The organism is Bacillus cereus (assembly GCF_002567495.1).
GTDB lineage: Bacteria > Bacillota > Bacilli > Bacillales > Bacillaceae_G > Bacillus_A > Bacillus_A cereus_AQ.
In genome coordinates, this window is sequence record NZ_NVAP01000053.1 from 1 (window position 1) to 44243 (window position 44243).

A 44243-nucleotide genomic window follows, 5' to 3' on the forward strand; every position below is an offset into this window, starting at 1 on the left:
ATTTCTCTTTCTGTAAATAGCTTTTTTGTCATTTTTAACATTCTCCGATCCCAATTTTCCTTTTATTATACAAGAAATACCCTATAGGATAGACTTTTTTCAAGTGTCTATTCTATAGGGTACATTTTATTATAGGCTATCTTTTTTATTTTATATTGAAAAAACGCTATTTATCTCTTTAATTTTGTAAATATGCAAGGAATATTTATAGTTTTTTTCTGTCAATATTTCTCATTTTTCGAGGTTGAAATTGGTATATACCAATTTTTAGGATTTTATATTCAAAATATTACAAGAAATGTTACAATACTCTCAAATTTATAATATAAAATCATTTTAATATGAAAAATTGGAATGAAAAGAAAGGAGAGGAATATGAATAAAGATGTCGCTTTGAAATGATTATTATCATTTCATTAGGAGTTGATGTAAAACGATGAAGAGATACGAAGAATTAGATTCTATAAGGGGAATTTCTTCATTAATAGTAATGATTGGTCATCATTTAATGATTTTTTCAGCATTTCAAAATTACAGTTATGAAGATAATAAACCATTTATTGTATATCTATTAAAAGAAACGCCTGCTCGCCTTATTTTTAGTAGTGGTAACGAATCTGTTATTATCTTTTTTGTTTTGAGTGGATTTGTTTTGTATGAATCTATTCAAAAAACCTATAGTAGCTATGGGTCATACCTTTTAAAACGTATATGCAGAATATACATTCCCTATATTGTGGCACTAATTATAGCTATTATATGCCAGGCTACAATTAGTGAATATGGTATTTCTTATTTAAGTGAATGGTTTAATCGCTCATGGACGATTGAAAGTTCTTCAAGCTTAATAGCGCAACATATTTTATTGGTTGGGAAATATAATACAGATGCTTACAACGGTGTGATTTGGTCACTTGTCCATGAAATGCGAATATCAATAATTTTTCCGTTAATTTTGATGGTTTGTTTACGAAAAACGTTGAAGTATTCATTACTATCATTGTTTAGTTTTAGTATATGCTCTGTCGTAATATTATTTTTATTTCGTTCGAGTCTAACATTAACAAGCTATGTATTAACGCCACATTACACGGTGCTGTTTTTACTAGGAGCACTAGTTGCGAAATATAAAAATAATTTAATAGTTTTTTACAGTAATTGTACTAAAAATAAGAAAATTGCATGGTTTTTATTTGCAATTTTACTTTTTATGTATGAAGGGCTTATTGGAGAAATTAAAGTGCTCAATAATTTTATATTTCGAGACTACGTAGTGGCGATAAGTGCATGTCTATTTGTCATATTAAGCTTGTCAATATCAACTTTGTCGTCCTTGTTGCATAATAAATACTTGTTATATTTGGGGAAGATTTCTTACAGTCTTTATTTATACCATATCATATCTTTATTTTCTCTTATATACGTGCTTCATGAAATATTACCGTTACCTATTGTTTTAATTTTGTCGCTTATTCTTTCGCTTATACTAGCAACGATTTCGTATGTATTTGTAGAAAAACTTGCATTTAGAGTCGGAAAGTATGTAACAAAGCGAGCGGATAGAGAGAAGAAAGAGTTATTTGTAGAAAATGACGTGCAGGATGTTATTCAGAAAAGGGCGGTGAAATAATTGAAGCAAGAAATGAGTATAAAAGATTTTCAACAATTATTGAAAAGAAGATTCGTAACGATTATTTTAACAATATGTTGTTTAACCGCTTCTTTAGTTCTTATCTCTATGTATGTTTTAAAACCGTCATATCAATATTCAACGCAAATTCTTGTTGGGAATTTAGATGAGTTTAATAAGGAAAATTCAACAAATAAAACACAAGAAAATAAGCAACTAGTAACATCGTATGTTGATATTTTAAAAAGCCCATTAATTATTTCAACAGTCAAAAAAACTTTGAAATTAGAGCAATCAAGTTATGAATTAGCACAAAAAATCTCGGTGGTGAATACGGACAACTCACAAATTGTAACTGTTACAGTAAAAGATTCCAACCCGAAAGTTGTGAAAGACATTGTAAAGACATTGGCAGAGCAATCTCAAAAAAGCTTTCAACAGTACACAAATGTACAAGGAGTGAAAGTATTGACTGATCCTGAGTTACAGGAACAGGCTGAAAAATTGTTTCCGAAAATGCAACTGATCATTCCTATCTCTTTAATTGTTAGTTTTTTCGTTGGTATAGGTTTAGCTGTATTCCGAGATTATTTTGATGAACGTATATACATGGAACTGGATTTAGGGAAAATAACAACAGTCTCTGTTATTGGTCACATAAATATGAAACCGAATAGAAAAAAGAAACCTACAGAAGTTGATGGGCAATCATCTATATATCGAGGTGAACGTGTCGATGTTTAGGACAAAAAAAAAGCTACCATTCGATCCGCATGATGCTCTGATGAAAGAGCAGTTTTATACGGTGTATCACGCATTAAAAAAATCTGGAAAGCAAGTGTTTACAATTAGTTCAACGAAGGACAGAGGCGTTGTTGCCTCACTTATCGTAAATATGGGTCTAGTGTTTGCGGAAATGAAGAAAAAGGTGTTACTTATTGATGTGAATTTTTCTGACCCTAAACTACATGTATTATTACAAAGCGATCACATGATAACAGTAAACGATATAATAAGCTCTTCCCCCTGCAATTATGAATCTTTTTCTAGTAATTTGTCTACATACTTATATTGTATTCCTGCGAAAAAAACAGTACACACAGGAACACCATTAGTTGCTATGGATGAATTTGATAGTGTAATTGCTAAGTGGAAAGAAGATTTTGATTACATTTTCTTTTATTCTTCTGAAGTATTTGAGCTTCCTGCTACGCACATTATTGCAGAGAAATGCGATGGAGTGGTCTTAGCAGTCAAAAAACGAAAAGATTCACTACGTACAGTGCAAAAAGTAATAGCTGATATAAAGAGGAAAGAATGTGAATTAATAGGTATAATTTTATATTCTTGAATGTGGGGGTAACGATCCATGATTCGTGAAACAAATCAAGCCAAGTTGTATACGATTCCGGCTCAAGAAAAGCCTAGCATATTGAATCGAAGTGTAAAACGCTTGTTTGATATAATATTTTCACTCATATTGTTACTATTAACGATACCAATTATGTTGTTTTTTTGTATTATGATTGCTTTAGAAACATCAGGGGCTCCAATTTACTTTCAAGAACGTTTAGGTATAAACGGGAAGAAGTTTAATGTATTTAAATTAAGGTCGATGGTAAAGGATGCTGAAATGAACGGACCACAATGGGCAAAAGAACATGATCCAAGAATTACAAAAGTTGGCTTGTTTATAAGAAAAACGAGAATTGATGAATTACCGCAACTTTTAAATATTTTAAGAGGAGATATGTCTTTTGTAGGCCCTAGACCAGAGAGAGAGTTTTTTTATAATGAATTTGATGCGTATATTCCAGAATTTAAGGGTCGTTTAATGGTCAAGCCGGGGCTAACAGGATGGGCACAAATAAATGGAGGATATAATCTTGATCCAAAAGAAAAATTGAAATTGGACATGGAGTATATTGAAATGAAAACGATTCGGATGGACATCCGTATTTTATGTAAGACGGTTTTAATTGTATTGAACGGTAATGGCGCAAGATAAATATATATGTAAACAAACAACATATGTAAGTAGGTTACTTGCAAAGGAGAACTGGTATGGGTAGATCTATTCTAAACAATATTATCCATCTATTTTATAGTACGATTTTAGCTAACCTTCTTCAGGCTGTCAGTTTAATCGCTTTAGCAAACTTTTTTAACGCACAACATTATGGGATGTTTAGTGTTGCTATAGCAGTGACGTTTGTTATGTTATTTTTTACAGATTTAGGACTTAGTAATACGTTTCTTCGAGAAGGGGCAAAAGATGGAGCAGATTTAGAAAAGATTTTATCATCGTATATAAAAATAAGGGTGATTCTACTTATTTTTATTTCTATCATCGGTTATATTGCTATTCATTATATGTATGCGGATAGAAATGTAATTTATATGATGATAAACGTAATGTTTTTCATGTTAATAGGGTTAACTTGGCAAAACATAGGCATTGCCTATTTTCAACTGACGGAACGTATGAAGTATATAGCGCTCATTAAAGTTGTATCAGCATCGGTTGTCATTATAATTACATGTTTTTGTATTTTGGGAGAGTTGCCGGTGTATGTAACGGCTCGCTTATATGCTTTTGGGTATATGATTGGTGGTTTATTCAGTATATATATCATGAGAAGAAAGACGAAAATGAATATGAAAGTCGTAATTCATAAAGCGTTATTTTGGCAATTACCCCCCTTTATTATTAGCGGTTTTTTAATAATGAGTACGCCACAATTAGCACCTATCTTGCTCAACTATACATTGCCATTAAGTATGGTAGGTGTTTTTGCAGTGGCGTATCGGATGCCGGCAGCTTTATATCAAGTACCAGGGGTGATTGCAGGTGCATTTTTTCCAGTGCTCTTTAAGCATTATAACCAGAATAATTTAGAAAAGCATACGAAATTAAATTTGCTTCAAATCAAATCAATGGCGATTGTAGGAATATGTATGACGATCGGTTTATATCATTTAGCACCATACTTTATTTCTATATTTTTTCATGAAGAATGGAGCAATGCAGTAGAACCACTCCAAATATTATCATTTCTTATTGTGCTACAAAGTTTAAATATTGCCATTGCTGACGGTTTAACGACGAGTGGATGTCAAAATAAGAGAACTATTGTGCAGTGTGTAGCATTGGTGATGGGTGGGGTTATGCTTTATAGCTTTAGTAGTATTGGTGGAGTGATAGGAGCGGCATATGCTATGGTTTTATTTGAAATCATCGCTTTAGTGGGATATATAGCGGTAAGTGCAGTGAAGAAAAAAATTGTATTCCAAATTGTAATTCCTTATACAATTTACTTTGGCATAACTTTTATAGGAGTGCAATATATGTTGCATGCATACAATTTGATTGCACTTGTACTTCATACGGTTATTGTAGTAGTTGGTATATTCCTATATGATCGTGAGTTGAACAAACTTATTCTTTCGTTTATACGAAAGACAGGAGAAAAGGATTATATTACGAAGCAGGGGATATAGCCTATGGAAAATAATATGCAAATTTCGATGAAATGGATTTTTCTTCTAATCTTGTTTGTTATGTTAAGTAAATACAATATATATATAGGATTTTCCTTGAAAATATATATGATTTTCTTAGCCATTTATTTTTGTTTTACAATTAAAGGCTTTCATGTTCAAAAGCTATATTTGCATGAAGTGGTATTTTTAATGTTCTATTTCGTTTATTGTTTAAGTGGTATTCTTTCAGTGTATTTAAGTGCTAGTATTCGTATGATTTTTGGTGTGCTTCTTGTTTTAGGTTGCTATTTTATAATGAGGAATTTATTGGGGAATACTGAAATAGTAGTGCTTGAATCATCCATTGTCTACGCAGGGCTAGTATTTAATATTGTGAGTCTTATACTCTATATAATCGGATTACAATATTTTGGACTATATGGTGGAGAAGAGAGAGAAGTTTATGCTGGGTTATTAGTTGATAGAGGATATCCAAGGTTAATTGGGCTATTAGATGATCCTAACATTTTTATTTTTTATAATACGATATTTTTTATGTATTATATGACAAATTTATATAACATGACCAACGTCATTGGATTGGTTTTATGTGTTACGACAAGTTTATTAACATTTTCAAGAGGTGGGATTTTAGCAATTGCGCTTGTTATTGTTGTATATATATGCATGTCCAGCTTTGCTAAAAAAGTGAAAATATTAATAGGTTTAGTAATATTTAGTATTGTTATTTTTAGTTTATCGAATGCAGTAATGGGTGGACAGTTGGATGATATATTGAATAAGCGGATTTCTGATTTTTCTCACGATAATGGAAGTGGTAGATTTACATTATGGGAAGCTGCTTTTAAATATTATTTATCTAATCCATATATCGGTATCGGTGCATTTAATTTTTCGAATTATTATGAATACCAGTTCAATGAGAAATTATATGTGCACAATACATTTTTAGAAATTTTATCTGAATCGGGTACAATCGGTTTTCTTTTATATAGTGCGTTTTTATTCATATTACTGTTCAAGTTAACACAGTATAACTTGTTTCGCGAAAAACCATATCTTTTATTGACTATGATTGCATTTTTATTTCAGATGATTTCATTGTCACTTATTATTAACGAAGCGTTCTTTCTATTTTTAGCAGTTGTTGTGAAGTACATTTCAATATATGAAAGAAGGGGAACGATAGATGGTAAAGTGTCCATCAGTACATAATGAGTCGCCGTATGTTTCCATAATAACACCTTCTTATAATAGTTTACGTTTTATAGGTGAGACAATCACATCTGTGAGGAGTCAATCTTATGAAAATTGGGAAATGCTTATAGTTGATGATGCTTCAACAGATAACTCAGTTGTAATAATTAAAGAGATGATAGAGGAGGATTCGCGTATTCGATTAGTATCATTAAAAGAAAATGTAGGTGTTGCCAAAGCTCGGAATTTAGCGATCCAAGAGGCGAGAGGAAGGTATATCGCCTTTTTAGATAGTGATGATATATGGTTACCACATAAATTGAAGACACAATTGTTATTTATGGAAGAAACGAATGCTGCATTTTCGTATACGTCCTATAGTTTAATAGATGAAAGTGGAAATGGCTTGAATAGAGATGTAAATGTACCGGAATCTATTGACTATCATTATTTGGCAGGAAATACAATTATCGGGTGTTTAACAGTGATGATTGATCGTGAAAAAATTCCGTATGTTGAAATGCCTAGTATACAGCCTGAAGATACGGCGTTATGGCTGAACTTATTACATGAAGGGTATGAAGCGAAAGGGGTACAGCAAGTGCTAGCAAAATATAGAATTGTTACAAATTCTGTTTCTAGAAATAAAATTAAAGCAGCTTTCCGGTATTGGAAATTATTAAGGGAACAAGAACGACTGAATTCGGTGCAAACCTTTTACTATTTTAGTAAGTATGCGTATCATGCCTATAGAAAAAATAAAATTAATGTAGTTGGGAAGACGCAAGTATGAATATACTGCTGATGACTGATAAATTGATAACTGGTGGGGCAGAGAGTTATTTCTGTAAATTGGAAAGTAATTTACATTATGAAAATTATACAGTTTATACAGCAGCAGGTGAAGGAGAGCTATATGAATCTCTTACTAGAAAAGAAAATTTTATTTTGCTTAGTCGATGGAATCATTTAAGCAATATTCATTATTTACGAAAAGAAATTTGTAAGAGAAAGATTGAACTTATCCATGCAAATAGTTTGCGAATGGTCTTATATGCCTTTCTACTTCAAAGGTTTATTAAAAAAAAGATAAAAATCGTGTATACGAAACATAATGTAACGATATTAGAAAAGAAAATGCCAATTCTTTTTCGTTATTTCATGAATAAATTTGTGAACAATATTATTACAGTAAGTGAGTTTGAAAAGAATAACTTAATTTCAATGCATGTAGCAGAAGAAAAAATAAAGACAATTTATAACGGTGTGGATATTGAAAAGTTTTTATTCCAGCAAAAAAAGAAAGAATCTATATATAACATAGGGATATTAGCTAGATTATCCAAAGAGAAAAACCATCAACTCTTTATAAAAATTGCAAATGTGTTAAAGAAGAGAAATGACTTTATGTTTTATATTGCTGGTGATGGCCCAGAGAAAGAAGCGATTATGAAAGAAATAGAAAAATATGGATTACAACAGAGTGTAAAGATGTTAGGGAATATTTCGAATCCGCATGAGTTTATAGGGAATATGGATGCCTTACTTTTATTGTCTTTTCGTGAAGTGTTTCCAATGGTAGTAATTGAAGCGATGGCGACAGGAACTCCAATTGTTTCAATAGATGTCGGCGGAATAAATGAAGCGGTAATAGATGGAGAATCGGGCGTTTTGATATCTGAATATTTCGAATCCGAATTCGCAAGCGCGCTTGAGGAACTACAAGGGGATGAAGAGAAGGTGAATGATATTAGATTGAACGCACGAGAGAAAGCAGAGAGGTATTTTTCGTTAACTAAAATGATAGAGGAAACGAAAAGTATATATGAATTAAACAAATGACCGTGCAGGTCGTTTGTTTTTTTATTATAGAAACTTTTAAGAGAGAACTCACATATTATATGAAAAAGGTAATATGAGGAGTGAATTTATTTTGTCAGAATATATTTCTTCCCAAGAAGATTGTGTGCCAGAAAGTAGCGTTTATATTAATTGTTTTGGCGCAGTTCCGAACTCAGGAAATGATAGTTCATTAGCAATTCAACAAGCTATTGATTATTGTGTAGCTAACCGAATTTCGACGGTAAGAATTACAGGAGTAAATACGTACAAAATTGTAAAGCCCATTGTTATTAAATCAAATGTAAGGTTAGAGCTAGATCCTACTGTTACGGTGCAAATTGATGGAGATTTTAATGCGTTTGAACTGCAACAAAATGCGTCTATAACAGGTGGTACAGTTCAAGTTATAAATCCAGTGTTTCAATCTGCTGTTATTTATGTCTCTGGTTCACAACAAATCGAAGTACCTAATCAATCTGTTATATCAAATATAAATATAGTAAATGCAACTCCATCGTATAAAGGAAAAGCTATATATTTTTATTGTCAAAAGGCATGGGATTTTATTAGTTTCTTTCAAGTTAAATTTATTCAAATTAAAAACTTTCAAACTGCAATACATTTGAAGACAGAATATATAGATGATATCAATACACCTTGTTGGATTAACGCCAATGTATTTCAATCTATATTTATTGATGGATGTGGGTATGGAATTGAAGTAGATGGAAATAGTGATTTACCAAATGAAAGTTCAGGAAATACGTTTCAGGATATTCAAGTTCAATGTAGACAACAAACGAAAAAAGTAATTCGTTGCTCAGGTGCATATAATACATTTGATTGTATGATTTGGGATACGTACAGGATGAGTAGTGAACAAATTGTCATTGAATTTTCTTCTAGTTCTCATCGTAACTACCTTTTTTCAAATCTGCTTTCGACAACTATTGTAGATAAAGGACAATACAATGTTTGTAATTCTACCTATGGAGAATCCTTACGAATTCAGTTACCGTTGACGTTAAATAAACCTCATTTAATAGGAAATCAAGATGATATTTTAGTAAATGCTCAGCAGAAATATAATGTTAAGCAAGTAAGTGGGAAAGTGCCGTACGGGGGGAATCTCGCAAATTGTTTTAATTTAATAGATGAACAAAGTGTAAACTATATTGACGTTCCTGATAGTAATCCAGTTGTCATTGAACTAGATTTCACGAAAAATCCAATACAGATGTTAAATTGTCTTGGAATGTATTTTGGATGGGGAGAGAGCCCGAAAAAAATTAAAATTGAATATGCATTAAGTGCAACTGGAAATTGGGTTGTTGCGTCGGATGTTCCATTAAATGTTGGCGATACAATTATATCGAACATGAAGGCGAGCCAGTTATATAAAGTGAGAATTACATTAAGTGGTTATTCCCAAGATCATAAGCGTTTTCGAATTAATCGCATTTTTGCAAGGTCTTCTATGGAAAACGGAAATGCTTGGTTAGCTACAACTGGTGGAAGAATGTTTGGAGATATTGAAATAGAGGCAAGTAAAGGCATAATCATGAAGACAGCTAGTGGAGCGAAATGGAAAGTTACTATTAATGAAGCTGGCCAACTTATTACGACTAAAATAACTTGAGGTGATGCTTAACTGTATATCCTTGGACGAGTTACAACGTAGTGTGATAAAGGTAATGAAAAAGAGATTGTAGTTTGGTTGAAACCAAATTACAATCTCTTTTTTAATTTAATTCCACCAAATCCAAGTCCAAAGGTAATTTCGTACATTTCGAGGAGTAATCCGTATGAAGCGTTCACCGTCAAAGAAGCAATTTAAATTTGGAAGTGTTTCATTTGGATTTTCTGGAACAAAGGTGACGATGTTTTCGTTACTTGTAACGGTTACTGTAATTGGTGGATCAGTAGGAGAGGTTTGAAGTTGTAACGAAATATTGGCCGTATTTTTAAATTGATTATTAACAGGTGGACTTATCACTTGTACTGTGAATAACACGATAATCGTTTCGTTCGGTTCCAAATTAGTAGCGACTAGGAAACTGATATTTGGATTCGCTAGTGGAGAGCGTTCGCCGTTAATAAAGACAGTACCGTTCATAAATTGTAAACCTACTGGAATGGTATCTTGTAATGAAACATTTGAAAGTGAAATAGCAGAAGTATTCGTAATACGCACCGTATAATCAAAATATTGGTTTAAATAAGCTGAGCTGACGGAAGCACCTTTCGTGACGGTTGCAGTTACAAATTGAACTGGTATACGAACAGTATTTGAATTAACAATGAAAGTAATAATTGGATCCTGTGGCGTCAATTGGAAAGCAGCGGTAACTGTTGCAGAATTAATAATTGTACTGTTTGAAGGAATAGAAGTGACGAGAACTTTAAATGTTATCGTTGCTACGGAACCAGCTGGTAAAGCACCGATATTCATACCAGTGTCTGGACGGACAGTTGGAACTGGAGTTCCGTTAATTGTTACGCTGTTTTCTATAAATGTTGTACCAGCTGGAATCATATCTAAAACGGAAGTACTGATTGTAGGAATTGGGGAACGATTAAATACTTCTAATGTGAATGTAATCATATCACCTATAACGGCAATAGATGTGTCGGTTATTTTGTTAATACGAACCATAGGATCAACTACTGTTGTTGTAACGACATTTGTTTGCTTTGTAATTGTAATAGGTGGTTCATTCGGGTCAAGGGTAACAGTATAGGAAACAGAAGCATCGTTATTAATTGCTGGTTGAAGAGTTGTAGGAGATATTGTTACTTGGAAAGTAATGATAGTGGATGCATTAGGAGCAAGGTTTCCTAATGTAATACCATTTTCAGGATTTGCATTTGGCTGATTGATTCCGTTAATCGTAACGCTGCCCGTAACGAAGGTAGTATCTAATGGTGCGGTGTCTATGGCAAGGATATCTTCAATAGTCACATTACCATTATTCGTAATTGTAATTGTATACGTTATAGTTTGACTAGGTAATGCATTCGTAGCATTAACAGACTTTATGGCAACGACATTATCATTTTGGACAGTTGTTGTGACGGTATTTGTTGTAGTTGTATTCGTAACAGGTACGTTATTTGGGTTGACTATATAGTTAAAGGTAGTAATGGCTTGGTTGGTCAGTTCATTTGGAGTTGGGATAGAAGTCACGGTTACTTGGAATGAAGCGATAGCATTTCCGCCAACAGTTATAGAACCAATTGGTATACCGATTACTGGACTAACTCCCGGAAGAGTTTCTCCGTTTACAACAACGCTATTCTCTACAAACGTAGTACTTTGAGGAATCATATCTTGAATGATTACATCATTTGCTGCGACATTACCAGTTTGATTGAGTGTAATCGTATACGTTAACGTGTCACCGACTGTTGCAAATGCAAGGTCAACAGCTTTATTACTATTTAAATTTGCATGATGAATTGTTGTTACGGCAGCTGATGAAAGAATAGTTTCGGTAATAGGCGACTGGTTCGGTACAGTGTATTGGTATTCAATTGTACTCGTGTTAGAGATTGGATTTGTTTGCGGAATTGAAGTAACTCGTACTTGGAATAGAACAGTTGCTGTCGTATTAGGTGAAATGTTATCAAGTTGTATCCCGTTAAGTGGGTTGTCATTTGGACGAGCGGTGCCATTCACAATAACACTATTCTCTATAAAGCTCGTATTTGCTGGGATGATATCAGTAACGATAATGTTTCCTACTTGTATATTCCCATTGTTTGTGATGGAAATTGTGTAAGGGATGATAGTTTGTAGGTCAGCGTATTGGATAGGCGTTGTTTTTGTTGCAATTACATGAGCAGAAATAACTTCAGTGAAGATAATATTACTAGTCGATATTTGTTCTTCGCCACTAATTGTATAATGAGAAGTTGATTGGTTTTGAATACGACTGCTAGCTGGAAGAGCTACTATAGTAACGGAAAATGTGACTGGGATAGAGACGCTAGGAGCAATCGTTCCTACAAGTATACCGGCACTTGGATTCGCGTTAAGCTGAGGAATATTGTTTACTAAAACGCTACCTTCTATAAAGGTAGTTCCATCAGGGATATTGTCTGTAAATACAACGGCAGTAGCATCTGTGTTTCCTATATTCGTTAAAGTTGTTGTATAAGTCAAAATGTCACCAATCGTTACAGAAGTTAAATCAACAGTTTTCAGTGAAACGATATCAGCGTCGTTAATTTGAACGAAAGTAGTATTGGAAGTAGTGGATTTTTGAATTGGTGCAAAGTCAGGATTGAAAATAAAGTCGTAGACGATGTTTGCAGTATTAGGCGTTGGATTTACAGCTGGTAAATTCATAACGGAAACTTGGAACGTTACTGTAGTCGCTTGCCCTGACGCAATATTAGGAATGGAAAAGCCAATATTCGGATCTGCTGCAGGAAGTACAGTATTGTTAACTGTTACACTTCCCGGAATAAATACTGCGCCATCTTCTATAGTATCTGTAAAAAAGATAGAGTTAGTTGTAGTGGATCCGTTATTTTGAATGAATACTGTATATTCAACGGTTTCATCAATATTTGCTAATACTTTATTAGCGGATTTTGTAGCGATAAGAATAACATCAATAAACTGTATATTTGTCGTATTGGAAGAGATTGCTTCTGAGATTGGTGGTGCGCTTTGTTCCGGTTGATATTCATAGTGAATGACAGCGATATTATTAATATTATTTTGTGATGGTATAGAAGTTACATTTACTTGGAACGTAACAATAATCGTATTGTTTGGAAGAATGATATCAAGTTTGATACCGGTACTTGGATTTTCATTAGGTCTTGGTATGCCATCTACAAGTATGCTATTTGGAACGAATGTGGTGCCAGCTGCAATTGCGTCAATTAGGAGAGTATTTGTAATAGGTATTGTACCAGCGTTTGTAACGGCGACTGTATATGTGATGATTTGACCGATGCGTGTAATGGATCTATTGGCGGATTTAATTGCACTAACATTTGCCGTTCGAACTTCAGTATTTACTGCATTTGATAACGATTTACGCTGAATAATAGGGGAGCTAGGGTCAATTTGGTATTCATACGAAGTGTCTGAAATGTTAACGACGGTTTTGCCGGAAGGGATACTTGTAAGTTGTACTTTGAATGAAATAGTGACTGTTTCATCTGGTTGTATCGTGCCGAGAGTTACTCCATTTTCAGGGTTCGCACCAGGCTGCATTACATTGTTTATTGATAAGCTATCTTCAATGAATATAGTACCTTCTGGAATGTTGTCAATGAACAACGTATTGTTAGCTGGAACAGTTCCTATATTTTGCAGTGTATTTGTGTAAGTGATATTTTGCCCGATGGATACGAAAGTAACATTCGCCTGTTTAACAGAAATAATATTTGCATTTTGAAGTGATGTTGTCACGATATTAGAACTTGCAGAGCGATTCACTGGTGGAGTTGTAGGGATACTTACATATTGGTAATTTGCAGATGATTGATTTATAATTTCGGTTTCAGTAGGTGGATTATTTGTTTGTACTTGAAATAGTATCGTTTTGGAACTGTTTGGTGTAATCGTTCCGATGGCTATTCCGTTTTCTGGATTTGTACCAGGCTGAAGTACACCGTTAATTGTGACACTGTCTGGAACGAATGTAGTTCCAACTGGAATAGAATCTGTAAAAATAATATTTATTGCGTCAACATTGCCGATATTTTTCACTTCAGAAATATAAAGTATAGTTCCACCAATATCTACAGTTATTGGGTTAGATGTTTTTGTGATTGTCAATTGTGCTTGCACGAAATTTGTAATGACTATATTACTTGTAGAGGTTTCAGTAATTGGTGGTTGCCCAGGATTTGGTTGAATTGTATATGTCGTAGTAGACTGGTTTGTAATAGAATCTTGCGAGAATGAATTATTAATAAGAACTTGGAACGAAATAAGGTGAGTAGCGTTTGCTGCAAGATCAGGCAAAATAACACCTGCATTCGGATTTGCACCAAGTATCGCTGTTCCATTAAGTGTAAAACTATTTTCTACGAATGTAGTACCATCTAAAGTGGAATCTAAGAATGAGAGGTTCGTGGTCGGGATATTTCCGCTATTTTCTAGTGTTATCGTGTAAGTTAAAATATCGCCAGTTGTTGCTTGCTGTGTGTTTACTGCTTTTAAAGAAATAATAGTTGCATCTGAAATTTGTGTGGATACTGGATTAGAAGTAATGGTACGAGAGATGATAGGAGCCGTTGGATCAGCGATAAAAGTATAGTCAATACGGGCTGTATTAGAGATTGGATTCACGTTTGGAATGGATTGAACGATCACTTGGAATGTGACGTTGACAATTTCTGACGGTGCAATGGAGTTTAATGGTATCCCTACGTTTGGATCGGCACCTGGAACTGAAACGGTATTAATGGTCACACTATTCGGAATAAATGCAGTTCCTTCTGGGACCAAATCTGTTAAAGTAACTGTATTTGCAGTTGTATTTCCGTTATTTCGAACGACTACTGTGTAAGTGATTGTACCGTTAGGAGATTGTACGAGAGAATCTGTATTTTTAATTGCGGATAGGGACGCATCAACGACAGCTGTACTAACCGTATTAGATGAAGATGTTGCTGTAACTGGAGGTTGACTTGGATCCACAATATACGTGTAACTTGTAAGTGCTTGATTTATAATCGCTCCTTGCGGCGGAATAGAACTTGCAAGGAATTGGAATGTAATAGTAGCAGAATCACCGGGTGCGATAATACCAACTGGAATACCGAGAGTTGGACTTGCATTTGGAAGTGAAATCCCGTTAAGTGTGACACTATTTGGAACAAATAATGCCCCTTCAGGAACTCCATTAATGAGTAATACAGAATTTGCAGGAAAGTTTCCAGTATTCGTTAATGTTGCTGTATACGTAATGAAATCTCCGATAGATACAATTGATCGATTTGCTTCTAAAACAGTTGTAACAGTAGCGTTATTAATTTGTGTGGAAGCACTGTTAGAATTTATTGTACCTGTAACAGGAGGGGAAGCTGGATCAACAATGAATGCGTATTGCATAGATGCAACGTTTGTAATTGGGTTCGAAGGTGGAGTAGATGTAACTATGACTTGGAAAGTAACAGTTAAGGAACTACCCGCGTTAACGGTTCCGATATTCACTCCGTTATTTGGATTTGCACCTGGAATGGTGCTTCCATTTACAGTGAAACTATTTTCAACAAAGGTCGTTCCAGCGGGAGTAATGTCTGAGAAATTTACATTCGTAGCGGTAGTATTTCCTTTGTTTTGAATAAGAACCGTATAAGTGATCGTGTCTCCAATATTTGCAAAGGCCATATTAGCAGTTTTTACAGCTGAAAGTATTGCTGACTGAATAGAAGTAACGAAGACGTTCGTTTCCACATTGCCAGGCTGAGCTTGTAATGCATTTCCTACGTTATATTGGAAGTTTACAAATCCTAAATTTTGGAGTACAGCTGTGGACGTTGTTGGATTGCTTACGATTTGCACTTGAAATACAATTGTTACGATTTGATTTGGATTGATTGTATTTATACCAACGCCATTAATAATAGAAGCGGAAGGTAATGGAGTGCCATCAACAATAACTGATCCTGCAACAAATTGTGTCCATGTCGGTAAAGGGTCTGAGAAGATAACATTGTTAGCAGAAATATTTCCTATATTCGTAATAGTCGTTGTATACGTAATCGTATCACCAATTGTTGCAAAAGATTTATCTCCTATTTTAATAGTAGTTAAAATCGCACTTTCAATTTTTGTTGTAACGTTATTAGAAGTAATATTTTTTGAAACTGGAGGATTTTTTGGATTAACGATATGTTGAAAGCTAACGCTAGCTTGATTGGTAATTGGATTTATAGGCGGGATTTCATCTGCGATAATATGAAATGCCACAATGACAGATTGATTTGGCGCAATATCACCAATTGGAACACCTGTAATGATATTTGCATTTGGGATGCTAGTTCCGTTAATTGTAAAGCTATTCGGTTCAAAGGAAGTTCCATCTGGAATCAGGTCGGTAAAAATAACATTCGTCGCACTAACATTTCCACTATTTGTTATTGTAACGGTGTAGACAATATCTTGACCGATATCTACTGTTGCCACATTTGAATTTTTTTGTGCGGTAAGGATAGCGCTATTAATTTGTGTTGTCGTTGTATTAGATTGATTGGAGGTTATAATAGGTGGCTGGCTAGGATCAACGACATAATGATATGTGATAGAAGCAGCGTTAGAAATGGGTTCAAGTGTTGGAAGTGTAGCAACTGTTGCTTGGAAAGTAACGATTGCCGTATTATCACCAGGAATGGAACCGATATTTACACCAGTAGATAAATCAGCGTTTGGAATGGTTTGCCCGTTAACTGTGAAACTATTCGGGACGAAAGTGAGATTGCTATTAAGAATATCAATAATAGTTACATCTGTAGCGGTCGTATTCCCGGTATTAGGAAGGTTAAGTGTAAATGTTATTGTATTACCAACATCAGCAAAAGTAAGATCTACTGTTTTTGTACTAATAATATTTGCGTTGTTTATTTGAAGAAGTGTCGTGTTGGAAGTAGCTGTACTCGATACTGGCGGATCCCCTGGGTCCACAGTAAACGCATAAGTCGTGGATGCTGTATTTGGTGCTGGATTACTAGGTGGGATGCTGTTCACCGTAACTTGAAAGACGATACTATATATTTCATTTGGTGGAAGTGTTGCAAGTGCTACACCTGTATTCGGATTCGCATTCGGTTGTAAAACGCCATCGACCGTTAATGTGTTAGGAACGAATGTGAGTCCGCTTGGTAATGCATCTGTGAATACTATATTAGTAGCATCCGTATTTCCTATATTTGAAATAGAAGTAGTGTAAAAAACAGTTTGCCCGATATCTGCAAAGGATACATTTTCATTTTTTGTCATGGATAATATAGCTTCTTTCATTTGCGTTGAAACAGGATTACTAATTGAAGTTTCTGCATTAGGCGGCGAGACTAATTGATACGATGTTGATGAGAAATTTACAGCGGGGTTTTGTGTTGGTAAAGAGGTAACAGTTACTTGGAACGAAACATTTCTTGTATTCCCAGCTGTTATAGGGCCAATATTTACACCGTTCGATGGGTCCGCACCGCTTTGAGGAATGCCATTAATAGAAAATGAGTTTGCAATAAATGTAGTTCCGCTCGGCGCAGTATCTGTGAATATAACATTTTGTGCAGATGAATTTCCGTTGTTTGTTAAAGTAACAGTATAAGTGAGTATATCTCCGATACGGCTAAATAATTTATCAACTTGTTTTGATGAAAGAATGGTAGCTGTATTAATGGTAGTAAACGCTATATTTGAAGTAGTGGTTCTTGAAACAATAGGTGCATTTGGATCAGCGATGAATGTGTAAGAAGCGGTAGCGGAATTGGCAATAGGATTTTGGGCTGGTGTAGAAGTAGCGGTAACTTGAAATGCTATAGATATTGAGCTGTTAGGAGCAATTGATCCAATCGTTATACCTGTATTAGGAGTAAGGCCAAGTTGTGTGATGCCATTTATTGTGACGCTATCAGAAACGAACGATGTACCATCTGGAATAAGGTCAGTGAAAGTAATATTCGTTGCATTTGTATTGCCGTTATTCGTTAAAATGGTTGTATAGGTAATGGTATCACCTAGTGTTACAAGTGTTTGATCGACCGATTTTAGCATCGTTATCATAGCATCTAGTACAGGGTTTGTAACGATATTCGTTGAAGTAGAAGTAGTAGCAGGAGCAGCGCTTGGATCAACAGTATAAGAGTATAAAATGGTATCGTTACCCATAATCGAACTTGAAGGGGGCACAGAAATAACATTTACTTGAAAAGTAACAGTTACTGTTGCACCAGGAGCGATATTTGGTATAGTTACTCCAAGTGCTGGCTGTGCACCAAGTTGCTGAACGCCATTGATTGTGACCGAATTTGGTATAAATGTAGTGTTAGCTGGAATAGCGCTTGTGAAAGTAATATTCGTTGCTGGTGTATTCCCAGTATTCGTAATGGTAGTTGTATACGTAACTGTATCTCCGACAGAAATAATGGATTTATCAGCACTTTTTGTGGTAGCTAATATAGCGCTATTTATTGTTGTAGTAACGGTATTAGATGAAGCGGTTTGAGTGATAACTGGTTGACTTGGATCGACAATATGCTGAAATTGTACAGAACTGGAATTAGAGATTGGATTTATACTTGGAATGTTTATGACAAGTGCGTTAATAGTAATAATGGACATTCCGCTTGGGTTTATATTTCCAATTTGTATTCCATTCGCAGGATTTCCGATTTGCTGCGCACCAGAATCATTTACAAGAGTACCAGATATAAATGTCGTTCCATCAGGCAAAATATCTGTGAAAATTATATTTTGTGAAGTGACATTTCCAGGGTTACTTAATGTAATTGTATAAGAAATGGTATCGCCAATCGTTGCAAAAGTTTTATCTACAGATTTAACGAGTGCAATTTCCCCAGAATTTATTTGTGTCGCAACAGGGTTAGATGTCGTGCTTCGTGAAACAAGTGGTAAATTAGGTCCTGTCATAAATTGATAATGAATGGAAGCGCTGTTTACAACGGATGAGTTTGGACCGCCTGGCCCGATTGTAAAGATTGGGTTTGGTATGCTAACTACTTGCACACGAAAGGTAACGTTAATAAAGTCCCCTGCAATAATATCCCCAATTGGTATTCCGTTTGCTGGATTCACTCCAGGTAATAAAGTCCCACCTACTCGAACGCTATCTGCTATAAATATTGTATTATTTGGAATTGAATCTGTAAAAATGATATTAGTAGCAGTTGAGTTTCCTATATTATCTAATAAAACTGTATACGTTAAAAATGAATTTCCAGGTGCGATATCAGAAAATAGACGATCCACACTTTTTGTTGCTTGGATAATTGCTTCGTTAATTTGCACTAAAGTTGGATTACTTGTAGCTGTTTCTGTCACTGGCGGCTGGGTAGGATCCACGATGATAGAATATGTTGTGCTAGATTGATTTAAAGTTGGATTTGTAGCTGGTATTGAGCCAACGATTGCTTGAAAACTAATGGTTGTTGTTCCTCCAACTGGAATTGAGTCTAAAGAAATCCCGCTATCTGGTCTAAATCCAAGTTGTGGGATGGTATTAATTTGTACGCTATCAGGAACGAATGAAAGTTCAGATGGTAATATATCGGTAAAAACAGGCGTGTTTGCGGGAGTATTTCCGCCATTAGTGAGAGTAGTTGTATACGTAATTGTGTCTCCAACAGCAGCAAACGCACTGCTTGCAGTTTTTGTTGCGATAACGGAGGCAGTATTTACTTGTGTAAAGGTTTTATTGGATTTAACTGTTCGTGAAACAGGCGGTTCATTTATCTCTACAATAAAGCTATATTGTAGAGATGATTTGTTAGGGATTGGATTAGGATTTGGAATCGTTGTAATGTTTACTTGAAAGCTGAGTATAACTGATGCATTTGAATTTATGTTCCCGATATTGATACCATTTTGTGGATTTGCATTAGGGATGGTTGTTCCATTTACCGTAAAACTATTTGGAATAAGCGTTGTACCATCTGGAATTAAATCTGTAAAAATAACATTGTTTGCGGTGGTGTTCCCAGTATTCGTAACGGTAGAAGCGAAAGTAAGTGTATCTCCAATAGTAGCGAATGTTGAATTGACAGTTTTATTTATAGATAGAGTAGCATCGATAATTGGAGTAACCGTCGTATTCGTAATTGTACTATCAACAGCAGGTGACTGGTTTGGATTCACGGTATATTCATAATTTACAAGAGCATTATTTGTTAATGTGCCACTAGGCGGTATCGCTAAAATTTGTGCTTGAAAAGCAATGAATACGGTATTTCCTGGCGGGATGTCTGCTAAGTGAATACCAAGTGATGGATCTAACCCGGGCTGTGGAGCATTATTGATAGTTACGGAGTTTTGGACAAATGAAGCGCCTGCGCCGAGTCCATCCGTTAAAACACTCGCACTAGCAGGGATATTACCTGTATTTGTTACTGCAATTGTATAGGTAACGATATCACCAATTGCAGCTGTCGGTGTATTCACTGACTTAGTAGCGACGATTGTAGCGTTATTAATTTGAGTTGTTATTACGTTACTTAATGCATTGGCGGATGCTGGAGGTAAGTTCGGGTCTACGACATATTGGTACGTTGTGTTACTTTGATTTGGAATTGGATTTGGATTCGGGATAGAATTTACTTGCACTTGGAACGAGATGGTCGTATTTGCATTAGGGTTTATTGGATCGATTACTATGCCACTTGCTGGATTTACATTAGGGAGTGTATTCCCATTTACTGTTACACTGTTAGGAATAAACGATGTGCCACTTGGGATTGCATCTGTAAATATCACATTTGAAGCAAGTATGTTTCCGTTATTCGTTAAAGTAGTTGTGTACGTAATAATGTCATTTACGTTAGCAAACTGTTTATCTGCAGATTTTGTAGCAGCAATCATAGCATTATTAATAGTTGTCTGTACGGTATTAGAAGCAACCATCTGCATTACGGATGGTTTAGATGGGTCATATGTGTATTGAAATGTAGTACTTGATTGATTTGTAATCGGATTTGCACTAGGGATCGTTGGCACAAAAACTTGGAATGAAACGGTACGTGATGAATTCGCTCCTAACGTACCGATAAAAATGCCGTTAGCAGGATTTGCATTGGCTATAGGGATATTGTTAATTGTTACAGTATTAGGAATGAAGGTGGTACCAGCTGGAATGATATCTGTAAACGTTACATTAGAAGCAGGGATATTTCCATTGTTCATTAAAGTAGTTGTATATGTTACGGAACTACCAACATCAGCGAAGTTTGTGCTTGTTAGTTTCGTAGTAACGATATTAGCAGTATTAATTTGTGTCGATACTATATTGCTAGTCGTGTTTCTAATAACAGCAGGTAAATTTGGATCTGCGATAAAGTTATATTGAAGTGCAGCACTGTTTTGCACTGGATTTGGTGAAGGTAAACTATTTGCACTAATTTGGAAAACGATTGTTGTAATTCCGCCTGCTGGAATTGTACCGACTTGAAGGCCAACGCTTGGATCTGCACCTAGCTGTAAAGCGCCACCTATAAAAATACTATTTGGTACGAGAGTGGTGCCAGGAGGGAGAATATCGGTAACGACTACATTATTTGCTGGAGTATTTCCAGGGTTAGCTAAAGCAATTGTATATGTGATCGGTTGCCCAACATCTGCAATAGTTACATCTACCTGTTTGACAATAACTACATTTGCTAAGTTGATTTGTGTACTTACAGTGTTACTTAAAGATGTTTCTATAGTTGGCGGGTCGCCCGGATTTAAAATAAAACTATATTGTGTACTAGATGAATTTGTTGTTGGGTTTTGTGTTGGTAAAGAGATGACAGTTACTTGATAAGAGACGGTAAGTGAGCCGTTAGCAGGAATGGAAGGTAACGGAACACCGACATTTGGATCGGCGTTATTTTGGAGTATACCATTAATGAGGAAAGTGTTTGGGATAAAGGTAGTACCAGCTGGATTCGTATCAACGAAAGTAGGATTATCAGCGGAAACACTTCCTGCATTCGTTAAAATAACGGTATAAGTTAATATATCCCCTACGGTAGCGAACGCTCGATCGACTGTTTTTGACGAAATGATATTTGCATCGTTTACTTGAGTAAATGTAGTGGTTGAAGTAGTGCTTTGATTGACTGGTGATGAGTTAGGATCAACTATAAAGTTATAGGATATAGAAGCGTTGTTAGTAATCGGATTTGGGTTGGGGATACTTGTTACAGTGACTTGAAATGAGGCTGAAATTGTACTGTTAGCATTTATACTCCCTATATTTATATTCGATGGTGTTATACCAGGCTGCGGAACACCATTTACGATGATACTATTTGATACAAAAGAAGTACCGTTTGCAAGCGTATCACTTAGTAGAGTGTTATTTGCGGCCACGTTTCCGTTGTTTGAGAGGGCGAATGTATAGGTTAATGTGTCCCCGACTTCAGCAAAGGATTTGTCTACAGATTTTATAACAGAAAGATGTGCATTTCTAATTGCTGTTGTAACAGAATTAGAGGTTGCGATTTTAGAAATAGGTGGCAATGCTGGATTTACAGTATAAAGATAAGAGATAAAAGCATTATTAGTAATCGGATTTTGTGCGGGGATATTAATGACTGTTACTTGGAAAGAAAGAGTAAATGTAGCCCCTGCTGGTATTGTTCCGAGAGAGAGGCCTACAAGTGAATTTACATTTTGTAATGAGCCGTTTAGGAATACACTTCCTGAAGTTAATATTGTACCAGTGGGAAGTGGATCTGTAATTTGTGAATTAGTTGCGGGAGTATTCCCACTATTTGTAATGAGAATTGTATAGCCTATTGTATCTCCAATATTGGCAAATTGTTTATTAGTAGATTTCGTTAATGATAAATTGGCATTATTGATTTGGGTAGAAACAGCATTTGAAGAAATGTTTTTTGTGACAGGTGATTGACTTGGGTTGACAGTATATTGATAAGAGGCAGTAGCTGTATTAGATGCAAGGTTTGCTGGAGGGATGTTGTTTACCGTTACTTGAAATGAGACATTTTTAGTTGCATTAGGCGAAATTGAACCGATATTAACACTGTTAGCTGGATTCGCACCAATTTGAGAAGTGCCATTAATTGTTAAGCTATTAGAGATAAAAGTCGTACCAACTGGAATCACATCGGTCAAAATAACATTGTTCGCATTCGTATTACCTGTACCTGTAAAGGCAACAGTGTAAGTCAGTGTATCTCCAATATCCGCATAGTTTTTATCCACTGTTTTTGCCATAGTTACAGTAGCATTATTCACTTGAGTAGAGACAGTATTAGTCGTATTAGTACCACTTACTACAGGTTGATTTGGTACAGGAATGTATTGATATGTTGTTGTACCACTATTTAATATTGGATTTGTTTGGGGGATAGAAGGAATGAATACTTGAAATGAAATGGTAGTAGTAGAATTTGCAGCAATAGTTCCAACAGATATACCATTAGCAGGATTTGCTCCAGCTTGAATAACGCCGTTAACAGTTACACTACCTGGAATAAAAGTAGTCCCGTTTGGAATGGGATCCGTATATATAACATTTGTAGCAGCGATATTTCCTGCATTAGCTAAGGAAATACTATAAGTTAACGTATCACTAATATCGGCAAAAAGTTTGTTAACTGATTTAGCTCCATTAATAGTTGCAAGGTTAATTTGTGTGCCGGCAGCATTACTCGTTGCAAGACCGTTAAAAGTTGTTCCTCCGGCAATTGGTGTATATTGAAATGTAATATTAGCGGTGTTAGAGATAGGGTTTTGACTTGGGAGAGAAACGACAGTTGCTTGGAAAGTTACTGTACGAGAAGCACTATTATTAATTGTTCCAAGAGATATACCGGCGGTAGGATTTGCATTTGTTTGTGGTACGTTATCTACCGCTACAGAGCCAGGTATAAAAGAAGTCCCGTTCGGGAGACTATCTATAAAAATAGCATTATTGGCAGGAAGAAGCCCGGTGTTAGGGATAGTAACTGTATAAGTGAGAATATCTCCAATTGCAGCAACACTTTTATTCACGCTTTTCGTTGCTTGTATATTTGGTGAGTTTATATTAATTTGTAAGCCGACTGTATTTAACATATATGCATCTCCGTTAGTAGTTAAACGGATTGCGGCGGATACTTGGGAATTTGTTAAATAAGAGGAAATGTCAATGGAAGTAATGTCCCAACCTTGCCTTCCTGCGGAGATGTTGGTACTTGTAGAAGCACTTTGATTTCGCGTTCCAAATGTCCCTGTTGTATCTAAGTTTCCTGCAGCATTATTAACTTGAGAACCGAAGAAATTATTTATAGCATTGTTTGGTCCAGATAAAGCATTTAATGAACTGAAATTTGGTCCGAATAAAGCTTGATCCCCGGTTAAATCTGCATCTCCTTCGGTAGAACTTAAAAATAATCTCCCGCTTACTGGTCCTCCTGAAGGTGTTAAAAATCCAGAAACAGATACATCCGCACTACCGGTTTCTGCAGAAACACGGTTCCCAGCTACATAAATGGTTAAGTTTCTTGCTGGTAATGTCCCGTTTTGATAAGCGACGATAAGCGTCCATCCAGCCGAATTAATTGTTCCATTGGAAGCATCTATAGGATCTACAAGTCCAGGGACAGCTCCCGTAGTATAAGAACCAGAACCTCCAGCTTGAATGAGAGTTGTTACGTCTGCTGAACGAGTGTAAAAGCCAAATGTAATAGAGTTTGAAACGAATGTTTGATTTGAAGCCGTAACAGCTGAAGGAGTAATCGAGTATGTTGAAACAGGTGTGGTAAAAGAAACTGGGTTTCCTAATACACTCGTAATGTTTTGATCACGAGATAAATAGTTTCCACCCCAAACGAGTTCTGCGTAAAGAATAGTGCTACCAGCAGGGATATTTAAAATAGCGGTAGAACTATTTTGTGTATAGTTTAACGTTGTACCAGCAGGAAAAGTAGTTACTTGTAAAGCAGTATTCGTAGTTGCGAATGCACCAATTGCCCCGATTGTACCAGCACGGTTTTGATTACTAATTTTACTTAAGCCTAAAGTGTTTCCCGTAATAGCGAGTGCGCCGTTAGTGGTGGTAGAAAATCGATTCGTAATGGGCATGTTGTCACCTCATTTACAATATAGTCTTGGTCAAAATAGGATATGTGCGTGACAAATAAAGGGAAACATGTACAAGTTGATTTAGTAATAATGATTTAAATGTCTAGATAAGGGGATGGAGTATGATTGAATTGGAAATTAGAGTGGAGCGTCTTAGGGAAGAACAAATCGGCGATATTGTAGCATTATCTTCTTATATTGGTTGGGATTATAACAGAGAAGAAATTGAAACAGTTTTTAACTCAGGTATTGTATATGGTGTATGGAATGAGAGGAAGGAACTTATTGCTAGCGCGGCAATTATATTATACGGGGAGGCGTTGGCATCTATCGGAATGGTGATTGTACATCCAAATTATAAGGGAAAAGGAATAGGAAAGGTGATAACAGATTCATGTATTAAGAGTGTATTAGCTCATACTCCCATTATGTTGATTGCTATGGATGAGGGAAAGCCTTTATACGAAAAGTTAGGATTCAGGGAAGTAAGCTATGTTTCTAAATATATATGTAACTCGTACAATGCGAATAATCATTGTATAGAAAATGAAGATTATATGATGAATTATGAAGAGTGTGATTTAGAAAAAATAATAAAAATAGATGAAAATGCGTTTGGAACAAATCGAAAGGGGTTTTTAAAGAAAAGGATTATGCAAAGTGAACAGTGCACTGTTGTGAAAGATAAGGAACAAAATGTACTAGGATATGGTTTGAGTATACAAACGCCAGAAAATAAAATAATAGGACCGGTAGTTGCTAAAAATGATGAAATGGCAATGAGAATTGTACATGATTTAGCAAGAGAGCATCATGGTAAATTAAGAATGGATGTACCAGAAGGAAAGAAAAAGTTTATGAAAGAATTAGAGGTTACTGGTTTCCAAAAGGTTAATAAACCACCAATAATGATGAAAAATAGTGATCAATTATTAAACAGGAATAATGAGCTATATAGTATTGCAGCGCAAATTTTTGGATAAAAAAGAATCCCTTTCGATTGAGGATTCTTTTTTATCGTTCATTTAATCACGGTATTGATCATGAATTGGCTGAAAGAGATCTTCCTCGATATCTCTCACCATAGAAAAATGATCAACGTTATAATGACCGTGTAAAGTTTTATTGTGATGACCAATAATTTGCTCTGCAGACAACACACTAGAATCAGTTGTTGAATGACCGTTTTTAATTAATGTAACGTCAAAGCCTTGTACAGTTGCTGTTCTAACAGCAGTGTCAATACAATGTTCTGTTTTACATCCACCTATAACAATATGATTAATGTTTTCTTCTTTTAAAAGTTCAAGTAAAGAAGTGCCATAGAATGAATTGGTTGCTGCTTTATTAATAAGGGTTGCAGACTGAGGTACTTTAATTTGATTATGTACTTCAAATCCTTCGCCACTACCAGAAGCAACATCGATATCTCTTACGAAAACAATAAGAGCATTTGAATCTATTGCTTTCTGTATGGCTGTATTTAGTGTAGATAATAGCTCGGTTTTACGAAAAACTTCATTTTCTTGCTCATTTCCATCAATTAATTCTTGCTGAGCGTCGATAATTAATAGTGCTTGTTTCATCGTGTCTCCCCTTTAATATGAAATAAGTTCCACTGTACATATTCCTTCATGTTGTAAGGAAATCCTCCATTACAAGCGAAGTAGAGACTGATTTACAAAGTTGTCAAAGAAAATTCATTCTCACAGCGTGTAAAAACATGTATGATAAGAAGTGGAGAATTTTTGAGTAGGTGGGAATATCATGCAAACAGTAGAAGATTATCTTTCATTCTTACATACGAAAGGATTTAAATTATCAGAGGAAGCACAAGGGTTTATTATGTTCGGACAAGGATATACTGGTGCATCTGATGGAATTGTGAACGCAGCAATTGAAGCGACAATTAAACATCAATTACAATTTGATGGCAGTTATTTCGTTGCGTTATTAGAACGATTGAAAGAGGAAGAAATTACAGATAAAAAAAGCGCTAAGGCTTTTATGCGGAAGTTACAAGCGTAACTTCACGCAGCCTGCGCTTCTTTTTTTGTTTTGGAAGGTAATTCAACAAAAATCATTCCTAAGAAAATACATAGACATCCGATAATAGCGGAAATAGAAAGCTGCTCATTTGCAACGAGAACGCCTGTTAATGCAGCAAAAACGGGCTCCATTGCGAAAATAATTGCTACTCTCGTTGGAGAAGTGTGTTTTTGTGCCGATGTTTGAATGAAAAAAGCAATGGATGTTGCAAAGAGAGAAGTTAGAAATAGAGCGAATAAGAAGGACTGATTCGTCCATAGTGACACTGAAAATAATTGTTCCCAATCTTCAAACAAAAAAGCGCAAATAGAAGAAAATATACCAACAGCTAATACTTGAGATGTGCTTAATAGTAAAGGTGATATTTTCTTAGAAAAGAAGCCGTTAATAAGAATATGGGCAGCGAAAGCGACTGCACAACCGAGAACGAGTATATCTCCAATGTTTAATTGAAAAGAATCACCAGCTGTTAATAAGTACAAACCTGCTGTTGCCACAGCAATACCAAGTACGATAAAAATGGTAGCTTTTTGTTTTAAAAAGATAAAAGACAAAATGGGCACCATAACGATACTAAGCCCTGTTAAGAAACCTGCTTTTGAAGAGGTTGTATAAAGTAAGCCAAATGTTTGTAATACATAGCCAACACATAAAAAGAATCCAACGATTAATCCAGCGAGGCTACTCTGTTTTATATCTTGTTTTGTAGTTTTTTTTGCGAAAATCATTTGAACGAATAATAAAATAATTCCAGCGAATAAAAAGCGAATACCATTAAAGGTAAATGGACCAACGAAAGACATAGCATTTTGAACGACGACAAATGTAGCCCCCCAAATAAAAGAGACAAATAATAAAGCAAGAGGAGCAATCCAATCTTTTTTCACACTCATACCCCCGTTAATTTTGTAAGATAGCTTTTCTAGCTAATTCATCAGCTACTTTATTTTGACTACTTGGAATCCACTTAATAAAAAAGAGATCGAAACTTTTTATGTACTGCAGTGCCTCCTCTAATAGTGGTGCAAACATTTTATTTTTTGCGTATTCTTTTTCAACAGCTCGCTCAACAAGTTGCGAATCTGTACGAAAAGAGACAATGTTATAATTATGCTCCGTGCAATATTTTAATGCCGCAAGTAAAGCGTGGTATTCTGCTTCATGATTGGACATTGTCCCAAGGGGCAATGATAATTGTACAGCTGGTTGCACCCCTTTAATAAATACGCCTGCACCAGAAGGACCAGGATTTCCTTTTGATGCACCATCAATATATACTTCAATCAAAATGGGAAACCTCCAAATGATAAGATGATCCCCTACTTATATGTTTCCTTTTAAGTAGGGGATAGAGTAACTTAGCCGATTGTAATACTATAACGACATGTAAATGTTTCATTCGCTTGTAAAGATTGAATTCCTTTTTTCTCCTTGAAATCTTTTGCTGGAGTTACTTCATCGGCAATTCCGTACCAAGGTTCAATACATAAGAAAGGTGCATTCTCACCTGGTGTCCATACGCCAACAAATGGGAATCCATCAAATTCTACTTTTACAAATTTATTATGTTTATGAGAACGAATAGAGATTTCATCCGTATTCATATTTTCAAAAATAAGGGCATCATTTTTGAATAAATCATATGTAAGTGGCAATTCAGTCGTATTTTCAGCGATTAATTGCTTTTTGTTTGAAAGATAAGGTCCTTCTAATACACTTGTTTCTAAGCGTTCAGAACCATTAAATGATAAATGATAATCTGTAAATGATTCGCCCTCTAATAAGGGGAAGTTGAAACCAGGATGTGCTCCGATTGAGAAGAACATCTCTTTTGAACTAGGATTGTTTACTTCATATGTTACATGAACGATTTGTCCGTCTAGCTCATAAGAAACAAGTAATTCGAATTCATATGGGTATTTTTTTAATGTTTCTTCATTACTAGTAACGATATAAGTGATCTTTGTTTCGCTTTGTTCTTTCACAGAGAAAGTAAGATCACGAGCGAAACCGTGTTGTGTTAATGAATATGGTTTACCATCTACGTAGTATGTATTATCTACTAATCGGCCGACAATTGGGAATAAAATGGGTGCGCGACGTCCCCAATATGTAGAATCACCTTGCCATAAATATTCTGTGTTGTCTTCTTTTAAGCGAACGCTTTGTAATTCTGCACCTTTGTCAGAAATGGAAACGATCACTTTTTCATTTTGAATTGTTGCTGTCATGAAGTGAAACCTCCTAAATCTTTCATATGTTTCATTATACGTTGTCTAAAAGAAAAAAGGTAGTTTATGATAGGAAATCTATTGACGAAAGAGGGGCTACCACGTAAAATATAATCTTGTTGCTTAAAAAACGAATAACGTGGTTCGAAACCATCCCACGTAAAAAAACTAAGGAGATTTTGTCATGAATATTAGAACTTTAGTCGGTAATGGTATTTTAGCGGCATTATATATTGCTGTTTCTATGCTTATTCAGCCATTTGGCTTTACGAATGTACAATTTCGTATTTCAGAGATGTTTAATCATCTCGTTGTATTTAACAAGAAAGCAATTTACGGAATTGTATTAGGTGTATTTTTAACGAATCTCTTTTTCTCACCTATGATCGCTTATGATTTAGTATTTGGAGTAGGTCAATCTATTCTTGCATTAGTTGCAACAATTATTTCTATGCGATTTATTAAAGGTGTTTGGGCTCGTATGATTTTTAATACAGTTATCTTTACGATTACAATGTTTATGATTGCAATTGAACTTCATCTTGCATTGGGTTTACCATTTATGTTGTCTTGGTTAACATGTGCAATCGGTGAATTTGTTGTAATGGCCATTGGTATGCCTGTAATGTACTGGATTAATAAGCGAGTACAATTTGAAAGATTTATGTAATAGATGAAAGAGCTATTCCTATAGGGATAGCTTTTTTTGTATGTAATCACATTGAATATAATGCTGTGACTCTAGATAAAATATAATAAAATAAAGTGAGGCTTTCATTAGCTGGCTACATATAAGAAGTCTTACATAAGGGGAATCTAGTATGAAATATAAAATTCATTGGTTGTATAAAACGAAGCGTGGATTGCAGACGGAATTAACAACAGATTATATGAACATAGAAGAAGTACTTCAATTTGCAGAGGATTTTGAGAAAACAGGAAGAGCTAAGGAACTTTTATTTTACGATGAAATGGATGCAGAATGGTCATTAAAGGAAATGAAAAAACTGAGTAAACAAGTAGAGGAAGAGCCCCAAGAAATACTCGTTTATTTTGATGGGGGGTATGATGTGCAAACGAAAGAAGCTGGCGTTGGTATATGTGTGTACTATAAAAAAGGAAATACAAACTACCGAATTCGCCGCAATGCATATATAGAAGGTATAGATGATAATAATGAAGCGGAATATGCATCACTATTATACGGTATGAATATACTCGAGGAATTAGGGATTAAATATGAAGCAGTTACACTTCGCGGAGATTCTCAAGTTGTATTGCAGCAATTGGCGGGAGAATGGCCTTGTTATGATGAACATTTAAACCATTATTTAGATCAAATTGAACAAAAGGCGAAGCAAATGAAATTAAAACTGGTATGTGAACCGATATCTAGAAAACAAAATAAAGAAGCACATCAATTAGCAACGCAAGCATTAGAAGGGACAGTCATTGATAGTCATAAAGAAATAACCGAATAGAGAGGTGCAAAGGTGGATAAAAAGCAACTCATTACAGAGGTAAATGACTTATTAGAAACGTATTGTGAAGGGTGTTTTTTGCGAGAACATAATCGAAAGACAAATAGTAAGTATTATGCTCATTCCTTTTGTATCAGGCAATGTACAGTTGGAGAAACATTGAAAAAGTATGGAGAACAGTTGTCATGAAAAAACATCCAGAGAAAGTTCTCTGGATGTTTTTTTAGTGCTTTGCTTCGTTTAATTGCTGCTCGCATTTGCTTAGTTTTTTTTCCTCGTTCATTAAAAATGGTTCATCTAAATCTACTGCAACAGATTTCATAATTTCAAGCTGTGAGCGAGCTGCTTCTACTGCAGTAGTAGCATGCTCTAATGTGTCTGGATCCATTGAAATTGTCGCAGAACCTACCATCTTTTGTGCTGTTTCTACACGGAATTTTACTTCTTCAAAATCATTTACTTCTGATCCCATTGTTATTTCCTCCTTTGTAAATCGCGCACTTCACATAGTTTTTGCTCTGTAAAACGGAAATATACAAAGGAATAACAAAGGAGGTTACCAAGTAAGGTAACCTCCTGTTATATGTTGGATTAAAGTTTTACTACGTTAGCAGCTTGAGGTCCGCGGTTACCTTCAGTGATATCGAAAGATACTTCTTGACCTTCTTCTAAAGCTTTGTAGCCGTCACCTTGAATAGCAGAGAAATGTACGAATACATCGTCAGCGCCTTCCATTTCGATAAATCCAAAACCTTTTTCGTTGTTAAACCATTTTACTTTTCCTTGCATGTTACAATTCCTCCTAAAAGCGTTTACTATTTTCATTTAGTGAAATTCATTTAAAAAATAATATAAACTAAAAATGCTATATTCTTGAATATTCTGCTAAATGATTAATTTAAATATACACGAATTGGTAGAATTTAGTCAAGTAAGCGATTTTATTTTTTTGTATTTTTAAATAATTTTTCAGCCGAATTTTTAAATAGGTATAGGACAGGCCGAGTATGTAATAGTCTTAATTGAATGCTATACATAATGAGGTGAAAGAATGAATAAGTCTTATTTATTAGATAATGAAGGAATGAAAAAGAGAACTGACATACCAAATTGGGTTACAAAAGAATTTCAAAATTTTTCGAGTGTTGTGCTAGAACCAACTTTCCCGTGTTATTTCGGTTTAACAGCTTTGAAAAAGAATGAACTTCGTTATTCGTTTCTTTCTCATAATGATTGGAGTCATTTACCGCATACAATGTTATCTTTTTTAGAGTTAATGAAAGAGCGCCCAATTGTAAGAAGAGGCTTTTTTCTTTTTGTAGAACCGGAATGTGAGGAACAATCACTTGAATATTATCGTGATTACTTTTGGAAAGTACTACAATATTTACACGGAAACGATGATCAAGAATGGCCGAAGCAAATTCCTGAAAATCCAGACCATTACTTATGGGAATTTTCATTTGGCGGGGAACCGATATTCGCATTTGGAAATGCGCCAGCGTATAAACAACGAAAAACTAGGCACTTAGGAAATTCTCTCGTTATTGGATTTCAACCACGCACCATCTTTGATGGATTAGAAGGGGATCGTCCTAAAGGAGCATATTCAAGACAAACGGTCCGAGATCGAGTTGAAAAGTGGGATCAGCTGCCAAAGCATCCTAACATTAGTCATTATGGTGATCCAGATCATCGGGAATGGAAACAATACTTCATAGGAGACGATGTAGAGCCGATAAAAGGAAAATGTCCTTTTCTTCATAAGTTAGAAAAGTAGAGCCATCATCCGGATGGCTCTTTTGCATATTTTGGATAAAAAAGGGTATTTTATTAGTAAATATTTTGATAAAAGCTAGTCTATTTTTAATCATTACATCATTACTTAATAGTAAAGGAAGTAGAAAGGATAGAGCGATGTTTGGAGCGATTATACAACAAATTGTATTAGGTATTTCATTAGCTGCGCCGGTAGGTCCGATTAATATTGAAATGTTAAAACGAGGAATTGAACGAGGTTTTTGGCATGCGTGGGTTGTTGGAATTGGTGGAATGACTGCAGATATTTTGTTTATGCTTCTCATTTATTTCGGTTTATCTTCTGTGTTTATGTATACATATGTACAAGCTTTTATGTATTGCACAGGGTTTTTCTTATTATTTTATTTAGGATTTCAAAGTGTAAAACAAGGAATTTCCCACACGAATATGGAATATAAAAAGGAAGAGGTAGGTGGCCTTAAACAATCGTTTATGGCAGGTTTTTTAATTGCGGTATCCAATCCGTTAAATCTTGTTTTTTGGTTTGGTATATACGGAAGTACACTTAGCTCATTGCTTACGAAGGTAACGAAACAAGAAGCCTTTTTGTATAGCCTTTGTATTATCGTTGGCATTATTTTATGGAATTTAAATATCGCTTTTTCTGTCCATTTTGGCAGGACGTTATTAAAGCAAAAAGCACTTGGCTATATAACAGCCGGAGCAGGTATTATTTTAGTAGGATATTCTATCCATTTTGCATACAAAGCTTTACAGTTGTTCACATAAGATTGAAGGGGAGATTTTCATGTATCGAACCACTATTGACGGAAAAGAAATTATTATTACGCTAGCACCAAAAATCCGAAAAGAAATTACTGATAGGAATCCACTATATGAAGCGGTATTTCATAATGCAGCAAGATTGCTACAAACAAAGCAACCGACGTTTGCAGTAAATCATGAAATATTTGGGCTCATTATTGGAGAAGTGCAAAGAGGAGAAGTAACAGTATTTGCAGTGGAACATATTATTCCGAAGCAAAATATATTTGGACCGAACAATTTTTTCTCGACAATAGAACAGCAGGCAAATTTGTAAAGTGAATAGAATAAGAATAGAAAAGAAATAGTCGTAACGATATGTTGCGGCTGTTTTTTTGGAAAAGGGGGAAATAAGATGAAGAAAGTGGGGAAAGAGTTCTTTTTACAACATGATATCGTTATTATGTATAGTATTCTATTTATTTTCATTATTATTTTAAAAATGCAATTTTTCTCTTGGGTTGGCATGTTAGCATGTATGTTTGGGATTGTTTTCTATACACTTAATGAATATATGACACATCGTTTCTTATTCCATATAAAGCCACCTAAAAACACATTTCTATTAAAAATGCTAAGAAGATTACATTATGATCACCACGTATATCCAGATGATTTAAAACTTTTATTTTTACCTGTATGGTTTAGTATACCTAGTTTTACTATATATTTACTTATAGCATATGGTATTACGAAAAGTGTTACAATTACACTTTCATTTGGAATCGGAATGATTATTATGTTGCTCGTTTACGAATGGAAACATTATATTGCACATAGACCGATTCGTCCCTTCACTAAGTTTGGAAGATGGCTAAAAAAACAGCATATATTACATCATTATAAAAATGAAAAGTTTTGGTTCGGTGTATCGAATCCAGTATTCGATTTTATATTTGGAACGCTTAAAGATGGAAAAGATGTTGAGTTAAGCGAAACAGCTCGTAATTTAGAAAAGGAAAAAAAGACAAAAGTAGTGCGTTAAGCATTGCTTTCGTCTTGCTGATTAAAGTTACACTTTATTTTGAAAAAGTATATTAAAAATTTAGGAGAAATTGCCGAAAAATGTCTAGCGAAAAATCTTTGCATGAATGTATGGATTGTCTAAAATGAATATAAGTTTCTGAATATTTATAAAATTTAGTCTTTTGGCATGCAAGGGGGAAGTGTATTTCAAGTAAGAAAGGGGATCGGAGAATGAAACGAGACGATACGTCGGCACGTAAGTTGCAAAATGAGGTGAATTATACAGAGGTTGTTCAGTCTGAAGAATTTCAATTGTTATTAAATACGAAAAAGAAGTTTATCATTCCGATGAGTATTTTCTTTTTAAGCTTTTTTATTGCATTACCTATTTTAACATCGTATTCAAAGGTGCTCAACACCCCCGCATTTGGTGACGTTACATGGGCGTGGGTATTTGCTTTTGCACAATTTATCATGACGTGGGCACTATGTATGATTTATAGCAAAAAAGCAGAATCCTTTGATGAAATCTCCAGAAAAATTCTGCAAAACATGCAAAAAGGGAGGGGATGAGTTTGAATACGACTGCTTTTGCACTATTTTTAATTATCGTTCTTGGTACGCTCGTCATAACCTATTTTGCATCGAAAAAGACGAAAAATGCGAGTGAATTTTATACGGCTGGAGGGGGATTAACTGGTTGGCAAAACGGACTGGCTATTGCTGGAGATTACATGTCTGCTGCGTCATTCCTCGGTATTGCTGGAGCGATAGCCTTAACTGGATTTGATGGATTTTTTTATAGTATTGGATTTTTAGTTGCGTATTTAGTTGTATTATACCTAGTTGCAGAACCGCTTAGAAATTTAGGGAAGTACACATTGGCGGATATGATTGCAGCGCGTTTTGATGCGAAAAAAGTTCGCGGTATTGCCGCACTGAATACGATGACAATTTCAATTTTTTATATGATTGCCCAATTAGTCGGTGCAGGTGCACTTATTAAATTATTATTAGGAATAGAATATACGACATCAGTTTTAATCGTGGGTACATTAATGACAGTGTACGTTATTTTTGGTGGTATGACTGCTACGAGCTGGGTACAAATTGTTAAAGCTGTACTACTTATGGCTGGTACATTTATTATTTCTGTTATTGTTTTCTCAAAATTTAATTTCAGTGTGACTGAAATGTTCGCTCAAATGAAAACAGCTACCCCACTAAAAGATTCATTTTTAAACCCGGGAGTAAAGTATAAAGATGGTCTTGATACACTTTCTTTAAATTTAGGACTAGTACTTGGTACGGCAGGATTACCGCATATTCTTGTCCGCTTTTTCACAGTACGTGATGCCAAAACGGCACGTCAATCTGTTGTGTACGCTACGTGGTTAATCGGTGCATTTTATATTATGACGATTTTCTTAGGATTTGGAGCAGCAGCGTTTGTAGGAAATGAGGCAATTATAAAAGCGAATCCAGCGGGTAATATGGCAGCACCTTTATTAGCTAAAGCGTTAGGTGGGGACTTCTTATTTGCTTTCGTATCAGCAATTGCCTTTGCAACAATTTTAGCTGTAGTAGCAGGACTCGTATTAACAGCAGCATCAGCATTCGCCCATGATTTTTATAATGAGATTATCCGTAAAGGGAAATCAACAGAAAAAGAGCAAGTATCCATGGCTCGTTATGCATCTATTGGCGTGGCGATTGTATCTATTATACTCGCTTTATTTGCGCAAACATTAAATGTAGCATTTTTAGTATCACTCGCATTTGCAGTTGCTGCTAGTGCAAACTTACCAGTAATATTATTCACAATTTATTGGAAGCGTTTTAATACAACGGGAGCAATTTGCGGTATGATTGCGGGTCTTGTATCAGCAATCGTTCTCGTAGCGTTAAGTCCAAACGTTTGGAATCCTGTGGCTGGAAAAGCTATTTTTGTCGGGGAAGCGATATTCCCATATACAACACCGGGGATTATTTCGATCCCGCTCGGGTTCCTTGCAGCATATTTAGGAACTGTTTTATCGAGTAAGAAAGAGGACGCAGCGAAATTTGATGAAATCCTTGTGAAATCTAATACTGGTCATGGTATTAGCGATGCATCTTCACATTAAATAAAAGAGGAGCTTTTCGTATTAAAAGAAAAGCTCTTTTTCTTTTGTCATTTTCTTATAAAGTGAAACTTTAATCAGTGGGGGGGCATCCCCACTGATTATTAATTGAACCAATCGGGCTTTTACGAGAAGTTAATCTCCCACCTAACTTCTTTGCTCCAGCTGAATTTTGGGGTGGGATTTTTACTGCCCGTTAATGCGGGATAAATATTACTGCGTTGTAAGTAGGATTTGTCAAAATTTTGTGGAATGAAAATAAGCAGGGAGAAATTTAAATCATCATGGCACCAGCGCAGATTTTGTGAAAAATAAGTTGTTATGGAAGGTGGAAGAAATGATGAAAACGAAACAAACTGACGAATTATTAGCAAAAGATGAGCAATATGTTTGGCACGGAATGCGTCCCTTTAGTCCAAGTAGTACAATGGTAGGGGCAAAAGCAGAAGGGTGCTGGGTTGAAGATATACAAGGAAAAAGATATTTAGACGGTATGAGTGGTCTTTGGTGTGTAAATAGTGGATACGGAAGAAAAGAGCTCGCAGAAGCGGCTTATGAACAATTACAAACATTATCGTACTTTCCAATGTCACAATCACATGAGCCAGCTATAAAGCTTGCTGAAAAGTTAAATGAGTGGCTTGGGGGAGAGTATGTTATTTTCTTCTCAAACAGTGGTTCAGAAGCGAACGAAACAGCTTTTAAAATAGCAAGGCAATACTATGCTCAAAAAGGTGAACCACATCGTTATAAATTTATGTCACGTTATCGCGGGTATCACGGGAATACAATGGCGACGATGGCAGCAACGGGACAAGCGCAGCGTCGATATCAATATGAGCCGTTTGCTTCAGGTTTTTTACACGTAACACCGCCGGATTGTTACCGTATGCCTGAGATTGAAGGACAGCATATTTATGATGTAGAATGTGTGAAAGAAGTCGATCGTGTTATGACGTGGGAATTAAGTGAAACAATTGCCGCTTTTATTATGGAACCAATTATTACAGGCGGGGGCATATTAATGCCACCACAAGACTATATGAAAGCTGTTCATGAAACGTGTCAAAAACACGGTGCGCTACTTATTAGTGATGAAGTGATTTGCGGTTTCGGACGTACAGGAAAAGCATTTGGATTTATGAATTATGATGTAAAACCTGATATTATTACAATGGCAAAAGGTATTACGAGCGCATATCTACCATTATCTGCAACAGCTGTGAAAAAAGAAATATATGAGGCTTTTAAAGGTAAAGGAGAATATGAATTCTTCCGCCATATTAATACATTTGGTGGAAATCCAGCAGCTTGTGCATTAGCACTTAAAAATTTAGAGATTATGGAAAATGAAAATTTAATCGAGCGATCTGCACAAATGGGTTCCCTTTTATTAGAGCAACTAAAAGATGAAATTGGGGAACATCCACTTGTTGGGAATATTCGAGGGAAAGGTTTACTAGTTGGAATTGAATTAGTAAATGATAAAGAGACGAAAGAACCAATTGATAATGATAAAATAGCAAGTGTCGTAAATGCTTGTAAAGAAAAGGGCTTAATTATAGGACGAAACGGTATGACAACAGCAGGATATAATAACGTTTTAACATTAGCGCCGCCTCTTGTTATTTCAAGTGAAGAAATAGCCTTTGTTGTTGGAACTTTGAAGACGGCGATGGAACGTATTTAATAAATAGAGAGAGGAGCGAGCTGTAATATAAGGCTCGCTTTTGTTTAGTAGGAGGGGACTTTTGATGGAGAAATATGATCCTAACAAACATTATCACATCGGATATTATGAAGACGGATATGATTTAGAAATAACAGCTTACAAAAGAATAAAAGAACCAGTTTGGGATGCGTATATTCCACACTATGAGGTAGACGATTTTTACAAAAAAGTGGAGAAAATGAAGCTAGGTGAATATATAGATGACTATGGTATTAAAGTATATTCATTTAGTAATGACATCGATGATGAAGAAGCACGAACTATTTTTGAAAACTGGTTAAAAACGAATGGAATTGTTTAAAGATAAAATGAAAAAGGAGATTACTATCTTGTAAGATAGTAATCTCCTTTTCTTATTCTTATAGTAAACTTACTTACTTGCTTGCTTTCATTGTTTTATCTTTTGCACCAAAAGTGTATTTTAACATTGGTGGTGTAATCATTGTAGTTAAAATAACGACAATAACGATAGCTGTAAAGTAATCTTGTGCTAATAGTCCAGAAGAAAGTCCTGTACCTGCGATGATAAGTGCAACTTCACCACGAGAAACCATACCAGCACCGATAATTGCAGAAGATTTTGCATCAAAACCAGTCATTCGTGCACCGAATCCACAACCGATTAGTTTTGTTAATACAGCGATTACTGTTAATGCTAGGATAAACCAAATTTGATTGCCAATACCGTCAAATGTAATATTCATACCGATACTAACGAAGAATACTGGAACGAACATAGCATAAGCAATTGGTTCTACTTTCTTTTCTACTTCATGCTTGTAGTTCGTTTGAGAAATTGCAATACCAGCAGCGAAAGCACCGATAATACCAGCAATTCCTAATAATTCGCCGAAATATGCGAATGAGAAACAGATGATAAGCGCAGCGCTCACGATGGACTCAGATACGCGCAGTGGTGATAACCAACGCATAATCGCTGGTACACCTTTCCATCCAATTAAAATGATAGAAGCGAAGAATACTACTTTCTTCAAGATAATCATTGTTAAGTTAACGTCATCAGTTCCTAAGAAGCTCATTGCAAATGCTAATAAAATAACAACAAGAATGTCATCAAATACAGCAGCTCCAAGCATCGTCGTACTTTCACGTGTTTTCATCTTACCTAAATCACGAAGTGTTTGAACGGAAATACTAACACTTGTCGCACATAGAAGTAATCCTAAGAATACAGCGTTTCCTTGTTCCATTCCCATAACAAGACCGGAAACGTAACCACCTACGAATGGAAGAATGATACCTCCGAGTGCAACTGCTAAAGAAGAATTACGATTTGCGTTTAATTCTTCTAAGTCGGTTTCAAGTCCAGCCATAAACATTAAAAGAATAACCCCGACATTACTTAGTTGAGTTAGAAGCTCTGAATTTTCAATCCAACCTAATACAGCTGGACCGATAACGATACCGACAATTAATTTACCTAATACAGAAGGTTGACCTAATCTAACACTAAGATCACCAGCAAGCTTTGTACTTAATAAAATAAGTGCAATTTGAAAGAAAAATTCGAATTCCATCTGATCCTCTCCTCATCATTTTTATTTTTATCATACGATTTCTCGGAATTTGCCTAATGAAAATATGTAAAACCCATTAAACAAAAGGGTCTGATTACAAGTTCTTTTGAACTCGTAATTTGAACCTGTAATTAATATATAATAAAATTTATTAAAAATCAATGAAAAAATAGCAGATTTTCATGATGGAATTTGATTTAGGTATGGAGGGAATCACTATATAATAAGAAGAAATAAAGTGACATTTTTAATGAATTGGAGAAGGAAACATGTTATTAAATAAACGTTTTACAATTGGAGAAATGGCAAAAATGCATAATATCGCAGAATCCACTTTACGTTATTATGATGAAAAAGGAATTTTTCATCCGTCCATTGTTGATCCTCAAACGAACTATCGTTATTACACAATCGATCAATTTTCACTGTTAGATATGATTAAATTTTTACGGCAGTTAAATATTCCGTTAAAGGAAATTAAACAATATATTGATGAGCGGAATCCATCGTATGCACTGAGTTTACTTGAGAAGCAGCAAGAGATGATGTTAAAGAAGCAAAAAGAAATTGAATATGCTTTAGCAAAAATGGAACATAGAATTCATTTAATAAAGAAGGCAACGAAAGCTGAAACGGATCGAATTCTTATTAAAAAAATACCGAAAAGAAAAATAACAGCGATTGCAGTGGCACCGAATACGACAGATGATATGTTTGATTATTATATCCATTCGCTTCAAAAAAATATGAAGCAACTGGATGATAGTCTATTTTCAGGAGATATAGGTGTGACAATTTCAAAAAAAGCATTCATGCAAAAGGAGTTTCAAGCATATAGCAGCGTATTTATTCTTTTGGATTATATGCCTTATCAAGTACATAGTTCAGATTCAATTAAAGCTGGTATCTTTGCGTGCGCTTATCATCATGGATCATATGAAGAAACAGGTGAAACATATAAGAAATTAATGGAATACATTGATCAAGAAGGATACGAAATAATTGGAGATTCAATTGAGATTGGATTAATTGATTGGTCTGTAACGGAAAATCCAGAGGAGCAAGTAACAGAAATTCAAATTCCCGTAATGAAAAAATAGAGTGTTGGGCTTTTAGTAATTACAAACCTGCATCAATTCCGATAATTAAGTTACCTATTTTTTTAATTCTCTCTTGACCTTCAAGTTACTTGAAGGTTTAAACTGTGAACAGAGCATTGAAAAAGGAGCATAACAGTATGGAAGCAACAGAAAAATTAAGAGAAAAACCAGTTAAAAGTTTATTTATTTCTTATTTAATACCAGCCGTTCTTGGAATGGTTTTAATGTCAGTGAATATTGTAATTGACGCGGTCATGATTAGTAGAGGAGTTGGGGCGAACGGTTTAGCAGGAGTGAACGTGGCTATTCCAGCGTTTTCAATTTTCTTCTCTATTTCATTATGGATTGGGATGGGCGGGGCAACGTTATATTCAATTGCATTAGGTGAAAATAAACGAGAAAGAGCAAGGTCTATTTTTACTCAATCTATGACGGTAGCAGTTATTATTGTAGGTATTTTAGCAGGTATTTGTTTATGGAGAATAGAAGATTTAGCATACTTATTTGGTGCAAATGAAGTAATTTTGCCATATGCGTTAGACTATTTACACGTATTATTAACATTTGGAATGATATACGTTTTAGAAAATATTTTAAGTACATTTATACGAAATGATGGAAATCCTAATTTAGCAATGGCAGGTCTTGTTGTAACGGCTGTATTAAACATAGTGTTTGACTATATCTTTATTTTTATTTTTGGATGGGGTGTAACAGGTGCTGCTTCAGCGACTATTCTTTCGGCAGCGATTGGTTTCCTTGTATTATTAACTCATTTCTTTAGAAAAAGTAGTATTTTAAAATGGACGAAATTCCATTTTGAATGGGATACTGTCAAACAAATTATGGTGATTGGTTTCCCCAGTTTTACAGCAGAAAGTACGGTTGCAATCGTAACGATTGGTTTTAATATCGCATTTGTCCAATATGCAGGAGAAGCAGGAGTAGCTTCCTATGCGATGGTGAATAGTATTCATGCAATGGCATTACTATTATTCTTCGGTGTAGGTGCTGCATTGCAACCGATTGCGAGTTTCCATTATGGTGCAAACTTATCAGAAAGATTGCGTGAAGGATTGCAGTTTGCTGTGAAAATTGCTGTTGTACTTGGGGGTATTGCGATAATTGTCGGATTATTCTTCGGGAAATATATCATTGGTCTATTTGATGTCCAATCTCCAGAATTATTGGAGTTAACATTAACGGGTATTAGCTTATTCTTTATTCAATACGTATTTTTAGGCTATAACATTGTGTATGGAGAGTACTTCCAATCAGTGCGACAAACGAAGAAATCAGTACTTATTATAATGAGTCGAGGGTTACTATTTATCATTCCATTGTTATGGATTATGCCAAAGTTATTTGGGATAAACGGAATTTGGCTCGTTATGCCAGTTGCGGAAGTAATGACCGCGATTATCGTATTTACGATGAATCGTACGAAACATCCTGTTCCATTAAATATGGCAGGAGAGAAAGAAGCGATATGATGAAGAAAATCCCCTTAAGCAATTAAGGGGATTTTTTATTCCTTTAAACTAATCGCAAAAGATCCATCCGTTTCTTGAACAGAAGCGAAAGCAACGTTTTTAATATGTGTGATTCCTTTTTCTTTTAATTCTTTATATAACCATTTTTCATCTTTATGAATTAACTTTAAGTTATCGTATTGAATTTGTGAATCGACGATAAGTGCAATTGGTAATCCAGCATACTTAACTTCTATGTTTAAATCTTTTGGAGTTAATGGTACAAGTTCTCTTTTTGGTAAAATACTAATAGCGCCGTTCGCTTCTAAAATAGCGTATTCAATTTCATGAACACTTGGATATCCTGCAACGCGAAGATTTGAAAGTAGTTCTGCAATGGGGTATCTACTTTTTTGTAAGTTCTCAAAAATAATATCACCATGTTTAATTAAAATGATAGGGTGTCCGAGAATAAAACGATTTAGTTTGTTAAATAGGCTTAATTTTGTAAGGAGTAAATGTAAACATGTAATAACAACCATACCGAGAAATGCTTGTAAAGCACCAGAGACAGGTATGGCCTGGAAAGCTAAATAAGATAAAAAGATTATAGCCCCAAAATCATGAGGAGTTAGTTGTGCTAACGCGGATTTACCGAGTAACTTGAGCGATAGTAAAAATAAAATAAAAAAGAACGACACGTTACATAAAAAGAGAAGCAATAGAGACACTCCTTCGTGTAAAGTTGTACTTACTATTCCCGAAAGTAATATAAATATTACCTTTCGGAGGATAAATTAGGGTTTATTGGAATTTGTCTGTATACAAACAAATAAATGGATATTATCATGAAGGAAGTAAAAGAAAATAGGAGTATATGAATATGAGAAAGAAGAAAATACTGAAGTGCATTTTAGTTGTTATAATGATTTGCGCCGTGTATGCGGGGTTTTTACAATATCACATTTATAAGCATGGACATATGAATGCCACCTACGATGCTGATTACATAATCGTACTAGGATCGAAAGTAAATGGGACGAAACCATCTTATTCATTGCAATATCGTATTGATAAAGCAGCTGAATATTTAAAATCACATGAGAAAACAATCGCTATTGTATCTGGAGGACAAGGAAAAGGTGAAGACATTTCAGAAGCATTAGCAATGAAACAGGGATTAATAAAACAAAATATCGCAGAAGACCGCATTATAATGGAGGACAAATCTACGAGTACGGATGAGAATATTATATTCTCAAAACCGTTAATCCCAGCCGATATGAAAAAAGGTATGATCGTAACAAACGATTTTCATATGTTTAGAGCGAAAAAAATAGCGGCCAAACAAGGTTTACAATTAGAAGGTCTTCCGGCAAAAACACCGAAACCAATCATCATTCCATCGAATATACGAGAATATTTAGCGATTACACAATATTGGTTTATGAATCGAATATAGTGAAAGCGATCCCGTCTGAAATTTCAGGCGGGATTTAATTTGAGGAAAATCTTACAAATATGTCACGTTCGTGAAAGGTAAAACGATAGTTTCTAGAATGGTTTCCTGACATAATGAAGGTAAAAAAAACTATTTAGAGGTGAATCGGATGAAAGGAAATAATATTTTATCTTCGCTATGTTACTTTAGTATCTTTTTCGCTCCATTTTTACTGCCAATTATCGTGTACTTTGTTGCAGAAGATGAAGTGAAATATCACGCGAAAAAAGCATTTTGGTCACATGTTTTCCCATACGCAATCTTATTTGGAGGGCTAGCAGTATCAGGAATATTCGGTTTAGGATTCAATCAATCTGACGGTGCTGGAATTGGAATGATTATCACATATGCAGTGTTCATTCTTGTAGGAATTTACTACTTCATTTGGAATATCGTAAAAGGTATTAAAGTGTTGAAAACGGCGTAATAAGACAAGAAAAAAATTTCATTTACCGTATTGATAGACGTTTTAAAAAAAGAGCAATTCAAAATGAAGTGACCCCTAAAAGTT

At 35.1% G+C, this 44243-nt stretch carries 35 protein-coding genes and 1 riboswitch; of the genes, 26 read left to right on the forward strand and 9 right to left on the reverse strand.

Annotated features, from left to right (window positions below; genetic code table 11):
* Window positions 1-436 precede the first annotated feature (436 nt).
* The 9 genes from COK05_RS25335 (at window position 437) to COK05_RS25375 (ending at window position 9812) form a co-directional block, all read left to right on the forward strand.
* Entirely contained in the window at window positions 437-1630 is a 1194-nt protein-coding gene (locus COK05_RS25335) for an acyltransferase family protein (RefSeq protein WP_098614750.1), read from the forward strand.
* Complete coding sequence (locus COK05_RS25340) at window positions 1631-2374, forward strand: YveK family protein (RefSeq protein ID WP_098614751.1); 744 nt, start codon at window positions 1631-1633, stop codon at window positions 2372-2374. It abuts the gene before it with no gap.
* Window positions 2367-2981, forward strand: a complete 615-nt coding sequence (locus COK05_RS25345; protein WP_098614752.1) for a CpsD/CapB family tyrosine-protein kinase — start codon at window positions 2367-2369, stop codon at window positions 2979-2981. Before COK05_RS25340 ends, COK05_RS25345 begins: the two co-directional genes overlap by 8 nt.
* Window positions 2982-2999: 18 nt before the next feature.
* A complete protein-coding gene (locus COK05_RS25350; RefSeq protein WP_098614753.1) occupies window positions 3000-3638 on the forward strand; it encodes a sugar transferase in 639 nt (212 codons plus the stop codon).
* A gap of 56 nt (window positions 3639-3694) precedes the next feature.
* Window positions 3695-5131: an oligosaccharide flippase family protein gene (locus COK05_RS25355; protein WP_141539251.1), complete on the forward strand. Its 1437-nt coding sequence runs from the start codon at window positions 3695-3697 to the stop codon at window positions 5129-5131.
* 3 nt (window positions 5132-5134) lie between these two features.
* Window positions 5135-6349: an O-antigen ligase family protein gene (locus COK05_RS25360; protein ID WP_098614755.1), complete on the forward strand. Its 1215-nt coding sequence runs from the start codon at window positions 5135-5137 to the stop codon at window positions 6347-6349.
* Window positions 6324-7124: a glycosyltransferase family 2 protein gene (locus COK05_RS25365; protein WP_098614756.1), complete on the forward strand. Its 801-nt coding sequence runs from the start codon at window positions 6324-6326 to the stop codon at window positions 7122-7124. Before COK05_RS25360 ends, COK05_RS25365 begins: the two co-directional genes overlap by 26 nt.
* Window positions 7121-8173, forward strand: a complete 1053-nt coding sequence (locus COK05_RS25370; protein WP_098614757.1) for a glycosyltransferase family 4 protein — start codon at window positions 7121-7123, stop codon at window positions 8171-8173. Before COK05_RS25365 ends, COK05_RS25370 begins: the two co-directional genes overlap by 4 nt.
* A 91-nt stretch (window positions 8174-8264) precedes the next feature.
* On the forward strand, window positions 8265-9812 hold the full coding sequence (locus tag COK05_RS25375; protein WP_141539252.1) for a hypothetical protein: 1548 nt from the start codon (window positions 8265-8267) through the stop codon (window positions 9810-9812).
* A gap of 108 nt (window positions 9813-9920) precedes the next feature.
* On the opposite strand, the gene COK05_RS25380 is transcribed toward COK05_RS25375, so the two are convergent.
* Window positions 9921-24953, reverse strand: a complete 15033-nt coding sequence (locus COK05_RS25380; protein WP_098614759.1) for a DUF11 domain-containing protein — start codon at window positions 24951-24953, stop codon at window positions 9921-9923.
* A gap of 122 nt (window positions 24954-25075) precedes the next feature.
* Between COK05_RS25380 and COK05_RS25385 the strand changes: the two genes are divergently transcribed.
* On the forward strand, window positions 25076-25936 hold the full coding sequence (locus COK05_RS25385; protein ID WP_098614760.1) for a GNAT family N-acetyltransferase: 861 nt from the start codon (window positions 25076-25078) through the stop codon (window positions 25934-25936).
* 42 nt (window positions 25937-25978) lie between these two features.
* Here the strand turns inward: COK05_RS25385 and COK05_RS25390 are convergent, their stop codons facing one another.
* Window positions 25979-26539, reverse strand: a complete 561-nt coding sequence (locus COK05_RS25390; protein ID WP_098614761.1) for a cysteine hydrolase family protein — start codon at window positions 26537-26539, stop codon at window positions 25979-25981.
* A 181-nt stretch (window positions 26540-26720) separates the two neighbouring features.
* Between COK05_RS25390 and COK05_RS25395 the strand changes: the two genes are divergently transcribed.
* The gene (locus COK05_RS25395) at window positions 26721-26981 is read left to right on the forward strand and encodes a DUF6123 family protein (RefSeq protein ID WP_001195212.1); all 261 of its coding nucleotides are present in this window, start codon (window positions 26721-26723) and stop codon (window positions 26979-26981) included.
* Window positions 26982-26983: 2 nt separating this feature from the next.
* Here the strand turns inward: COK05_RS25395 and COK05_RS25400 are convergent, their stop codons facing one another.
* The 3 genes from COK05_RS25400 to COK05_RS25410 form a co-directional block, all read right to left on the reverse strand.
* Window positions 26984-27889, reverse strand: coding sequence for a DMT family transporter (locus COK05_RS25400; protein WP_141539253.1), 906 nt, complete (start codon window positions 27887-27889; stop codon window positions 26984-26986).
* A 13-nt stretch (window positions 27890-27902) separates the two neighbouring features.
* Entirely contained in the window at window positions 27903-28289 is a 387-nt protein-coding gene (locus tag COK05_RS25405) for a reverse transcriptase-like protein (RefSeq protein ID WP_000573873.1), read from the reverse strand.
* Window positions 28290-28360: 71 nt separating this feature from the next.
* Entirely contained in the window at window positions 28361-29233 is an 873-nt protein-coding gene (locus COK05_RS25410) for an aldose 1-epimerase family protein (protein WP_098614763.1), read from the reverse strand.
* A gap of 133 nt (window positions 29234-29366) precedes the next feature.
* Window positions 29367-29411: riboswitch (PreQ1 riboswitch) on the forward strand.
* 6 nt (window positions 29412-29417) lie between these two features.
* Here COK05_RS25410 and COK05_RS25415 point away from each other — a divergent pair.
* The 3 genes from COK05_RS25415 (at window position 29418) to COK05_RS25425 (ending at window position 30903) form a co-directional block, all read left to right on the forward strand.
* On the forward strand, window positions 29418-29903 hold the full coding sequence (locus COK05_RS25415; protein WP_001026474.1) for a QueT transporter family protein: 486 nt from the start codon (window positions 29418-29420) through the stop codon (window positions 29901-29903).
* Between the two features lie 151 nt (window positions 29904-30054).
* A complete protein-coding gene (locus COK05_RS25420; RefSeq protein WP_098614764.1) occupies window positions 30055-30714 on the forward strand; it encodes a ribonuclease H family protein in 660 nt (219 codons plus the stop codon).
* Between the two features lie 12 nt (window positions 30715-30726).
* Window positions 30727-30903, forward strand: coding sequence for a zinc-finger domain-containing protein (locus COK05_RS25425; protein WP_000358801.1), 177 nt, complete (start codon window positions 30727-30729; stop codon window positions 30901-30903).
* A 34-nt stretch (window positions 30904-30937) separates the two neighbouring features.
* Here the strand turns inward: COK05_RS25425 and COK05_RS25430 are convergent, their stop codons facing one another.
* Window positions 30938-31186 (reverse strand): DUF2564 family protein, encoded by a 249-nt coding sequence (locus tag COK05_RS25430; RefSeq protein ID WP_000534400.1) that lies wholly within the window; start codon window positions 31184-31186, stop codon window positions 30938-30940.
* 119 nt (window positions 31187-31305) lie between these two features.
* Entirely contained in the window at window positions 31306-31503 is a 198-nt protein-coding gene (gene cspB / locus COK05_RS25435; RefSeq protein WP_001161731.1) for a cold shock-like protein CspB, read from the reverse strand.
* Window positions 31504-31765: 262 nt separating this feature from the next.
* Here cspB and COK05_RS25440 point away from each other — a divergent pair, with 262 nt between their 5' ends.
* From COK05_RS25440 to COK05_RS25475, 8 genes are all read left to right on the forward strand, one after another.
* The gene (locus COK05_RS25440; protein WP_098614765.1) at window positions 31766-32494 is read left to right on the forward strand and encodes a YqcI/YcgG family protein; all 729 of its coding nucleotides are present in this window, start codon (window positions 31766-31768) and stop codon (window positions 32492-32494) included.
* Between the two features lie 137 nt (window positions 32495-32631).
* Window positions 32632-33264, forward strand: coding sequence for a LysE family transporter (locus COK05_RS25445; protein ID WP_098614766.1), 633 nt, complete (start codon window positions 32632-32634; stop codon window positions 33262-33264).
* Between the two features lie 19 nt (window positions 33265-33283).
* Entirely contained in the window at window positions 33284-33577 is a 294-nt protein-coding gene (locus COK05_RS25450) for a hypothetical protein (protein WP_000286361.1), read from the forward strand.
* A 78-nt stretch (window positions 33578-33655) separates the two neighbouring features.
* Entirely contained in the window at window positions 33656-34285 is a 630-nt protein-coding gene (locus tag COK05_RS25455; RefSeq protein ID WP_098614767.1) for a sterol desaturase family protein, read from the forward strand.
* A 212-nt stretch (window positions 34286-34497) separates the two neighbouring features.
* On the forward strand, window positions 34498-34839 hold the full coding sequence (locus COK05_RS25460; protein ID WP_098614768.1) for a DUF485 domain-containing protein: 342 nt from the start codon (window positions 34498-34500) through the stop codon (window positions 34837-34839).
* 2 nt (window positions 34840-34841) lie between these two features.
* A complete protein-coding gene (locus COK05_RS25465) occupies window positions 34842-36392 on the forward strand; it encodes a solute symporter family protein (protein ID WP_218010110.1) in 1551 nt (516 codons plus the stop codon).
* A gap of 337 nt (window positions 36393-36729) precedes the next feature.
* A complete protein-coding gene (locus COK05_RS25470; RefSeq protein ID WP_141539254.1) occupies window positions 36730-38079 on the forward strand; it encodes an aspartate aminotransferase family protein in 1350 nt (449 codons plus the stop codon).
* A 64-nt stretch (window positions 38080-38143) separates the two neighbouring features.
* Window positions 38144-38422 (forward strand): DUF3986 family protein, encoded by a 279-nt coding sequence (locus COK05_RS25475; RefSeq protein ID WP_098614771.1) that lies wholly within the window; start codon window positions 38144-38146, stop codon window positions 38420-38422.
* Window positions 38423-38495: 73 nt separating this feature from the next.
* Here COK05_RS25475 and COK05_RS25480 read toward each other — a convergent pair whose 3' ends face one another.
* Window positions 38496-39659: a cation:proton antiporter gene (locus COK05_RS25480; RefSeq protein ID WP_098614772.1), complete on the reverse strand. Its 1164-nt coding sequence runs from the start codon at window positions 39657-39659 to the stop codon at window positions 38496-38498.
* A gap of 269 nt (window positions 39660-39928) precedes the next feature.
* On the opposite strand from COK05_RS25480, the gene COK05_RS25485 reads away from it, so the two are divergent.
* Together COK05_RS25485 and COK05_RS25490 are read left to right on the forward strand one after the other, a co-directional pair.
* The gene (locus COK05_RS25485; protein ID WP_098614773.1) at window positions 39929-40759 is read left to right on the forward strand and encodes a MerR family transcriptional regulator; all 831 of its coding nucleotides are present in this window, start codon (window positions 39929-39931) and stop codon (window positions 40757-40759) included.
* 137 nt (window positions 40760-40896) lie between these two features.
* Window positions 40897-42252 (forward strand): MATE family efflux transporter, encoded by a 1356-nt coding sequence (locus COK05_RS25490; protein ID WP_098614774.1) that lies wholly within the window; start codon window positions 40897-40899, stop codon window positions 42250-42252.
* Between the two features lie 35 nt (window positions 42253-42287).
* On the opposite strand, the gene COK05_RS25495 is transcribed toward COK05_RS25490, so the two are convergent.
* A complete protein-coding gene (locus COK05_RS25495) occupies window positions 42288-42953 on the reverse strand; it encodes a DUF421 domain-containing protein (RefSeq protein WP_098614775.1) in 666 nt (221 codons plus the stop codon).
* Between the two features lie 161 nt (window positions 42954-43114).
* Here COK05_RS25495 and COK05_RS25500 point away from each other — a divergent pair, with 161 nt between their 5' ends.
* Both COK05_RS25500 and COK05_RS25505 read left to right on the forward strand, forming a co-directional pair.
* Complete coding sequence (locus COK05_RS25500) at window positions 43115-43693, forward strand: YdcF family protein (RefSeq protein WP_098614776.1); 579 nt, start codon at window positions 43115-43117, stop codon at window positions 43691-43693.
* Between the two features lie 148 nt (window positions 43694-43841).
* On the forward strand, window positions 43842-44159 hold the full coding sequence (locus COK05_RS25505) for a DUF4870 domain-containing protein (RefSeq protein WP_098614777.1): 318 nt from the start codon (window positions 43842-43844) through the stop codon (window positions 44157-44159).
* Window positions 44160-44243 lie beyond the last annotated feature (84 nt).

Coding starts and splice junctions, on each gene's coding strand:
- COK05_RS25335 (WP_098614750.1), top strand. CDS start 437: ATGAAGAGATACGAAGAATTAGATTCTATAAGGGGAATTTCTTCATTA.
- COK05_RS25385 (WP_098614760.1), top strand. CDS start 25,076: ATGATTGAATTGGAAATTAGAGTGGAGCGTCTTAGGGAAGAACAAATC.
- COK05_RS25365 (WP_098614756.1), top strand. CDS start 6,324: ATGGTAAAGTGTCCATCAGTACATAATGAGTCGCCGTATGTTTCCATA.
- COK05_RS25460 (WP_098614768.1), top strand. CDS start 34,498: ATGAAACGAGACGATACGTCGGCACGTAAGTTGCAAAATGAGGTGAAT.
- COK05_RS25345 (WP_098614752.1), top strand. CDS start 2,367: ATGTTTAGGACAAAAAAAAAGCTACCATTCGATCCGCATGATGCTCTG.
- COK05_RS25420 (WP_098614764.1), top strand. CDS start 30,055: ATGAAATATAAAATTCATTGGTTGTATAAAACGAAGCGTGGATTGCAG.
- cspB (WP_001161731.1), bottom strand. CDS start 31,503: ATGCAAGGAAAAGTAAAATGGTTTAACAACGAAAAAGGTTTTGGATTT.
- COK05_RS25505 (WP_098614777.1), top strand. CDS start 43,842: ATGAAAGGAAATAATATTTTATCTTCGCTATGTTACTTTAGTATCTTT.
- COK05_RS25390 (WP_098614761.1), bottom strand. CDS start 26,539: ATGAAACAAGCACTATTAATTATCGACGCTCAGCAAGAATTAATTGAT.
- COK05_RS25415 (WP_001026474.1), top strand. CDS start 29,418: ATGAATATTAGAACTTTAGTCGGTAATGGTATTTTAGCGGCATTATAT.
- COK05_RS25475 (WP_098614771.1), top strand. CDS start 38,144: ATGGAGAAATATGATCCTAACAAACATTATCACATCGGATATTATGAA.
- COK05_RS25360 (WP_098614755.1), top strand. CDS start 5,135: ATGGAAAATAATATGCAAATTTCGATGAAATGGATTTTTCTTCTAATC.
- COK05_RS25410 (WP_098614763.1), bottom strand. CDS start 29,233: ATGACAGCAACAATTCAAAATGAAAAAGTGATCGTTTCCATTTCTGAC.
- COK05_RS25355 (WP_141539251.1), top strand. CDS start 3,695: ATGGGTAGATCTATTCTAAACAATATTATCCATCTATTTTATAGTACG.
- COK05_RS25395 (WP_001195212.1), top strand. CDS start 26,721: ATGCAAACAGTAGAAGATTATCTTTCATTCTTACATACGAAAGGATTT.
- COK05_RS25485 (WP_098614773.1), top strand. CDS start 39,929: ATGTTATTAAATAAACGTTTTACAATTGGAGAAATGGCAAAAATGCAT.
- COK05_RS25500 (WP_098614776.1), top strand. CDS start 43,115: ATGAGAAAGAAGAAAATACTGAAGTGCATTTTAGTTGTTATAATGATT.
- COK05_RS25490 (WP_098614774.1), top strand. CDS start 40,897: ATGGAAGCAACAGAAAAATTAAGAGAAAAACCAGTTAAAAGTTTATTT.
- COK05_RS25380 (WP_098614759.1), bottom strand. CDS start 24,953: ATGCCCATTACGAATCGATTTTCTACCACCACTAACGGCGCACTCGCT.
- COK05_RS25370 (WP_098614757.1), top strand. CDS start 7,121: ATGAATATACTGCTGATGACTGATAAATTGATAACTGGTGGGGCAGAG.
- COK05_RS25440 (WP_098614765.1), top strand. CDS start 31,766: ATGAATAAGTCTTATTTATTAGATAATGAAGGAATGAAAAAGAGAACT.
- COK05_RS25430 (WP_000534400.1), bottom strand. CDS start 31,186: ATGGGATCAGAAGTAAATGATTTTGAAGAAGTAAAATTCCGTGTAGAA.
- COK05_RS25480 (WP_098614772.1), bottom strand. CDS start 39,659: ATGGAATTCGAATTTTTCTTTCAAATTGCACTTATTTTATTAAGTACA.
- COK05_RS25350 (WP_098614753.1), top strand. CDS start 3,000: ATGATTCGTGAAACAAATCAAGCCAAGTTGTATACGATTCCGGCTCAA.
- COK05_RS25470 (WP_141539254.1), top strand. CDS start 36,730: ATGAAAACGAAACAAACTGACGAATTATTAGCAAAAGATGAGCAATAT.
- COK05_RS25445 (WP_098614766.1), top strand. CDS start 32,632: ATGTTTGGAGCGATTATACAACAAATTGTATTAGGTATTTCATTAGCT.
- COK05_RS25450 (WP_000286361.1), top strand. CDS start 33,284: ATGTATCGAACCACTATTGACGGAAAAGAAATTATTATTACGCTAGCA.
- COK05_RS25455 (WP_098614767.1), top strand. CDS start 33,656: ATGAAGAAAGTGGGGAAAGAGTTCTTTTTACAACATGATATCGTTATT.